We start from the raw sequence: 49,172 nt of genomic DNA on the forward strand, positions 1-49,172 counted from the left end.
ATAGTGGAGCGAACGTGACGATAAACGGAATAAATGCGTCTGTAACTTTTATGAATAGTACAAGTTTGAAAGTTACAGTACCGAGCAGCCCGACAATAGGAGTCGTACCTCTTATTGTTACGTTATCGAACGGACAGTCAGCATCGACAACCTTTACTTATGATAATGGACCGGTCCTTCCGGCGCCAAAGATCACAAGTATGTCGCTGATTACTGGTCCTGTCGGTTCTCTTGTCTATGTTAATGGTTTAAACTTTGCTAGTACTTCGAAGGTGTATTTTGGTGGAGTTCAAGCTACAAGCGTATATATGAACTCGAACAGTTTAAAGGTTACTGTTCCAAGCGGCTCCGGTGTCGTTAACGTCACTGTTGTCAACGCTGATGGACAAACAAGTAATGCTGTCTCATTTACGATTAATTAAAAAAACAAAAAAGAGGGTGTCCCAACAGCCATGAATTTGGCGGGGCACCCTCTTTTTACAATTTTGTAAAACAAAAAGAAACCGTTCCTTGGTAAAATGGAAGTGCGACCCACCATTTAAAAAGGAGACGGTTTCTTTGTACATTCAATATACCATGGATCAACTTACGTTGCCAATGGATCTGGAAGAAGATATTCCTCAAAATCACCTTGTTCGCATTGTGAACACCGCCGTGAATCGGCTGGACAATTCAGTCTTTGACGCCGCTTACCCCGGTGGTGGACGAGATAGCTATCACCCCAAAATGCTGACCAAAGTCATCATTTACGCCTACACCCAGCGCATCTACTCTTCTCGCCAGATTGCCAAGGCCGTCCGTGAGAATATCATGTTCATGTGGATTGCTGGCAGACAACGCCCGGACTTCCGTACCATTAACCGGTTTCGTTCCGAGCGGATGAAAGCTGTGTTAGAGACTGTCTTTACCGCGGTTCTTCAATTTCTGGCTGAGGAGAACTACGTGCAGCTTGAGCATTACTTTGTCGACGGCACCAAGATCGAGGCGAATGCCAATCGGTATACGTTTATTTCGGGTAAAGCCGTTGTAAAACATAAAGCAAAGCTTCAGGAGAAAGTGCAGACCTTGTTTGCTACTATTGAAGAGGCCGAAAAACACGAAGAAGGGGCCAATGGCCGACAGGATCTCAGAGAGCTGGAAGAATCGTCGAAAATCACAAGCGAAAAACTGGAGAACGCCGTCAAACAATTAGAAGAAAAGCTACTTGAAAAACCAAAGGACAAGCCACTGAAGAAAGCCGTGCGTATGCTCCGAAAGGACTTGCTCCCGCGCCTTCAAAAGTATGAAGCGCATGAAGGGATTTTAGGCAACCGGAACAGTTGGTCAGCTTAAGCCGGGTTACAACGTGCAGATCGGTACCGAAAATCAATTTATCCTTGGGTACAGTGTGCATCAAAGACCGACAGATACGCGTTGTCTCATCCCTCATTTAGAAAAAGTGAAGTCGCAACTGGGAAAAATGCCGGGCACAGTCATCGCCGACGCGGGATACGGTGGCGAAGAGAACTATGACTTTTTAGAGCAAAACGAAGCCATCGCCATTGTCAAATACAGCACCTACCACCGTGAGAAAAGCAAAGTGTGGCAAACGGATATTAGTAAAATCGACAACTGGACCTACAACGAAGAACAAGATACATGGACATGTGCAGCCGGACAAAACCTGGTTTTCCGTAGAGAGAGCAAGGAGAAAACAGAAAGTGGCTACGAAATTCAGCATCGTCATTACCGGAGTACAAGTTGTGAAGGATGTCCGCTCAAAGCCAAGTGTACGAAGGCTGAAGGAAATCGCGAGATTAAAGTGAGCATGAAGTATTTGAGATTAAAGAACCAGGCACGTGAAAAACTCCGTAGCGAGGAAGGCTATGCGCTAGCGGTTCGACGTATGATTGAACAGATCTGAAAAACAACCGTGGATTTAGAAGGGTTCTGCTTCGTGGCTTACCCAAAGTAAGTCTTGAGGTCGGGTGGCTTTCCCTTGCCCACAATCTGCTCAAGAAAGCAGCCGTAGATGCCAAAAACAAAGGAGCTAAGCGCGCACAAGCCGCTTAGCTCCTTTTTCATTCAATTATTTACCTTTTCTAACTATTGAATTTGTCCCGATCACTATTAGTAGTTACTTTTGAGACAGCCTCTTTGCTTTTTACAGAAAGATACACTGTGAAATAACAGGAAATTTCTTCATGTAAAAAGACTTGAAGTTTCGATAAGCTTCTGGGCTAGCATGCTCCTTGAAAAGCCCAATGATGTTATAGGAAGCTTCCATTTTAAATGATGCTTCAAGAAATGGAAAAGCTTCGACTGTATTTGCGCAATTGATATACCAGACCCCGACATTCTTAAGACCATTCGCATGAAGCAAGTTGTTTTCAAGGAGAACACTGTACAGATCAAGTGCCTGTTCATGAAGTCCACGAGTGTAAAACCAGTCAGCCATATTATTCAGAACGATTTCACTTGCCATATTTTGCATAAGGGACAAATAGATCTCTGTATATCCGTAACGCCAAAGCAGTTGCAATGTTTGCGTTAACTTATTCTCTTGGTTCGTTAGGACTTCGTTGTTCCAAGTTTTATTATTGATGGCTAACAAGGCTCCCTGCACGAGGGCGGCGCAAGCAGCGGTGTCTCCCGTGGCAGAATCAGCAATTGAGATTTCTTGATGAACAATGGCAGCGGCCATAGCAAGCGAATCTTCTAACGAAGCCGGTTGAAGAGAAGAAGAAGTCGACCTAGACCAATTTCGAAGCAGCAAATTTTGCCGCACGGTATCAGCATCATCCAGACGGAGGTCGAGCTGCTGCACTTCAGCAGCATACTTAGAAGCAAGTTCAATACTCCCGATTTTTAGGGCCATTTTATGTAATAACATTTTATTCATAGGTTGGTGAAGAGGATAAAGTTGTTCGATAATACTTGCTACTTGATCATACGATTCAGATTGAAGAAGAGCATCCATTAATAGCTGAAGTACAGTGTAATTTTTGGGTTGAACTTGCAGTGTTTTCACCCAGTGATGAATTGCGCCCGTAATATCGCCTTTTCTACGCTTTATCTCAGCAATGGATTGATGGGGGACAATTTTTCCATATAATGGTTTTATAACCCAATAAGGCGAACCTTTCTTTTCAGCTTCCTCTGCAATTTGAATACATTGTTGAAATACATTCTCAGCGGCGTTCCAGAGCCCGAGAGTTTCCAATAGTATACCTTCCATACATAGGAAATCTGTCCGGTCAGGTAGTAGTTTAATACCATTTCGAATATTTACATGTGCGTTCGAATAATTACCCTTCTTCATTTCAAGTAAGGCAAGACTTTCGAGCAGATAAAAATACCACGTATCCGACGGGCTGCTTCGTTCCAAGGACCTTCGGTAAACCTTCAGTGCTTCATCCTCACGGTTGACACCTACATATTCATTACCAAGTACGAAACAAAAGTAAGGATTGTAACGCTTTTCACCTACGTTCATTTTCTCCAAGATCGACAAATTGCGCTCCGATTTGTTTTTTTCCTGAACGACCTGTACCGTGTAGCCAGTATGGAAAATCACGAACGGATAAGGTGTGAAAGAAGGTGTACCAAAGTCGGACGTTAATTGTTCGTGAATAGGTTCGCTATATCGAATGGATTTACCATTGAGGAACAAGCGCGCTCCCATTGATTCGGTTACATTTGCTTCGTCGTTTCCGCTACCGCCAAAATTCATGATGTTCAGCACAAAACCGCAAGGCCTATCACTCTTATATTCCAGCAAATATTTTCTAAGTTTATCATGATCAGCGGGCTGAATATACTCATCTGCATCGAGAATTAATATCCAACGTCCCGAGGCATGGCGAATCGATTCGTTACGTGCAGCTGAGAAATCGTTCATCCATGAAAAATCATATATTTTGTCCGTATGACGAGCTGCAATCGCTTTGGTTTGATCTGTCGACCCCGTGTCAACAATAATAATTTCGTCGACAAGGGTTTTGACGCTTAGAAGGCATCGTTCAAGTACTTTTTCTTCATTTTTAACGATCATGCAAAGAGAAAGAAGGGGTTTCATTGATTTCCTCCAAGGAGTTGAAGAATAGTCAGGTATTTTAAAGCAAATATTAGTTTAAATCGGTTTAATTAAGAATAATGAACTGTTTGTTTATTTTTTAATAGCGGTTACCTCCATAGACCCGTTATAGTGGCCCGAAACATTGTAATCCACTACCTCGAAGCCCAAAATATCCAACCATTTTTTGAGAGAACGGAAGGAAAAGTAATTTATATGTTCAACAATTCTCCACATAGGGTCAGTATCTTTTTTTACCATGGAGAACGCACTTTCGAAATTGGGTGTGGAAATCCAAAGGACACCTTTGTCATTAAGAAGCGAATGTGCTTTACGTAAAGCTCGAATAGGATCAAACATGTGCTCTATGACATCGCCCATAATTAACACGTCGAATCTTTCCGCGGTTTCGAATTCAAGGAAATCTACCGTGTAGACTGGAATATCAAGCATATTGGAAACTGCTTTTGCATAAGGAGGTCGTATATCTAATCCTGTAACGTTGAACAAGAATTCCTTTGCGACCGCTGACAATTCACCTGCACCTACACCAACCTCAAGTAAACGGTCTCCAGGAGCTATAAAGGTGAGCTGCCCTATCATTCGACTGATGGTTGGGAAGAATGTTGTTTTTGGACTTAAGTTGAATTCAAAAGCACTATTGGTGAGTAGTTCGCCTAAGTTTACTGGATAGTTAAATGCGAATAGGTGATGACATGAATCACAGCACATCCAGAGACGGATAGGGTGAAAACCTGGGATAAAATCAATTGAAGTCGTAGTATTGTAAGTGGCGTATGGATGGCCTTTTTCTCCACACAGAGGACAATTTTCAATATGATTTTCTTGTGGTTCTGTGTAGTTGTATGTGTAAACAGGATGATCTTCTTTTACAAGTATTTGACTTAGCCGAGGATTGTTTTCAAAAGCTGTTCGAAAGTATTGAAAGGAAGAGATAGGGTCTCGAAGTCGGTTATATATCTCTCCTATCCGATAGCAAGATATTGCTGAGAGTTGCTGATTATTATCTATAATTTCCAGATATATGATCAATGCTTGCTCATCTCTAGTTCTTAGTAATCCTTCAGCCTCTTTAAACAAGGAAACCCAATCTGTCATCGTATTCTCCTTTAGTATGCCGTTTCTCTTACGTTGTGATGGACAATTCCTATACTACAAGTATTTATATAATATCGGCAAACATGATAGTCAACATGATAGCTTAATATAATACCATTTAATACATCTTTTAAAGAATCTGTGTCCTGCTCATAGAGTTAATTGAGGTCATTTACAAAACAGAGTTGCAAATCCAACCTGTGGATAATGTGCACAACTCTGTGCATAACTTTGTGAATAAGTTGTAAAGAAGTTTGATACGACAAGATTTTACAAATTTCGCAGTTATCCACGGCTTGTATATACGTGAATTTTCAAAATATTTCATCTAATGGTAAGTTAGAAATTGACAGGTCAAGCTAGCTGGTGATATAGTCAAAAAGTAAGGGCTTACATTTTTTAAAACGAAGGGAATGTGTACGTTATGCAAGGTAAAGTGAAATGGTTTAACGCAGAAAAAGGTTATGGTTTCATTGAGCGTGAAGATGGTGGGGATGTATTCGTGCATTTCTCAGCGATTCAATCAGAGGGATTCAAAACGTTGGACGAAGGTCAAGCTGTCGAGTTTGACATTGTGGAAGGCGCGCGCGGACCACAAGCAGCTAACGTAAGCAGACTATAACCATCCGGCACGGCCAGTGCCGCTTGAATACACCTACGAACTAGCACCCTGGGAATCGTCCTGGGGTGCTTTTTTGCATAATAGTAAGCACTTGAATTTAAAGGAATTATGAAGACGGGGTGGAATGTAGTATAATGTAAGCAGGAAGGGAGATGTTTAACTATGATGATTAGCATTCGCGGAGAACACCTTGAAGTAACTGAAGCCCTCAGGGACTATGTCGACAAGAAATTGAACAGACTAGAAAGGTATTTTGAAGCTCCCCTTACATCTGATGTACAAGTAAAGCTAAGTGTGATTAAAGGTTTGCAAACCATTGAGGTAGGCATTCCCCTAACAGGCGTGCTGCTGCGAGCCGAAGAACGCAACACGGATATGTACGCATCAATTGATTTGGTCGTGGACAAGTTGGAACGCCAGATTCGTAAGCACAAAACGAGGACGAATCGAAAAATTCGCCAAGATGGCGGCAAGCGTGATTTATTTAAGGTTGAAACGTCACCTGTCACTTATTTGGATGAGGAAGAAGACTTCGAACTAGTCCGCAACAAACGCTTCGATTTGAAGCCGATGGATGTGGAAGAGGCGATTCTGCAGATGAATTTGGTCGGCCATAGTTTCTTTGTTTTCTCAAATATGGAAACCGATACAGTAAACGTAGTCTACAAACGTAACGACGGCAAGTATGGTCTAATCGAACCGGCTATTTAGAAAATAATGGAGCCAACTTAGACATCCCTATAATGAAAAAAATGAGCTTGATTCGATTCTTTCGAATTAAGCTTTTTCTCATGCATGCAATCGGGACATCCATACAAATACTAAAGAAATAAGTAAAAATGTGATCCTTTTTTAAAGGTGTTTACAATTTATTAGCATGTAAAAAAGAGCGTTTGTTGCGGCAGGGCCGTCAAAAGTGGTACAATTTAAGGATACGAATGCAATGGAAAGGGGTTCACCGATGTTAGGACTAGTGAAGAAAATTTTTGGTGATTCCAATGAACGGGAAATTAAACGGATGCTGAAGGCCGTTGATTACATTAACGAGCTTGAAGCGGGCATTAAGCCGCTATCCGATGAAGAGTTAAAAGGCAAGACGGTTGAGTTCAGAAACCGCTTAGAAAAAGGCGAGGAACTGGATGATTTACTGCCTGAAGCTTTTGCTGTCGTTAGAGAAGCAGCTACACGTGTGTTGGGTAAACGCCATTATGATGTTCAACTTATTGGGGGTATGGTGCTGCACGAAGGCCGTATCGCTGAGATGAGAACAGGGGAAGGGAAAACGCTCGTTGGAACACTTCCTGTATATTTGAATGCCTTGCTTGGCAAGGGTGTACACGTGGTTACGGTCAATGACTATTTGGCACAGCGTGATAGCGCCGAAATGGGTCAGATCTATGAATTCCTCGGCTTGACGGTTGGGGTTAATCTGAATGACTTGTCTCATGAGGAAAAACAAGCGGCTTACGCTTGCGATATAACGTATGGAACGAATAATGAATATGGTTTCGACTATCTGCGTGATAACATGGTGCTCTACAAAGAGCAGATGGTTCAGCGTCCGCTGTATTTTGCGGTCATTGATGAAGTTGACTCCATTTTGGTGGATGAGGCGAGAACGCCGTTAATTATTTCGGGACAAGCTGCCAAGTCTACGGACCTGTACTACGCAGCTGACCGTTTTGTGGCAAAGTTGAAAGAAGAAGAAGACTATACGATTGATATTAAAGTGCGTTCCGTAGCTCTCACTGAAGAAGGTGTGGCTAAGGCAGAGCGTGCATTCGGTATTGAGAACTTATTCGATCATCAGAATGTGAGTATTAACCATCACGTGACACAAGCGCTTAAAGCTCGTTTCATCATGAAACGCGATGTGGATTACGTTGTACAAGATGATGAAGTCATGATTGTTGATGAATTTACGGGCCGTATTATGACAGGCCGTCGCTATAGTGATGGGCTGCACCAAGCCATTGAGGCCAAAGAGCAGCTGCAAGTTCAAAATGAGAGCATGACGCTGGCGACGATTACATTCCAGAACTATTTCCGGATGTACCGCAAACTGGCGGGTATGACAGGAACAGCGAAGACGGAAGAGGAAGAGCTCAAGAAAATTTATGGTCTTGAAGTTATCATTGTTCCGACGAACCGTCCGATGATTCGTAAGGATATGCCGGATGTGGTGTATAAGTCAGAGAACGGTAAGTTCAGAGCAGTTGTAGAGCAAATCGTTGAGCGTCATAAGCTGAACCAACCTGTGCTAGTAGGTACAGTGTCTATTGAGAACTCTGAACGACTATCGGAGATGCTCAAAAAGAAAGGTGTTCAGCACAAAGTACTCAATGCGAAGTATCATGCGGAAGAAGCCGAAATCGTAGCACGCGCGGGTCAACCGGGCTCTGTGACGATTGCAACGAATATGGCAGGTCGCGGTACGGACATTGTGCTCGGTGAAGGCGTACATGAAGCAGGCGGACTGCATATTATAGGTACAGAACGTCATGAAAGCAGACGGATCGATAATCAGCTGCGTGGACGCGCAGGACGTCAAGGTGACCCTGGTTCTTCGCAGTTCTATCTCTCACTCGAAGATGAATTGATGAAACGTTTCGGTGCGGAAAATATCATGGCGATGATGGACCGCCTCGGGATGGAAGAAGATCAACCAATCGAGAGCAAATTGATTTCGCGAGCGGTTGAGTCGGCCCAAAAACGCGTAGAGGGTAATAACTTCGACGTGCGTAAAGTCGTTCTTCAGTATGATGATGTCATGAACCAACAGCGTGGAATTATTTATAAACAACGTCGTGAGCTGCTGGAGTCCGATAACATTCGTGAAGTGATCGAAGGTATGATTACCTCCGTTATTGAGCGTGTGGTGAAGGCACATTGTCCGGAAGAACAAATTCCGGAGGAGTGGGAGCTTCATGAAGTAGCTAATTTCGTAAACAACAACCTGTTGAATGAAGAGACTCAAATTACGGATCAAGACATCTGGGGCAAAGAACAAGCAGAGATTATTGAATTCATTCAAGCTCTCGTAAGCAAGCGTTATGATGAGCGTGAGGAAGAGATTGGCGCAGAATTCATGCGCGAATTCGAGAAAGTTGTTGCTCTTCGTGCGGTAGACAGCAAATGGATGGATCACATCGATGCGATGGACCAGCTGCGCCAAGGTATCCACCTTCGTGCTTACGGTGGCACGGATCCACTTCGTGAATACCAATTTGAAGGCTTTGAGATGTTCCAAGAGATGATTGATAGTATTCGCGAAGAAGTCGCGATGTATATCATGAAAGCCAACGTTCAAAGCAACCTGGAGCGTCAAGCAGTAGCTGAGGGTCAAGCGGTTGATACGAAGAACGAAGCTGGCGGGAATAAACCGCTCGTGCGCGGCGATGAGCAGCGTATTGGACGCAACGACCCATGTCCATGCGGCAGCGGGAAGAAGTTCAAACAGTGCCACGGGCAAGGCAGCTAAGCTGTATAGCTTGCTAACTGTTATCCGGAAGCCTAGGCACAAGAGAATAAAAGAGGTGTAAGACATGCTGGAACCAGAAGTAAAACAGGACTTAAGAGAAACAGCAAAGCGACTAACCGAATTACGGGGGTCTCTTTGACTTAGATCATAAGCTTGAAGCAATCGGAGATTTTGAGGAAAAAATGGGGGCGCCTGACTTCTGGGACGATAATGATCGTGCCCAGAAGACTATCGCGGATCTCAACGCTATCAAGAGTGTCGTGGATCAGTTCCAAGGCTTTTCGAACGAGTTTGACGACCTGCAGGTCATGGTCGAGCTCGAGGAAGAGGAAAGCGACGCCAGCTTAGCGGCCGATATTGAATCCGGCATTGCTGCATTAAAGAAGAAGCTCGAATCCTTCGAGCTTGGCTTACTGCTCAATCAGCCGTATGACCGGCTGAATGCGATCTTGGAGCTGCATCCCGGAGCGGGCGGCACCGAGTCGCAGGACTGGGCGGAGATGCTGCTGCGCATGTACCGCCGCTGGGCGGAGAAGCACGGCTACAAAGTCGAGGTTCTCGACTATTTGCCCGGCGACGAAGCCGGCGTGAAGAGTGTCACGCTGCTGATTTCTGGCTTCAACGCCTACGGCTACTTGAAGGCGGAGAAGGGCGTACATCGACTCGTGCGCATCTCGCCGTTCGACGCCTCGGGCAGACGTCACACGTCTTTCGTGTCGTGCGACATCATGCCGGAGATCGAGGATGATACGGACGTGGGAGAGATTCGCTCCGAGGATCTCAAAATCGACACGTACCGCGCGAGCGGCGCCGGCGGTCAACACATCAACACCACGGATTCGGCTGTGCGGATTACGCACATACCAACGGGTGTCGTGGTGAGCTGTCAGCAAGAACGCTCGCAGATTAAGAACCGCGAGAAAGCGATGAAGATGCTCCGATCCAAGCTCTACGAGCGGAAGATCGAAGAGCAGCTGAAGCATCTCGCAGAGATTCGCGGCGAGCAGTCTGACATTGCCTGGGGCAGCCAGATTCGTTCTTATGTGTTTCATCCCTACAGCATGGTTAAAGATCACAGAACTTTAGCGGAGACAGGTAATGTAGGTGCGGTAATGGACGGAGATCTCGATACGTTCATTGATGCTTATCTACGTCATCAGATTCGTAAGCCGGAATAGACACGCATACATGGAGCAATTGACGTTCATCCTACACCTACAAGGTGTAGGATTTTTTGTGAGAGGAGGGTCTTTCTTTCGTGCCCAGAAGAGAACCGCGTATACGGATAGGAAGTCCTGCACATACCGTATTTGAATATATTTTGATGCTGATCGGTTCGCTGATTATGGCGGCTAGTTTTAATTGTTTTTTGAACCCGAATCAAATAGCCACGGGTGGGGTTTCAGGTATTTCCACGATCGTACAGCATTTGACGGGTCTGAGTCCAGCGATCACACAGTGGGCCCTGAACATTCCGATTTTCCTTTTAGCCCTATGGCTGCTAGGTGGACAATTCGGGGTAAAGGCCGCGGTCGGATCGGTCGTATTTCCACTGTGTGTACTCCTAACAAGCCATTTAGGTATTCCTACTCAAAATCCCTTGCTTGCATCTGTGTATGGCGGCATAGGCGTTGGGCTTGGACTTGGCATCGTCTTCCGAGGACGCGGCTCGACAGGCGGACTTGGATTGGCCGCGCAAATGTTACATAAATACACAGGCTTAAGTTTAGGCTTCTCGGTTGCGGTTTTTGATGGTTTGGTGATCGTAAGCTCAGCGCTGGTGTTCACACCAGAGAATGCGCTGTACGGGCTGATCGGGTTATTTGTCACCACGAAAACGATAGATGTCGTTCAGCTCGGCTTCAACTATGCTAAAGTGGCCTTCATCATTTCCGATCATCAGGATGCGATTCGTAAAGCGATTTTATATGATTTGGATCGTGGACTTACGGAGCTTAATGGGTCCGGAGGATATACAGGGGAGTCGAGAACGGTCATGATGGTCGTTGTGAAACAGAATGAAGTTAGTCGATTGAAAGCTTTAGTGCAGTCTGTAGACCCGCAGGCTTTTGTTATTTTGAGCGAAACGAATGAGGTATTAGGAGAAGGCTTTAAGAAACATGCATAGAGAAAGACTGTGACGAAGCAGAATTGTGTTTGTAAAAAGTAGAAAAGATTGGCGCACTCAGGTGCGTCTTTTTGTTTGTAACCTGGTAAATGCCTGAGACCGTTGTGGGCAAATTGTGGATAAGTTGTGGATAAGCTAACTGCTTACCCACATTCGTCAAAAATGGGCAGGAACAGAGATACAAAATTTGCTTGTATGACGTGCAGTTTGGGATAATAGATTAGTGATATTTGCTCAGAAGGGTATTCGAATAAAATGGTTTTTTTTTATGCACATGTAACGATTATTCGATGCATATTATGTATACTTCTGGTCAAATGACATGGACATATAGGAGAAAAGGCCCGTCTTTCTCTACATGAAAAATCCTTGAAACGCCGTGCTGGTATGCAATTTTACCATGAAAAAGTGCATAAAAAAATTCATTGAATTATTATGTATACGACTGTATAATAATACATATATTTTGAGGACGTCTGGGGGAAATTCAAATGAGTCATGGCGTTAGAGCGGCTATTATTGGGGCCACGGGTTATGGTGGTGCGGAGTTGATTCGTCTATTGCAGGCGCATCCGTTGGTTCAAATCACTTCGGTGATCTCTACTTCTAATGCGGGAGCGCCGCTTGCGGAGCATTTTCCACATTTGCAGGAAGTGGTTGTGGATATTCTGGATGTACTTGATGTTGAATTGATCGCAAGCAAAGCAGACGTGGTATTCTTAGCGACACCTGCCGGTGTGAGTGCAGAACTTTCACCGAAGCTATTGGCAGCTGGGCTGAAGGTCATTGATATTTCTGGGGATCTAAGGCTTAAATCGGGTGCGGACTATGAAAAATGGTATAAAAAGCCGGCAGCTTCTGAGGAAGCATTGGCGCAATCGATTTATGGTTTGTCCGAAGTATTCGGCGACGAAGTGAAGGGCAGCGATTTAATCGCTAATCCAGGCTGTTATCCGACTGCTACGCTGCTCGGTCTAATACCTGCCGTTCAAGCAGGCTGGATTGATCCATCGACGATTATTATTGATGCCAAATCGGGTGTATCCGGAGCAGGACGCAGCGTCAATCTAGGTGTGCACTACGCGGAAGTGAATGAAAATCTTACGGCATATAAAGTGAATAAGCATCAACATATTCCGGAAATAGAGCAGGCGCTCAGCCGCATTGCGGGTAAGCCAGTTGTGACAACGTTCACGACACACCTCGTGCCGATGACGCGCGGTATTATGTCCACGATGTATGCAACTGTGAATGGTGAGCACACCGAAGCGGATTTCATTGAGTTGTACCGTCAGTTTTATGAAGGGCGTAAGTTTGTACGGATTCGTCAAAATGGGAAGCTCCCTTCGACGAAGGAAGTATACGGCTCCAATTACTGCGATATCGGCTTTGCGGTGGATGAGCGGACAGGGCGTGTAACTATCGTTTCCGTTATTGATAATGTGGTTAAAGGCGCTGCTGGTCAGGCCATTCAGAATTTGAATATCATGCTAGGCTGGGACGAAACGACAGGGCTGTTGTTCGCACCCGTGTATCCATAACGAGAAGATGAGGACAGGTGAAGGTCGAACATGCTGGATCAAGTGAGTTTTACTGTCGTGCCAGAGGGCACAGTAACGACGCCGAAAGGCTTTCGTGCAGGCGGTCTGCACTGTGGATTAAAGAAGACGGAGCGCTACGATCTAGGCGCAATCGTCTGTGATGTACCTGCGGCAGCGGCGGGTGTGTACACGCTGAACGCGTTCCAAGCGGCACCGCTGCGCGTGACGCAGGAAAGCATCGCTCAAGGCGGCAAGCTGCAGGCGATGATCGTCAACAGCGGCAACGCGAACGCGTGTACCGGCCAGCAGGGCGAGGACGACGCGCGCGCGATGCGTGCTGCAAGTGCGAAGGCGTTAGGCGTGGCGGAGCATCACGTCGGCGTTACGAGCACGGGCGTCATCGGCGAGCTTCTGCCGATGGGTAAGGTTTTGAGAGGCATCGAGCAGCTGCCGCTCAGAGTGAAAGCAGACGGCGGAGACGATTTCTGCCAGGCGATCCTGACAACGGATCTCATGCAGAAAATGACGTGTGTCCGTCTTGTGGTTGGCGGCAAGGAGGTTCACATTGCCGGGGCAGCGAAGGGTTCGGGGATGATTCACCCGAACATGGCGACGATGCTCGGTTTCATGACAACCGATGCTCCGATTGAGAGCGAACACCTGCAGCAGCTGCTGAGCAGGATCACGGATAATACGTTCAACATGATCACTGTTGACGGGGATACGAGCACCAACGACATGGTCGTGGTGATGGCAAGCGGGCTGGCCGGCGGCGAAGCTTTGAATCCGGAGCATCCGGATTGGGAAGCGTTCGCGGCAGGGTTCCAGTACGTTGGCGAGTACCTCGCCAAGGCGATTGCGCGCGACGGCGAGGGCGCGACGAAGCTGATCGAGACGACGGTGATCGGCGCGGAAAGCGATGAAGCGGCTCGCAAGATCGTGAAGTCGATCATTGGCTCTAGCCTGGTCAAGTCCGCCGTATACGGCGCAGATGCGAACTGGGGTCGGATCATCGCGGCTGTCGGTTACTCAGGGCAGCCGGTGAATGTGAACACCGTCGATATTCGTTTAGGCGATATCGCAGTGTTAGAGCAGTCGCGTCCGGTGAAGTTCGACGAGGAAGCGGCGCTTGCGTATTTGAAAACAGACACGATTCAAATTCATGTGAATTTACATATGGGCGCTGGCCAGGCAACGGGCTGGGGCTGCGATTTAACATATGACTATGTGCGGATCAATGCGGCTTATCGGACTTAGGTTTGTTTTAGCTAGCACATAAGGACGCAAAGGGGAACAGAAGCAGTGAAGAACAAATGCTTTGTGATGAAATGCGGCGGAAGCACGCTGGCGGCGTTACCGATTAGTTTCTTTGAAGATATGCGTCAGCTTCAGGATGAGGGTATTGTAACTGTCATCGTGCACGGCGGAGGTCCTGCCATTTCGGAGACGCTTGGAAAGCTCGGGATTGAGTCCTGTTTCGTAAACGGCCTGCGTGTGACGAATGAAGCGGTGCTCGACGTTGTGGAAATGGTGCTTTCCGGCCAGATCAACAAAGAGATCGTACGCCGGATTCAGTTAACAGGCGCAGCAGCGCTTGGATTGTCCGGTGTAGATGGACATTTGATTGAAGCGAAGCCAGTGGCGAATAGCCATGAGGTTGGCCTTGTTGGTGATGTTACGAAAGTGAACGCTGAGCTGATTCAAGGCATCGTAAGCATGGGCTACATCCCAGTGATCGCACCCGTTGGACTTGGCGCCGACGGCGGCCAGCGTTACAACATTAATGCGGATACAGCAGCAGGAGCCGTTGCCTCTCACCTTGGTGTGGAACAGATGGTTGTGGTCACGGATGTTCCCGGTATTATGAAAACAGTGGATGGCGAGAAGCGGGTGCTTCCTGTTGTCAGCGTGGCAGAGATTGAAGAGATGATCGCGAGCGGAGACATTTACGGGGGTATGATTCCGAAGGTTCGAGCAGCGATTGCTTGCATACAAGGCAGGGTCCAAGAAGTTGTCATCGTTAACGGCTCTGAGCCGAATGTGCTGAGCAAAGTGCTGAAGGGCACGGATATTGGCACACGGATTGTTCGTTAAAATGTGGTAAAAATTCTTATTGCACTCATTTTTAGCTGCAGCGATATGTCTTTATTTAGCTTGGCACAAGTTTGAACTTATGGGTTGAACAACAAACTTTAAGGAGGGAATGTACATGACTGAAACAGGAAAAAGCTCGTTATTTCCAACCTATGCAAGATATCCAATCACACTAGTGAAGGGTGAGGGCAGCCGACTTTGGGATGATACAGGCAAGGAATACATCGACTTGATGAGCGGGATCGCGGTAACGAACCTCGGGCACGCGCCTCAAGCGGTGAAGGAGAAGTTGATTGAACAGCTCGATCAAGTATGGCATGTAAGCAATCTTTTCCATATTCCGAATCAGGAGAAACTGGCAACCCTACTCACAGATAATAGCTGTGCAGACGCGGTATTCTTCTGTTCCACAGGTGCGGAAGCGAATGAGGCTGCAATTAAGCTGGCACGTCGCTATAACCAGAAGGTTTTGAACAATGGTCGGTACGAGATTATTACGTTCAACATGTCGTTCCACGGACGTACGCTGGCGACATTGACAGCTACAGGGCAGGATAAAGTGAAGGAAGGCTTCCATCCGCTTCCTGGCGGCTTCGTCTATGCGCCTTATAACAATTTCGAGGCTGTCCGCAGTCTCGTAAATGAGCACACCTGTGCCATCATGCTGGAAATGGTGCAAGGGGAAGGCGGCGTACTGCCGGCTGATCCGGAGTTCGTGAAACAAATTGCAGAGCTGTGCAAGCAAGAGAACCTGCTTTTGATTGTGGATGAAATCCAGACGGGCATGGGACGTACGGGTAAGCTTTTTGCCTATGAGCATTATGGAGTAGAGCCGGATATTTTCACTTTGGCCAAAGGTCTTGGTGGAGGGTTTCCGATCGGTGCTATGTTAGGCAAAGCGTTCTTGGCTGAAGCATTCAGTGCTGGAAGTCATGGTTCAACCTTTGGTGGAACGCCGATAGCTACGGCTGCAGGTTATGCGGCAGTGGATACGATTATCACAAATAAACTGCCAGAGCGCGCTGCGGAATTAGGCGCATACACAGTGAAGAAGCTGGAAAGCAAGCTTGCAGGCAACCCGCTTATCAGCAATATTCGCGGCATTGGTCTCCTCATCGGGATCGAATGCACACAGCCAGCAGGTGAAATCATTAGTGAAATTCATAAGCAAGGTGTACTCGTGATTCCGGCAGGGCCGAACGTTATTCGTCTGGTGCCCGCCTTGACCATACCGCAAGAAGATTTAGATCAAGCCCTAGACGTGGTGTGCAGTGTCCTCTCGCAGAAGGCATCAACCATCAGCAGCGTCTAATAAAAGTTCCGTTTAGAGAGGTTGGATAAAATGAATATGGCTGTACAGGAAGAACTGGCTGCCCAGTTGAAGGGCAAGGATTTTCTTGCTTTGGTTGATTATACATCGGAAGAAATCGAATATTTGATTCACTATGGGATTGAGCTTAAGCGTAAGCAGAAAGCCAGAGAGCCTCATGCTGTGCTCGCTGGTAAGACGCTTGGGATGATTTTCGAGAAATCCTCGACGCGTACGCGTGTCTCTTTTGAAGTCGGAATGTACCAGCTAGGAGGTCAGGCGCTCTTCTTGAGCAAAAATGACCTTCAGCTTGGACGCGGGGAAACGGTTTGGGATACTGCACAAACACTGTCCCGTTACCTTGACGGCATTATGATTCGTACGTACGAACACCGCAAAGTGATTGACCTTGCACGCGGATCAACGGTTCCGGTTATTAACGGACTAACGGATTATGCACACCCTTGTCAGGTTATGGCTGATTATCTGACGGTTCTTGAGAAAAAAGGACGTTTGAAAGGGATCAAAGTGGCTTATATCGGGGATGGCAACAATATGGTGCATTCCCTTATGATGGGTGCGAGCAAATTGGGTATGAACTTCGCGATTGCATCGCCAGAAGGTTATGATCCAGATAAGGAAGCCATTCAGACTTCCAAGGAAAATGCTGCACAATCAGGCGGCAGCATTCTTCTGACTCGCGATCCACGCGAAGCGATTGAAAATGCGGACATCGTTTACACGGACGTATGGGCAAGCATGGGCTTTGAGGCGGAGCAGCAGGAGCGGGAGATTGCTTTCAAGAACTTTCAAATCAACGAGGAACTTGTGAAGTACGCCAAATCAGATTACTTGTTCATGCACTGCTTGCCTGCACACCGCGGGGAAGAAGTGAGCGAGGGCGTCATCGACGGCGCACATTCCATCATTTTCGACCAAGCAGAGAATCGTCTTCATGCGCAAAAGGCTATCATGGCCGCGACAATGATATAAATTAGCAGATATAGAAACGGAGAGATTAGTAATCATGGCTAAGGAAAAAATCGTACTCGCTTATTCCGGCGGATTGGATACATCGGTTATTTTGAAATGGCTCAAGGAGACCTACGACGCCGAAATTATTGCTTTCACAGCGGATATCGGGCAAAAGGAAGAGCTGGACGGTCTGGAGGAAAAAGCGCTCCAAACCGGCGCATCCAAGATCTACATCGACGACCTGCGCGAAGAGTTCGCGAAGGATTTCATTAACCCGATGTTCCAAGCGGGTGCTCTGTATGAAGGGCAATACCTGCTCGGAACGAGCATTGCGCGCCCGCTCATCGCGAAGCGCATGGTCGAAATCGCTCGCGCGGAAGGCGCAACAGCGATTGCGCACGGCGCAACCGGCAAAGGAAATGACCAAGTGCGCTTCGAACTAACAGCAGCGGCGCTCGCGCCTGAGCTGTCCGTGATCGCGCCTTGGCGTCTAGAAGAATTCCGCGAGCAGTTCCCGGGTCGCGCAGAAATGATCGCATATGCCGAGAAACACGGCATTCCGGTTACAGCATCGGCAGCGAAGCCGTATTCGACGGACCGCAATCTGCTGCACATTTCCTTCGAGAGCGGCATGCTGGAAGATCCTTGGTTCGACGCTGCAGCAGACGAGAACAAAGGCATGTACGTATTGAGCGTAGCTCCGGAAGATGCTCCGGATCAAGCGGAATACATCGAGCTTGAGTTTGAAAAAGGCGACTGTGTTGCCATAAATGGTCAGAAGCTGTCCCCTCTGCAGGTTATGGAAACCTTGAATGAAATCGGCGGCAAGCACGGTATTGGCCGCGTGGACATGGTCGAGAACCGCTTCGTCGGCATGAAGAGCCGCGGCGTGTACGAAACACCTGGCGGAACGATCCTCTTCACCGCTCACCGTAAAATGGAATCCCTCACGATGGACCGCGATGTGATGCACCTTCGTGATTCCCTCATTACAAAATACGCGACACTTGTATATAACGGCTTCTGGTTCGCACCTGAGCGTTTGGCGATTCAAGCGCTTGTGGGAGAAAGCCAAAAGAATGTAACAGGTACAGTGCGCTTGAAATTGTACAAAGGCAACGTGATGGGTGCTGGTGTGAAAAGTCCAGTATCCTTGTATAATCCGGATATCGCTACGATGGAAGCAGATCCGACGAAAGCTTACGACCAAGGGGATGCAACTGGATTCATCCGCTTGAACGCGCTTCGTCTAAAAGTGTCTTCCGGCGTGGAACAAAACGCAAAGAAGTAATTCCATAATAGGCTGTGAACCGGGCTTTCCCTCCGTGGAAAGCCTTTGGGCTGTAAACATGAGAGGGGTAGTGCGCCGTGTCTAAGCTTTGGGGTGGACGATTTACGAAGAAAACCGACCAGTTGGTCGAAGAATATACCGCATCGATTACATTTGATAAAGAGCTTGCGGAGGAAGATATTGAAGGAAGCTTGGCTCATGTGACAATGCTCGGAAAGTGCGGCATTCTGCCTGCGGAGGATGTCGAGAAAATCAAGGATGGACTGCTTGCTGTGCAAGGCATGATTCGCCGTGGTGAGCTGGAATACACGATCCAAAATGAAGATATTCACATGAATATCGAGAAAACATTGATCGACTTAATCGGCCCTGTCGGCGGCAAGCTGCACACCGGCCGCAGCCGTAATGATCAGGTTGCGACGGACATGCATCTTTACCTGCGCAAGCGGGTCGTCGAGTTCGTGGGGCTCCTGATCAAGCTTCAGGAGGCTTTGCTTGAGAAAGCGAAGGAAAATCTGGATACGATTATCCCGGGGTATACACATCTGCAGCGTGCGCAGCCGATTCTGTTCGCGCATCACATGATGGCTTATGTCAGCATGTTCCAGCGTGACCTTGAGCGCTTGCAGGACAGTTACAAGCGTGTGGACATGCTTCCGCTCGGCGCTGGCGCGCTGGCCGGCACGACGTTCCCGATCGACCGCCATTTCGTGGCGGCGCAGCTTGGGTTCGGACGCGTGTACGAGAACTCCCTGGATGCGGTCAGCGACCGCGATTTCATTCTGGAGTTCCTCTCTAACGCGTCTATGATCATGATGCACCTTTCTCGCTTCAGCGAGGAAATGGTGCTCTGGTCCTCGACCGAGTTCGCGTTCATCGAACTCGATGATGCTTTCTGCACCGGCAGCTCGATCATGCCGCAGAAGAAGAACCCGGACGTGGCTGAGCTCGTCCGCGGCAAAACAGGCCGCGTCTACGGCAACTTGTTCGGTCTGATGACCGTGCTTAAGTCGCTGCCGCTGGCTTACAACAAAGACATGCAGGAAGACAAAGAAGGCATGTTCGATACGGTTCGTACCCTGCAAGGCGCGCTTCAATTGTTCGCCCCAATGGTATCTACGATGAAAGTAAACACAGATCGTATGAGACAAGCGGTGAACCAAGATTTCTCGAACGCAACGGATATCGCAGATTACCTAGTGAACAAAGGGCTGCCTTTCCGTCAGGCGCACGAAGTGATCGGTAAAACAGTCTTGTACTGCATCCAAAACAAAAAGTACCTGCTTGATATGAGTATCGAGGAATTTAAAACCTTCTCCGATCTCTTCGAGTCCGATATTTATAAGGTTCTACAGCCTGAGCAAGTGGTTAACGCGCGTAATGTCTACGGTGGAACGGCAAGCAACCAAGTGACTGAAGCGATTGCCCGTGCTGAGCAAGTGCTTGAACAGTCTAACGAGTGGCTGCACGCTTATTTGGAAAAAAGCAAATAAGCTGGCAACGCAAAAAGCCTTCAACTCCATCCAAATCGATGGGCTTGAAGGCTTTTTGTTTATCTTCCAGTTACCGAAATATACCCCGTATCCGTCCGTACATGCACTTTTTTGCTGCCGTCACCGATGGAGCCCTTTGCAGAATGATGATCGTTTCGCTGTACAATTACACCAGTTACTTCTAGATTGACACTGCCTACATCAGAGCTCAAATCGAAGCTTGCACCCGTAGGAGCGGGATCGAGTAGGAGACGAATACTACCCGTGTCGGCTTCGAGTGAAACCGAGTCACCGATATCGTGCAGATTAGCTGTGATGCCGCCAGTATCTGTTTTCAATGTGACATTTCCTTGACCGTTCTCTACTGCGATACGCCCAGTATCTGATTGAAGATTAAGCTGCTTCCCTTCGTAACGGTCTACGGTAATACCGCCAGTATCTGATCTTGCGGTTAACTTCTCGGCTTTCACTTCTTTGAAATGAATTCCTCCTGTATCCGAAGAGACCGTAATAGATTTGTACATTTTGTTCGGAAGTGACACTTCCGTTCTTAGATGGTTGCCGTGGTTACCGATGAGATTTTTCAATTCCGTCAAATCGAAATTGAAATGATTTTGTGCTTTTTTCTGCGTACATACATCTACTCTCCAGACGTTAATGCCTTCTGTAGCCGCCTCAACCGTGCAGTTTTTGGCGGTAGCCTCTCCCATCATTCCTGCCAAATGCACTTTAATTTCATCGGAATTACTTGGGATAAAGGTAACCCCGGAGATATCATTCTGAAGGATCAGAGTGTCGATGTTAGCTGCGGAAATTTTCTTCTCGATGTCTATGCTGGTAATGCCCTCGTTAAAATCGATTGTTTTGAAAGAAGCAGCTGCGCCAATGAGGCCAATTGCCAAGCAGGCAAAGCCGAACAGCAAGAAAAATTTGACTCCACGTTTCATGGCTTAAGCCCCCTTGATTAATTTGGCATTAAATTGAATGTACATCCAGCTGAGTTTAAAAAATATTTTGAACAACCATGAGCTGAGCGTCGTCAATATAATGCCCAAGCCGAAGCAAGCCAGCAGGGCGAATCCAATGAAACGCATATCACTGCCAACAGTCCCTATGAAGCTGCCCAGCATACCGGCAATTGGCGCGATAATAAGCGCAAACCCGGAAACAAATAGCGCTATTAACGTCGCGAAAATACCAAACCATGGACCAATAACGAAAAGGAGATTAAAAAATCCAAGCGCAATACTTACGATGATCGCCTTAATCCCCGACTCCTGCTTCACCGGATACGGGTACGGGTTGTTATTCATATATGGATTAGCGTTATGTGGATGTGTGTAGGGCGGAAAGCTTCCTGTTTCGGGAGCTTGAGGAGGCGTTGGAGTGGGCTCTGCTCTCGAATAAGTCTTCTCCACGGAATCGCCAGATGTGCTTCGCGCAGCCTCTTGTTGTGTGCTTGACGTCACCTTCTGCGCATCCCAGTTCGGTACTCGTGGATAGCCGAGCGACTGTGCCACATCATCCTCATGCTTTCCATTTTCAATCGCTTTCTGAAACAATTCTTCATACACAGACAATATATTTTGGCGCTCCTTCTCGGGAAGTCCACGCAGTCGATAGTGTAGTTCTTTGAAATAATCGAGCTTGCTCATCGTCTAGCCTCCTTATTTGCTATTTCATAGTCTAATCATAATAAAAAAAAGTCATAATGACCTAGTAACTACAGTCACATGACCTTCCTTTATTAATCCTATGTTTACTGGTCAAATGGCCTCGGAGATCACCGGAAAGCCGGTCCCTTCACACCGTCTTCCAGAATAGGCTGAACAGGCGCAGGGGGGGAGCCTTCCTCCGTTTTGATGTCACCACGGTTGGAGGCGATGAGTGTAGGCACTGGTGAATACTGATCTTTCGAGATCAACTCTTTACTAACCATGGTGCCATTTTCTCTTTTGATTCGATACGTCTCTACCTTATAGCCGGCTTTGCCAATGCTGATAGGCCGCGTAGCTCCTGGGCTCAGGCTCGCATTGTGTAAGTATTTAATCGGGGGTTGAATGGTTTCTACAATGTTGGAGTCGATGTCATAGGTGATAGAAGGCGACATCTGGCCGAAAAGCTTCACCGTGACGGCTTGATCCGTTGTTATGGTTCGTATTAAGAGATACGCATCCGTACTATTGCGGAATTTAAAATTAATAAAACCGCTAGCGAAAGTGGCATCCTGCCCGAGCGTGACATAGCTAACGGGAAGTGAGTGGTTGCGCCGCTCTACAATGTCCAGACCGCTCCGCAAGACAGCATTATAAAGTGTTGTCGAAACTTGACAGATGCCGCCTCCAATACCCGGTACGAGCTTGCCGTTTAGGATGACCGGCGCTTCCTTGTAGCCGAATTGGGCTTCGGTTTGTTCAATGATTTTGCTATAATCAAAGATCTCTCCCGGCGCCATTAGTAAATCCTGAATAGACGCTGCAGTCGAGCGTATATTATGAATTCGCCCTTCACCTGATGTAGGGAAAGAGGTTGTGAATTCCGAAATTTTGCGATCGATGCCCTGACGCTTCAAGGTTTCAATCGTTACTGCTGGACTCTGCTCGTACAAAGGAAGTGTCAACCGAATGGGGGCGGCATTATAAATATAGGAAATCGAGGGGGCAATTTCTTTCAAGTGTTCTACCAAATGGGCAGTATCAATTCTTAGTACTTTCCGTTCAGGCTCGTAAGTAAGTGTATCTTGCGTAGTTACGATTCGTTTTGCGGCAACGGGATGCTGGCTATAGAGATCTTTCCAAGCTTCTTTGACTCTGGTGCCCAGTTGCTTTTGATTAACGGTGACTTCAAGAGGTATATTCGCATGACGCAGTGTCCAGCGAGCTTTGATCCGCTCTATCAGAGAGCTTCCGAAAAGCTGTCCAAGTGATTGCTCTAGGGCTTCCTTTTGATACTGGACGCCTAGTTCTCCTAGTGCCAGTTGTCTATTGGGGATGTCTGAATAGGAGGTTTGTAATTGAACGGGAAAGGAAGTGAGCAGCTTTAGACGCTGTTCGTATTGTTGTTGAAACTTGTCATAGGGCATACCTCCGACCCGCCAACCGGCAACAGCGAAATTCGAAGGCAATGTAGACTGAGAACCATAGGCATATAGAGCTATGCTAAAAGCGCTTAGCAACCCGATGATAATAGATGTATAGAAGATAAGTTTTCTGATTTGGCGTGGCATGTACAGTGGCTCCTTTACATACGAATGTGTTACGGGCCTGTACTACCATATGTATCTTTTATTCAGTCAATTTATTACTAAAACCTCATTCGGCTCAAATGTGTACAAATAATGTTATAATGACAGTATTCAACATGAATTTCAGAAGATTTTAGCAGGAATTTCTGCTTCTGTGTCGAATGGATAAAGGCTATCTATATAGCAGAGAGACTTTGAGCTCCGCTCAAAGATCCCGAAGCGGAGAGACTTAGAGCAAGCTCAAAGATCCCTATATTAGGATGTGATATTGTGATCGAAATGCAAGACGTATGGAAAACGTACTCCAACGGCACTCATGCATTGCGAGGAGTTAATGTAAAAGTGGACCGCAACGAGTTTGTCTATGTTGTTGGACCTTCCGGCGCAGGTAAATCTACATTTATGAAGTTGATGTATAGAGAAGAGAGGCCGACGAAGGGTCAAATCTTCGTGAACGGCTTTAATTTAGAAATACTAAAACAACGCAAGATTCCTTATTTACGCCGTAATATTGGTGTTATTTTCCAAGACTACCGATTGTTACCTAAGCTTAATATTTTTGAAAATGTGGCTTTCGCCATGGAAGTTATCGAGGCACCTAAGAAACTGATTAAGAAACGCACAATGGAAGTGCTTGAGCTCGTTAAGTTGAAGGATAAAGCGAATTCGCTTCCCTCTCAGCTTTCTGGAGGAGAACAGCAGCGGGTGGCCATTGCCCGGGCAATAATTAACAACCCATCCGTCATAATCGCCGATGAACCGACAGGAAATCTCGACCCTGAGACGTCCTGGGGCATTATGAAATTGATGGAGGAAATTAATTTCCGCGGTACCACCATCGTCATGGCTACGCATAACAAAGAGATCGTGAATACGATGCGTAAACGAGTCATTGCGATTGAGAATGGCCTTATTGCTCGTGACCAGGTACGGGGGGAATACGGCTATGAAGATTAGTACAGTCTCTCGGCATTTGCGTGAAGGTACGAGGAATGTCGTTCGGAATGGCTGGATGACGTTTGCGTCTATCAGTTCGATTGCCATTTCGCTATTTATTCTGGGTATTTTCGTACTTATTACGCTGAATGTGAATGATATTGCAGGTCAGATTGAGAAACAGGTTGAGATTAATGTGTATCTGGAGGTTAACACTTCGCAGGAGCAAATTAATACCCTTAAGTCTCAAATACAAGCGATACCCGAGGTAAAAACCATCAAGTTCGTGTCGAAAGAAGAAGGACTTGTCTATTTGCGCCAAAAGCTTGGGGAGAGCGGCAAAGCCTTGTTAGATGGGTTTGAAGGTGAAAACAATCCGCTTAACGATGCGTTCACGATTGAAGTGGATGATCCAAGGAACGTAGCAGCCGTTGCGGATCAAATTACTGCCCTTAACATGGGCAAAGATCCAAAGCCTATTTATAAAGTGAACTATGGTAAAGGGACCGTTGAGGCGCTGTTTAAGGTGACTCAAATTGTTCGTTGGGTCGGTTTTGGTATCGTTATTTTACTTTCGTTTACCGCCGTTTTCTTAATCGCAAATACGATTAAAATTACGATCTTAGCCAGACGCAAAGAAATATCAATTATGAAAATGGTGGGAGCGACGAATTCTTTTATTCGTTGGCCGTTCTTTATAGAAGGTGCTTTACTTGGATTCATAGGCTCCGTTATTCCCGCCGCGCTTATCTTAGGCGGATACTGGAAGCTGCTCAACACAAGCTCATTGAACTTGAATCTGCTTATGATTGAATTGACACCTTTCGGGAAAATTGCTCCTACGATGACGGTTTTGCTGCTAGGTATTGGAATGGTAATCGGCATTTGGGGATCCCTAATCTCCGTCCGCAAATTCCTCCGCGTCTAAAAAGAGGCTAAACAAGCCCGCTTTGTCCACATCAGAATGATAGATCCTAATAGCGCTAAGCGCAAAGGAGGGATTCTGATTGGCGAATAAACCTACTACTAAACGCGGTCGCTCATCTTCGAATGACTTCGATATAGGTTTATCTCATAACGAAGTTGATCTTGAAGTTTATTCGGCGTCGAATCTTGAATGAAAATGGGGCAGTGCGGTACTCATGTAGCTTGCTACGCTCCGTTCCTCCTGCCCTCATTTTCATCCAACCTTCTCGGTTCTGAAAGCGGGCTTTTTAGCTTTTATTTTTGTTTAAATATTTTCAAAGATTCATAGATTAAAAGATAAGAGACTAAGAGATTCGAAAGAATAAAATGATTTAATGAGTACCAGGGTTTTGATGATAGGGAGGCTATGTGCTTGAAGAAGAAGATTCTACCTTTGGTGTTGACTTTGGGGATTGCGGCTTCGCTTGCGGTTCCATATGCGGGTTATGCCGCTTCGACAACGGATAAGATCGATCAGCAGTTGACTCAGCTTAAGAAGCAGAAGGCGCAGGCGCAGCAGAAAGCGAATGATGCCCAAAATCAAATAACGAAGGTTCAGTCAGAGAAAGATCAGACGACGAAGGATATGAAAACACTTCTCGATCAGGTCAATGAGGCTAGTAAGAAGCTCGCGAATCTGAATGAGCAAATCGACCAAGTATCGGGTACATTAGAGGACAACGCTAAGCAATTGGATGAAGCGGTTGCGCGCGTTGAGAGTCGCGATCAAATGCTGAAATCCCGTGTTCGCTTGATGTATATGAACGGTTTTGTTTCATATATGGACGTGCTGCTTAGCGCGACAAGTTTTTCTGATTTCTTGAACCGTATAGAAGCTTTGAAAGCTATTGTGAATCAAGATAAAGTTGTACTAGAGTCGAATAAGAAAGATAAAGAGACGGTTGCCCAGAAGAAGGTAGAGACGGAGCAGCAGCTTGAGAAGGTGAAGACGCTGTACACGGATGCGGATGCTCTTCGGGACGATCTGCAGGCAAAAGAGAAGGCTAAGGAAGTTAAGATTGCGTCTCTTACCAAGCAAGAGAAGGTACTAGAGGATATTTCCGAAGAAAGCGATAAGCAGATTACTCAGATAGCTAAGCAAGAGGCCGATCTGCAGGAGAAGAAGCGGGCAGCTAGTAATACGAAGTCGCCTTTCACTTATGCCGGCGGGAAGCTGGGATATCCACTAGCTGTTCAAGCGCCCATTACCTCCGATTTTACCAATAGGATCAATCCAATCACAGGCAGAGCTGAAAGCCATAAAGGAATTGACTTAGGAGCACCCAAAGGTACGGAGATTCGTGCTGCGGAGAACGGATCGGTCATTTATGCTTCATGGATGAACGGTTACGGAAATTGCATCATCGTGAATCATGGGAATGGGTTATGGACGGTTTATGGACATATCATGAATGATGGGACCTACGTCAAAGTTGGCGATGTAGTGAAACGTGGACAGAAAATTGCAGGTGTTGGCTCGACGGGTCAATCGACAGGGAACCATTTGCATTTTGAAGTTAGGGTGAATGAAGTGCCAACCGATCCTAAACCATTCTTGCGCTAGGACAACTTGGTTATAAAACAGGAACAGCTTGTCATATACTACAAACAGGCAAACTCAAATGGGTTTTAGGAAAAAGGTGGTGAATCGCGCTTTGCAATTCAAAGGACGTACGGTCATTGTATTTATTTTGTTAGCCATGTTTGCAAGCAGTATTGTAACACTTACGGTTGTAGATTCATCCTTCTCATGGGGGCGCAAAGAGCAGCCAGCGGGCAGTACAGCTGCAACTACCGCCACTTCTTCCGGACTATCGAGCAAGGATTTAACCAAGATCTCTACAACATTTCAATTGATCGAGAGCAAGTATTTGAAGCAGCCGGATCATGATAAGCTGGTTAACGGCGCGATTAATGGCATGCTGGAGTCTCTGGAAGATCCGTTCACCGTATATATGGATCAGAAAGAAGCGAAGCAGTTCGATGAGAGTATTACTTCCTCTTTTCAAGGCATAGGGGCAGAGGTTTCAATTGAGGAAGGTAAATTCGTTATCGTGTCTCCAATCAAAGGATCTCCTGCCGAGAAAGCCGGTATTCAATCCAAAGACGTAATTGTATCAGTTAATGGGGAGAAGTTGGATGGGCTTACCCTCAACCAAGCGGTCATGAAAATCCGCGGACCTAAAGGGACGCAGGCGAAACTAGATTTACTTCGTCAAGGTGCTGGCGATCCGGTTCAAGTCATTGTAGTTAGAGATAATATTGACGTTGAAACAGTTTATGGCGAAATGCTGCAGGACCAAATTGGGAAAATCGAGATTCGCCAGTTCTCCTCCAATACTGCGGTACGCTTCGCTGAAGAGCTGAAGAATCTTGAGGCCAAAGGGATGAAGGGTCTTGTTATCGATGTGCGTAATGATCCTGGCGGTCTTTTGAACGTAGTCGTAGACATCGTGAATCCTTTCGTCAAGAGCGGAAAACCGATCGTCCAAGTAGAGAATCGAGACGGGAAGCGGGAGCCGACGCCTTCAACAGGAACAGGTAAGAACTACCCGGTTACTGTGCTTATCAACAAGGGAAGTGCGAGTGCTTCGGAGATTTTGGCTGGAGCATTCCAAGAAGCTGTCGGAAGTAAAATTATTGGCGAAACCTCCTATGGTAAAGGGACCGTTCAGGTCACTTTCGAGAAGGAAATGGGAGACGGCAGCAATATTAAAATGACGGTGTACAAATGGTTAACGCCGAACGGTAACTGGATTCACAAAACGGGGATTCAGCCTGATATCGCAGTTGAGCAGCCTGGGTATTTCAAAGCAGCTCCTCTCTCTAAGAAAGGCGTGCTTAAACAAGATACAACGAGCGATGATGTGAAAAATTTGCAGCTCATGCTAGCTGGTCTTGGCTTTAACCCAGATCGTACCGATGGTTATTTTAATGATAAGACAGCCACAGCTGTTAAAGCCTACCAACGGACGAACGGATTACCAATGACAGGCGAGGTAGACACGGACACAGCGAGTAAAATCGAGAAGTCGATTTTGGCGCAAATCCGTGAAGCCAAAAATGACTTACAGCTGAAAGCAGCTATAGGGCAAATCCAGAAGCAAATCGGGAAATAATGTTGGTTAGATATTGGAAATTCGCCGAGAGAGGCAGGAAATAAGCTCTCGTAGTCGAAATAGTGTAGGAAGGTTGCAGCGGCAGCCTTCCTATTTTCTTTTTATCGAGGAGCCCAGATTCGTTATGGATGTGTTGATTCAACTCTTGGACAGACTGCTGCAGGCAGTGGGGCAGTTGTTTGCGAATCCTTTCTACTATATAGGTATTTTATTTATAGTGCTGCACTATCGCAGGCAGATTCAGATGGAGCGTAAGCTGTTTCACACACGCCTGCATTCTTTGCTTAACGAGACGTGGCGCACCGTGCTTTGGGGTTGGATAGGCGGTATCATCGCCTCCGTACTCATGCTTTTTGTAGGTGTAAACATTCAAGCGGGTACGGTTATTCTATTATGGGTCCTATCGGTCATACTAGTTATGCTGCGTGTCAGATTCCTGTGTTTAGCTTATGCAGTTGGTATTCTGGGAATCGCGCAGGTGATTCTATCTTGGATACCGAATGCATCAAGCCTCCAAGAGGCGGTGCCTCCGTTGGATATTGTAGCAAATGCGGATATCCCTTCATTACTGGTTATTGTCGCAGTCCTTCATCTCCTAGAGGGTACGCTTGTCGGATTCCAAGGAGCACGTATGACGACTCCATTGTTTCTCGAAGGCAAACGTGGGCAAATTATCGGCGGTCAACAGCTGCAAGGCTTCTGGCCTGTGCCTTTGTTCCTGCTGGTGCCTTTGACAGGGGGAAGTGTACAGGGTCTTCCATGGGAAACGCTGTTTGGATCGAACCTTGCCTCAGGGTGGACGCTGCTTGCCTTTCCGGCGATGATTGGCTTCACTGAGTTAACGATATCGAAGCTTCCACGCAAACAAGCCCGTTTCAGCGCAAGTATGCTCTACTTATATGGGGTCATCCTGCTAGTTACAGCGATTGCCGCTCATTTTTGGCCGCCGATCCTGCTTTTAGGGGCCGTTTTAAGCATTGCTTTGCATGAAGGATTGATTCGCTATAATCAATGGACGGAAGCGAAGCAGGTTCCTTTCTACGTTCACTCGCAACGAGGACTCATGGTGTTGTCAGTAGTGCCGAATAGCCCTGCGTACGAGCTAGGTATTCAAACAGGCGAACTCATTCATAAGGTGAATGGTCACAAAATCAAAAGCAAAACCGATTTGCACGTTGCTATGGGGCTTAATTCCGCCTTCTGCAGGCTGGAAGTGCTGAATGAGCAGGGCGAGGTACGCTTTATGCAGCGAGCTATTTACGCTGGTGATCATCATCAGTTAGGCATTATATTAGCTCCGGATCAGCAGGCTCTGTACTTCACTGAGCATCGATCCTTGCATCTGTTTTCCTTTTTGCGAAGTAAACTGACCGGCTTGTTATCCAATGATTCGACGAAATCCATGTAAGAAAGAAGACCCTATCTCTCTGATGAGAGGTAGGGTCTCTATTGCTTATTTAAGCGCAGTTGTGGGAGCCAGCCCATCACGCAGAACAATGATTTCTACGCGGCGATTTTTGCTGCGGTTCTCATCACTGGTGTTGGCTGCTTTGGGCATCGTATCGGCATAAGCCGTAGCAATAAATTTGTTGTTATCCAGTTTGGCCGTATCGCTAAAATAGCGAAGTACCGAAAGGGAACGGGCGAAAGATAGTCCCCAGTTATCTTTGAAAGGTGATCCCGGAGCCAGAGGTAAATTGTCTGTATGACCTTCTATACTTACCTTGCTGTTCAGCGTGGGGAAGAGTGAAGCAAGCTTTTGCAAAATAGGCGAGGAGGCCGCTTTTAGGTCAGCTTTTCCTAGGTCAAACAGGAACAAGTCATTCAGCGTGATAGCCACGCCGCGTTCCGTATCGCTAGCTGATACTTGTGCCTCCAGATTTTGATCCTTAATATAGGCTTGCACTTGTTTTAAAAGATCTTGAAGTTCCTTTTCACGTTTTTCTTTTTCATTATCCGCAGGCTTTGTTTTATCTTTCTCTTCCTTCTGAACGTCCTGATTATGCTTGGTGTAATCCTTGTCCTTGCTATCGGCGTCACCCTGTTTTGGGGTCATTTGACCGCTGATGCCTTTGCCTTTATCCAAAACCGAATCCGCTTTCTGGAATTGCATGTTTAATACTTGAGCCAAAACGGAATACTTTTGAACATCGACTTTACTCATTGCATACATAATAATGAAGAAAACAAGCAGAAGGGTGATTAAATCAGCGTAGGTAATGAGCCATCTCTCATGATTGACATGTTCCTGGTGCTTTCTACCTCTCCTCGCCATTATTAGCATCCTCCTCTACTGTTTTTGTTTTTTTATCGTGGAGGAAGGAATTCAGTTTTTTCTTAATTAATTGTGGATTCTCACCGGCTTGCAGGGCAAGAATGCCTTCTAACATCAGTTCCATTTCAGATACCATTTCTTTGCCGCGAACTTTAATTTTATTAGCAATCGGAAGATAGACCAAGTTGGCGCTCATAACCCCGTAAAGGGTAGCTGTGAAGGCTACTGCAATAGCAGGCCCGAGACTGGATGGGTCCGCGAGATTACCGAGAACGTGAATGAGTCCCATAACGGTACCTATAATACCCATAGTAGGCGCATAGCCGCCTCCGGCTTCGAACACTTTGGACATATTATCAACCTGATGCTCAATTGCATCCATTTCAAGCTCAAGAATTTGTCTGGTTAACTCAGGATCTGTTCCATCCACTACCATCAACAAACCATCTTTCAGGAATGGATTCTGATGCTCCTGTGCGCGCTGTTCGAGAGCAAGAACACCTTCTCTTCGAGCGATAGAAGCCATATCTACAATCTCATCAATCGTTGCTCCGGGATCTCTCTTTACTTCTTTGAAGGCAATGCTGAGAGCTTTAGGGATTTTGGCTAAAATGGAGACAGGAAAGCTGATGGCTACGGCTCCAAAGGTTCCACCGAACACGATCAACATGGCGCTCGGGATGATCAAAGAACCGATGTGACCGCCATCCCACATATACCCGCCGACTAAACCTGCAAGACCTAAAAGTAATCCTAAAACCGTTGTCAAATCCATGACTGTACCACTCCTAATTAGCATAAAAAGTATAGGGAACATAAAAGCAGCCTGATAAATTCGTTGGGGTCGCAGCAAGGTGTTTTTACAGGCCGTAACAGATATTGCCGTTTGCATCAATGATTCAAAAAGAGTATAATGGAAAAACCAGAACAAACATTCTTATGATGGATGATTTAGAGAATCCTTCATAGTCGGACGAACACGTTCCATAAACTTTTATATCGGAAATTGCAAAAGGAAAGTGAATAGGATAAAAGTTTGATTTATTTCCATAAGTGTAGGTGATTAGTGATGAATGAACTTGAAGTCAGCTCTAAGAAGTTTGAGCTTGTATCTGACTTTTCTCCGCAAGGCGATCAGCCTAGAGCGATTGAGGAAATTGTTCAAAGTATTCAAGCGGGTAATAAGCACCAGACGCTTTTAGGTGCGACGGGAACAGGGAAAACGTTCACAGCAGCGCAAGTGATTGCAAAGTTGAATCGTCCTACCTTGATTATTGCGCATAACAAAACATTAGCCGCACAGCTGTGCAGCGAATTCAAAGAGTTTTTTCCTCATAATGCCGTCTCCTACTTCGTTAGTTACTATGATTACTACCAACCAGAAGCCTACATTGCCTCCTCTGACACGTACATCGAGAAAGATTCCAGCATAAATGAAGAGATTGATAAGCTTCGCCACTCAGCGACAAGCTCATTATTCGAACGCCGTGACGTTATTGTCGTCGCGAGTGTGTCGTGTATTTACGGCTTGGGTTCGCCAATTGAATATGGAAATATGCTGCTTTCTTTGCGTGTAGGGATGGAGAAATCGCGCACCGAGATTCTACACCGGCTTGTGGACATTCAATATCAGCGTAATGATTTGAACTTCGTCCGCGGGACGTTTCGCGTTCGCGGAGATGTTGTTGAGATTTTCCCGGCTTCGCATGGCGAACAAGCGGTAAGAGTTGAGTTGTTCGGTGACGAAATTGAACGGATTACGGAAATTGATGTGCTAACGGGCGAGATTATCGGCGAACGAGATCATATCGCGATTTTTCCGGCGTCTCACTTTGTGACACACGAGGATACAATGAAGCGAGCGCTCGTGAATATTGAGCGGGAGCTTGAGGAGCGTCTTGCCGAGCTGAAAGAGCAGGGGAAGCTGTTGGAAGCACAGAGGCTCGAACAACGGACGCGTTACGATATGGAAATGATGCAAGAGATGGGGTTCTGCTCGGGCATTGAGAACTACTCAGGACCGCTGACATTCCGTGAGAGGGGGGCTACGCCTTATACGCTTTTAGATTATTTCCCAGACGATATGCTTTTCATGGTCGATGAATCTCATGTGACTTTACCGCAGATTCGCGCAATGTATAATGGAGACAGGGCGAGAAAAGAAGTCTTGGTTGACCATGGATTCCGCTTGCCATCTGCGCTCGATAACCGTCCTCTGCGTTTTGAGGAGTTTGAGGAGAAAATCAGTCAAATTTTATATATATCAGCTACACCCGGACCCTACGAGTTGGAACATTGTCCGGAAATGACGCAACAAATCATTCGTCCTACAGGGTTATTGGATCCCATTATTGAGGTAAGACCAACCAAGGGCCAAATTGATGATTTGCTAGCTGAAATTCATGATCGGATTCGGAAAGATGAACGGGTGCTCGTCACTACGTTAACGAAGAAGATGTCGGAGGATTTAACCGATTACTTCAAGGAAATAGGCATTAAAGTTCGATATTTGCACTCCGATATTAAAACCTTTGAACGTATGCAGATTTTACGTGATTTGCGATTGGGGACTTTTCATGTTCTCGTGGGGATTAACCTTCTTCGGGAAGGACTTGATTTACCAGAAGTATCGCTGGTTGCAATTCTGGATGCGGACAAAGAAGGGTTCCTGCGCTCTGAACGTTCGCTGATTCAAACCATCGGCCGTGCGGCGCGTAACTCGGATGGTCGCGTCATTATGTACGGAGATAAAATTACCGATTCCATGCAAAAAGCGATCTATGAAACAAGCCGTCGACGCAGTATTCAGGAAGCGCATAATGAGAAGATGGGGATAACGCCGCAAACGATTGCCAAGAAAATTCGCGATGTTATTGAAGCGACGAAGGTAGCTGAACAGAAAGCCGATTATCTGGCCGATGTGAAAGGTGCGAAGATGTCGAAGAAAGATCGTGCTTCACTGATCGAGCGTTTGGAAGGCGAAATGAAAGAGGCTGCGAAGAACCTACAGTTCGAACGAGCCGCACAGCTGCGTGATGCTATTATGGAAATGAAAGCTGAAGCCTAGAAGGGGTTTCAGCTTCACATAGGAGAGGAAGGGTACCCTTGTCTAGAGATCAAATCGTCATTAAAGGAGCTAGAGCTCATAATCTGAAAAACATAGATGTCACGATTCCGCGTGATAAGTTTGTTGTCCTAACGGGCTTAAGCGGTTCGGGGAAATCGTCACTTGCCTTTGATACGATTTATGCGGAGGGTCAGCGCAGATACGTAGAATCGCTATCCGCCTACGCCAGACAATTTCTAGGGCAGATGGATAAGCCGGATGTAGATTCCATTGAAGGTCTATCACCGGCTATTTCCATTGATCAGAAGACAACAAGCCGCAATCCGCGTTCAACGGTTGGGACAGTAACGGAGATTTACGACTATTTGCGTTTGCTTTATGCTCGAATTGGACGACCGCATTGCCCCACCCATGGAATTGAGATTACATCCCAAACCGTGGAACAAATGGTGGATCGCATTATGGAGTATCCGGAACGTACGAAGCTCCAGATTCTTTCTCCCCTTATTTCAGGACGCAAAGGCGAACATACGAAGCTTCTTGCCGATATTCAAAAACAGGGCTTCGTCAGGGTACGTGTCAACGGTGAAACGGTCGATCTCTCTGAGAAGATTGAACTCGACAAAAATAAGAAGCACACGATCGAAGTCGTTGTTGACCGAATCGTGATCAAAGAGGATGTTCAAACTCGTCTTGCGGATTCCCTGGAGACAGCGCTCAAGTTGGCAAATGGCCGGGTAATCGTCGATATCATTGATAAAGAAGAGCTGCTCTTTAGCCAGAACTTAGCCTGTCCGGAGTGCGGCTTCAGTGTTGAAGAATTAGCGCCTAGAATGTTCTCGTTTAACAGTCCCTTTGGTGCTTGTCCCGACTGTGACGGACTAGGCAGTCAGATGATCGTTGATCCTGATTTACTTGTTCCTGATGCTAAGCTAACGATTGAAGAAGGAGCGTTCGAAGCTTGGGCCGGCAGCACTTCCAACTATTATCCGCAATTTCTTGCGGCGGTTTGTGAACATTATTCCATTCCACGCAATGTGCCTGTATCTGAGATAAGCAGTGATCAGATGAAGGTTATCCTTTATGGAACAGGCGGGGAGAAGATTCGCTTCCGCTATGAGAATGATATGGGAGCAAGCAAGGAAGCGCTAGTTCCTTTCGAGGGTATCATTCGCAACTTAGAACGCAGATTCAAAGATACGTTCTCTGAGGGGATCCGAGAGCACATTCAGACGTATATGAGCACGAAGCCTTGTCCGAAGTGTAAAGGACAACGTCTGAAGCCAGAAACGTTAGCTGTGACGATCAATGGCAAAAACATTGCTCATGCAACTTCCCTCTCGATTGGTGACGCTGAGGAATGGTTCAAAGGGCTGGACTTGAATGAACGGGAGCTGACGATTTCCAATTTGATTCTCAAAGAAATCAGAGCTCGCCTAGGGTTCCTAGTGAATGTAGGCCTTGATTACTTAACGATGCATCGTGCCGCAGGAACATTATCGGGCGGAGAAGCACAACGGATACGTTTGGCAACTCAGATTGGTTCCAGCTTGATGGGTGTCCTTTATATTTTGGATGAGCCCAGTATCGGACTGCATCAGAGAGATAATACGCGTCTGATTCAGACGCTCGAGCATATGCGCGACCTTGGTAATACGTTGATCGTCGTGGAACATGACGAAGATACGATGATGGCTGCCGATTACATTATCGATATCGGACCTGGTGCCGGTATTCATGGCGGACAAGTCATTGCGCAAGGTACGCCTAAAGAGTTGATGAAAGACGAAAACTCTCTTACAGGGCAATACCTCAGCGGCAAACGTTTCATTCCTATTCCGGCAGTGCGACGCAAGCCGAATGGGAAATGGATCGAGGTCAAAGGCGCCAAAGAAAATAATTTGCGCAACGTCTCGGCTAAAGTGCCGCTCGGTATATTCACCTGTGTAACTGGGGTATCCGGTTCAGGAAAAAGTACGTTGATTAACGAAATTTTGTTCAAAACCCTGTCGCGTGATTTAAATGGAGCAAAGGTTCGTCCCGGCGAACATAAGGAAATTATTGGGCTTGAGCACATTGATAAAGTCATTGATATTGACCAGTCTCCGATAGGTCGTACGCCTCGCTCCAACCCAGCAACGTATACGGGTGTATTTGACGATATTCGTGATGTTTATGCGAATACGAATGAGGCTAAGGTGCGTGGTTACAAGAAGGGCCGATTCAGCTTTAACGTGAAGGGCGGCCGTTGTGAGGCTTGTCGTGGAGACGGCATCATCAAGATCGAGATGCACTTCTTACCAGACGTTTACGTGCCTTGTGAAGTGTGTAAAGGCAAGCGGTATAACCGTGAGACGATGGAAGTGAAGTACAAGGGCAAGAGCATTTCTGAAGTGCTCGAGATGACGATTGAGGACGGCTGTGAGTTCTTCAAGAACTTGCCGCGTATTCATCGTAAGCTGACGACGCTTCTGGATGTCGGGCTGGGCTACATGACACTTGGCCAGCCAGCGACGACGCTGTCCGGCGGCGAAGCCCAGCGTGTGAAGCTCGCGGCGGAGTTGTACCGCCGCAGTACAGGCAAGACGATCTACATCCTGGATGAGCCCACTACGGGGCTCCACATCCACGATATCGATCGTCTGCTGAAGGTGCTCCACCGTCTTGTCGAGAACGGTGAGACTGTGCTTGTCATCGAGCATAACCTCGATGTGATCAAGACGGCGGACCACGTCATCGATCTAGGCCCCGAGGGTGGCAACCGCGGCGGACTAATCGTGGCTTCCGGTACGCCGGAAGATGTCGTGAAGGTGGCCGGATCTTACACCGGCCAGTATTTGAAACCGATCCTCGAACGGGATCGGGAGCGCTCTGAGAACTACGCGAAGCGCCTAGAAGTACTTGAAGAATCAGTCGGTTAGCGTTGGCTCCAGAATAAGCATGGACTCACGAATATAATGTCGTGAGTCCATGCTTATTTGTTTGTTCATTTTCCTTCGTACACAGAAGGAAATTTTAATTCCAACTAAGTTAATATGAATTTTGTGAAGACTTAATTGAATGATACATGCTTCGACAATTTTACCCTCTATCTAAATATAGGAGATTAGCCCTATAATTAAGTTATCAGTTGCACACGAAAATATCCCTCCTACTAACTATTCATGATCGAGAGATATAGGCAGTCCTAATCTATCTACTTTATGGAGGCTTGTTTATGAAACCGACGTTAGAGATACAACAGATTGTTTCTACTTTAGGGATCGACCCCATCCGATTCTTAGCTTGGCAAGAGAAAGAACTAGTTGAGAAACAACTACATACATCCATAGAGGAGCATAAGGAGTCTACCCACATGTACGGCCTAGTCGTTTAAATCGGGAGCCCTTCAACCTACGAAAACCTATAGAACCCGAATGTCCTTTAGTGGAGATTTGGGTTCATTTATTTTCTATGATTTAAGAAGCGTCAGACAAAATTTCAGTGAGCTAGTTGAGCTAATACAGGTGTTTTGACCAAAGCACCTTGCAAACCTTACGCTAAGCATTGAATCTCAGCATGCCCAGAGTTATAAATGTTCGAAGAGATGGACATTTTATACTTACGAGGCAGGTTTGAGAAAATCGCGATTCATCAAGAAGAAATCATTGACTTGATTCGCGACCGTCTTTTCAAGTTTCCACAATAACGATCTAATGTGTTAAATTGTTTTGAATGAACTGGTCAATCTAACCAAAAGGTGACAAACTTGTTACACATGAGTGTAATCACTTGCATCTAGTGCCCAATCAAGCTAACATAGAATTAAAATAGCAGGACGTGTGCCTTGCACCGAGTTACTATAAGGAGGTTTCACCGTGTTATTAGCAGAAGCAGCAGCAACGACAAGCAGTTATACAAGCTTTGATATTTATGTTTTGATCTTCACGGTAATCATCGCCATCGCGTTCATCAGACAGGTGATCAACCCTAGAAGAAATTTGTTTGCCCTAGGATTTGCGGGTGTTGCCTTGATCGTATTCGGCATCATGGATGTCGTTATGATCAAAGGCTGGTAATTCAGGCTAAACAAGATAAAAGCCCCCAGGACTAAGATCGTAAGATCATAGGAGCCTGCGGGCTTTTTTATTTTGTTCTATCTAACTAACAACTTTAGCTTTAAACCCACCACATTTCACCAAGAGGTTCCTTGATGAGAACTTGTTGGAGATTTTGAACCGCTTTTGAAAATCCTTCATCAACAGACATCAATCCGTCTTCGTGCTCGATGCTGACAACATAATCGTAACCAACAAGGCGCAAAGCGCTGATGATGTCAGCCCAAACCTTCATATCATGACCATAACCAACGGAACGGAACTGCCAAGCGCGGTCGAGCATGTTAGCGTAAGACTGCATGTCGGTTACACCATGGCGGTTTACGTTGTTCACATCAACGGATGTATCTTTGGCGTGGAAATGGTGAATTGCTCCGGCACGGCCAAGAATTTGAACGGCTTGAACAGGATCGATACCTTGCCACCACATGTGACTTGGGTCAAGATTGGCTCCGATCACTTCCCCAGCCGCTTCGCGCAGACGAAGAAGGGTTGCCGGCGTATGTACGGAGAATCCACCGTGCAGCTCCAGTCCAATTTTCACATTACGGTCGGAAGCGTATTTGCCTGTTTCAGTCCAGTAAGGAATAACTTTTTTCCCCCACTGCCAGTCCAGAATCTCTTGGAAATCGTTAGGCCAAGGTGCTACCGGCCAGTTCGGATACTTGGCATCCTCATGGTCGCCAGGACAGCCAGAAAACGTGTTAACGACAGGTACCTCTAGGCGCTCAGCAAGATCAATCGTTTGTATAATGGCATCATGAAATTCTTTGGCGATGTGTTTTTGCGGGTGAAGCGGGTTTCCGTGAGCGCTAAGTGCGCTGATTGTTAAACCGCGGGATTCCACCGCATGTTTAAATGCTTTTAGTTTCCCTGCATCTGCAAGGAGTTCACTTGGGTTGCAATGTGCTGTACCGGGATAGCCCCCAGTACCAATTTCAACTGCTTCCAAGCCTTTCGCAGCAATGTAATCCAGAGCTTCCTCAAAAGGTTTTCCACCAAACAGAACCATAAAAACGCCTAACTTCATAGGAACACCTCCATAAATGGTAAACAACCATTACAAATTATACCACTATCATCGTGTGAAATGAAGCAAACCTTTATAGATCCGAAGGACCGTCTCATAATTGGAACTGTAAATAATTACTGAGAAAGTTACCAACGCTTGTGTCACCAAACAGCGGAAATAGAAATAGGTTTTGGATACTTTCTTTTTGTTAACGGTCGTGATTTTAAATATATTTTCGATAGCCAGAATGATCCCATGATAAAGCCCATAGAAGAAATAAAGCCATGTAAAACCATGCCATAAACCAATTAAGACCATGATCAGAACAGACAAGCTGGAGGCAACCCAGCGCGACGGAGCAGAACGTGAGAAGAACATGAAGATATGATCACGGAAAAAATCGCCCAGCGTCGCGTGCCAGTTGCGCCAAAACTGCGTCATAGAAGGAGAAAAAAGTGGTCGCTTGAAGTTTTCAGGCATCGTATAGCCCATCAATCGACCAAAGCCGATCGCCATATCAGAATAACCAGAGAAATCGAAGTAAATGAGTGCATAGAACCAGATCAATAGAAATAGCGACTGATGGGTATGCAGATCCTGTTTCAGCACTTGATCAAAAATACTGGTCATCCAGGTGACGACGACGATTTTCTTGAACAGGCCTAAGATGATCCGTTTTACACTATCTTCGAAGAGAGCAGCGTCTACGCTGTAAGGCTTTTTGCTATCCGCCATGAAATCACGGAATTTCAGAATCGGCCCCGAGGTAAAGGTTGGGATGAACAGCAAATAGTTCGCGTAATCAATGGCAGTCACTTGGCCTTCTTTACCGAAGAAATAGGCGAAATAATAAGCGTCGATCACTTTAAGGACATTATAAATGAGCCCTAAATAGATGATGGCATCAAACAGCGGATTGTGGAAAATGCCCATGACATAAAGCCGAACACCGAGAAACACCCCTATTACATTTGCAGCAATCGCGAAAATAAATGTAGCTTTACGCCAAACCGTTGTTCGGCATAGATAAACAAAGCCAGCATAATTAATGACGGTGAAGGCAGCATAGAAAACGAGCAGCTTCTGGCTGAACAGCAGTAAAAAGCAGAGGCTGAAAATAATCATTAGAATGCGTTTGTTATCGGCCCACTTGCGGGTGAGCATCAGAACAGCAACCATACCAATCATAGCGACAATTGCGTTCATGTGCATATAAAACATAGCTATAGAACTCCTCGCTTGGAAAGCTTGATTAATCTAATCTAGACTTCAAAAAGCTCGGACAGACTAGAATTTCTCGTAGATAAACAAGCCCTTGCCGGTAAAATAAATGAAAACCAAATACAGCATCACGAGATAGATGAGGACTTCGATGGTTTTCCTAAGGATTTTAACCATGTGTCAACCTCCTTCGTAAATAGCGGAGCGCCTTCTTCACGGTTCAAGTGGACAAGGTCATGGAAATAACGCGGATCGTAGGTGTGCATCAAATCCAGCATAGGCACATTAGCAGCTTTCAATTGGCGGTTCACTTCTTGCTTCAGGGATGCTACGTAAGGCGGATCCGCATAGCCTTTGTTCCACGGCATCCAGATCACACGCAGGGGCAGGTGATGCTCATTTGCGTAGCTAATTACCCACTGCATCGCATGCAGATTCGCTTGAAAGTCTTTCAGGGTCATGGAGCCGAAGCGCTTGTCATAATCGTTCCATTTCGTTTGCAGAAAGGCATCGTCTTTGTGACCGGGATACAGCTCTTTATCAATCCACCGGGGTTCGTAGGCGAGGCTGCCTTTTCGCAGATTACGAGCAAACTCTTCACCAGAATCACGGAAATAATCGCGGTACGTATAGACATAAGGTTGATACCAAGGTTTGAACCACTGGTAAGTTGGATCGGTTTCGAGAGCGTCCAGCATGGTGTGAACATCGATGCCGATCACAAGCTCATCCTTGACCTGATAAAGGTTTTTTTCCAAAATTCCCTTAAGGTCGGTCAATTTTCCATAAGAAAGTCCCATCTCAACTAAATGAGCGTCGGACTTCTCTTCGATATAAGCACCCGTGACGGACGAATTACCGAAGAAAACCGGTCCCGATTGAGACCAGCCGTGGTGGTAAAGCGTTTTGGTAAAGTCGTTTTTGTAAAAACGGCGTGAACTAAGCATCGGATTCCACCAGGAGATGAGAAGGTCGGAAACGATGATGGCTAGCAGCAAGCCGAGCACGAAGCTATTCTTTTTGAGAAATGCAGCAGCTTTCAACGGGATCACTCATTATCTTGTATGGGATGGACTCTTCTTTACACCAGCTCATTGAAGAGCACGTGAAGTAGTCATTTGGCCCACGTGCTAACAAAATGCTGTAAAATGAATCAGCTAATGATATCATGTGGGCCATTTTTAGTTATTGTTTGATATAAAAGCTACAGTTAAGCACTTACAGAGCCTTCTCCTGCCAAGCATGGTACTGCTCACGGAAAGTGGCTGGCCATTGCTGCTCGTCGAGACCGTACTGTGCCAAGAACGCGAACGTCCAACGCTCGATACCGAAGCCTACGCAGCCTGTAACGGCGTTGCGCTTGCCCATTTTAATATTAAAAGCATTTCCGAACGTATTGCTATGGAAATTGACGGAAGAGCAGGCGATTGATTTCTTCACATGCGGAATACTCAAGCGAAGCTCGTATTTCATCTCTTGATTACGTTGGAAAGATGCTTTCACTTGGAAATCGTTCGTAAAGAAAGGGTCGTTAGCGATCTCCATCATGCTGTCCACATTCCATTCAACCGCGAGCTCTTTGAGATATTCAATCGATTTCAATCGGTTTTCTTTAACGAAATCCGGCTTACCGACGAAAATAATTTCGCGCATGGAGAAGTCGAGCAACCGACCGAAATCGGTGTGGTTTTTGGACTCGAAGCGGTGACATTTCGCAATGGCCGTCACGACGATGCCGTCACCTTCAAGTGTTTCATTCTCTAATCCTTCATAGCAATGGTAGCAAGTTGAAGGGTTCATCATGAAGTTTGGCTTCACCATGTTGTGATCAAGTTCCAAAGGTTGGTCTTGGTTCCAACCGCCAGCTTCGCGGATTGATTGGGAGAAGGATTCGATGACATCCAAATCCTCACGCAAATGGGTTACGAAGTGGATATGCTCAGGGAACGAAGTGAAATGGTTTGTTTTGTTCAAAGTATGACTATGAATGACCGCTGGATAGGACTCTTCCTGCATGTCTTCGAACCGCTTGGCAATTTTCGTAACGAAGGAGTAGTCGAAAAACCGCATTAAGCTGGAGAAAGGCTCACGGAAAATGAAGAGGCCGGGTTCTAACACCTTAATGGCTTTTCGCTCTACGAGTTCAGCGATGATATCGCCTTCGTAAGGGGTATTGACTTTATGCTCGAACAGAATATTTTCTTTGAAGCCGAAATCACCGTGGGAGAAACGTTCGATTAGACGCTGAACCCGCTCTGTGATACCTTCGTTTCCATTCGGTGAGTTATGAGTAATAAGGATGTGGCCATCAACAAGAGTGATATCTTGAATATGCTCATCCGCAAAGGCGGACGCATATTTAACTTGTCCATGCTGACTTTCAGCTAGGCCCTCTAAAGAAATTTTACATGTCATCATGAGTGGATTACCTCGCAGTCTTCTTGGAAATAAAATCGGCAATTTCGCTTACGGTGTTCATGGAATACAGCATTAAATCTTGATTCGTCACTTGGATGCTGTACGTTTTCTCGATATGGGCGATCAGCGCAGTAGCACCGATGGAATCGATAAATCCATAATCAAACAGATGAACATCAACGTCAAAATCGTCGTCGTCCTCAGCAATTTCGTAACGCTCGCGAATATGCTGCTCAAGCTGCGCTAATAAGTCTTCATTAGACATGATAGAAAGCCTCCTGATTAATGTAAAAGTGGGTAGTAACGCAGCTTAATGTCACTGCGTCTTATTGGTGAAGGAAATGGTCGTCAAATCGCCATATCGGGTAATGGTGTACATATGTGTTTGTGCGTCATACGCAATCTTCAACTCGGGTGATCCGCCAAACAGAAGTTCAGTAGGACTGAATATCTTCACTTGCTGAAGGCCGGCTGACTTCACCTCTAAGTGGTGAGTCGTTCCTTGTTGGGTTAACTCGAAAGGTACATTGGAACGCACAACATGAAGTTGTTCCTTGGTCGGTCCAACGCCAATCGAGGAGGGCTTACCCAATCCTACATAGAACTGATTGTCTATCGTTGTGTAAATATCTGAGTCGCTGTGCAGGGAGTAAAGTGCTAGTTTTTCGCCTTTTTCGACGACGACACCAAGTGTTGTGGCATACTCATCAGCTAAACTTGGCACCTTGGCTGTATTCGGTGTCAAAGTGGCATGAAAGTGTGGACTGCCGCCCGATAAACGATCTTTCAGCTTGTCCCATAGATAGGAGGCCCAAGACTGGCTGATCCGAACCTCGCTTTTCATAGCGGTTAGAAAAGACTTCGCCATTTGTTTCTCGGTCATAAAATTATAATCATGCTTCGTACGAAGCTTGTCAAAGTAGTCAGCAAACTCGGTTAAATCGGCAATTTTGGATGGTACGGGAAAATGGTACTCGATGTGCTCGAAATAATCAATTGGCATATCTAATTTTACCATGGAATCAAAAACATCCGTCGTCGCATAGACTCCTGTCCGCAGCACCGGAGTCGGTGTATGAATCAGCATCGTTGGATCCGTATTCCCTTCGTTATCCTGCAGGAGAAAGGGAAGCGACCAAATCGAATCGGGACGGGCAGTGACCTTCGATTTAGAAGGCAAAAACCCGAAATTAAACCAAATCCCCTCCTGCTGTTCGCTTCGCAGGGTTTGCTGGACAATCTCATTATTCACGCGCCATGTATGCTGATTTGTACCAGGATGCAGCCAGGGGATACCTAGCTTACTGAAGGCTTGCTTATGCATAGCAAGCTCGGCGCGTTCCTGTTCAGCACTTTTAAAATTATGCACGAACATATGTGGATCAAGGTCCAGATGATTGTTACGCGCATATTGAATGAATTCCTTCAACTGCGCTTGATAAGGAAACTGCGGGTCGTCAATCGAAACGGGGGACCCGAACTCGATACCTCCGACGACCAGATCGTCTTTGCCGTCGTGATTGAGATCCAGCCAAAGCGGGACGGAATTGTGTCCAGCAACCAAGGCGTGATTGCCGACTTGGTTCAGGGTTGAGCCCTGTAGGGGACCTTGTGGCGTCCAAGCGCCATCGGCACCTTGGAGATACACTTGTAGGTCCCCGTCGCTGCTGCCGACCACGAGATCGAGTCGGCCGTCACCGTTCATGTCACGCGCCGTTGGCGCGGCGTGCGTGGCATTGCGTGGCAGCGTGATGATCTCGCTGCCTTGGTCTAGTGTAAGGGCCGCTGCGCTGCGGCCCTTGTAGAGCCATACTCGTCCATCGGCACCGCCTAGGACGAGGTCGAGCTTGCCGTCGCCATCGATGTCGGCGACGAACGGCGCTGCAGGCCCTCCGGGCAGCTGCAGCGGTTTCCCGCCCGCGAGCTGCGCCGCGGGCTTTGCGAATCTGCCGCTAGCAAGCTGCGGCAGCTGGTACAAGGCCCCGGACTCGTCGGAAACGACGAGGTCCGTGCGGCCGTCCCCGTTCACGTCTGCGGCGCAAACGGTGCTATAGGGCTTAAGCTGGAGCGGCTCGCCGGACTCCAGCTGTACCTTCACAGGCGCGCCGAACGTGTCCGGCAGCGCCATGCCCTCAGGCGGCGGCTCGGTCGCGTAAGCAGCCGGATCAGCCCCAAGATTCGTGTAGATGTACACGAATCCGTCGGCACTGCCGGCCAGCACATCGGTGCGGCCGTCGCCGTTCATATCCGCGGCGGCCGGGTACGCGCGGTAGGGCAGTTCAATCGCGCTCGACAGATCGCGATATTGCGGGAACGTGACCTGCCGAAGAGGCTTGCCGGCAGACATCACGTGAAGCCCGCTCGCGTAACCGGAGCCGGGCAGCTCACCGACGAATTTCGGCTGCGCGTTCGTCCCTGTGTTGAGCTGCACCGTCAAGCTCTCGCGCCATTGCCCCCAATAGAAGGCGCCGCGCACGAGCGTATACGAGGGAATCTCGTCATACTTTTTTAGCAGCTCTGCCCAAGCAATGCCGTCCTTCTGCTGAATAGCCGGCATTGCCTCAAAATGATTCTGAAAGGCCATCGCAGGCCTGCCATAAGGGCCAAGGATTTTTCGTACACTGTAACCGAGTGTTTCCTTGGACACATAGGCGAGCAGCTCGCTGCGGTACTGCATGTTCGCGGCTGCAAATTCGAAGCTAAAGTAAGGCTCAATCGTCAAAGCTCTTTTATTAAAATAAGTCGTTCCCGGAACAGGTTTACTCTCATCTTGATATTTCGCAACCAGTTGAGCGAAACCCAGATTAGGGTCCATGCCGCTTTTCATATCGTAGCCGGTCGGAAAGTATCGGTTCGGCAGAAAGTTACTGCTGATCAGCACGGTACCTTTGCCTACGCGGTTCTGCATAGCAAGCGAAACGGGGTTCCCAGACACGTTCATCGAAACGATCGTTTGACCTGTGGAAGGAACGAAGCCGTATCCCATGTTAAAGCCTGGCAGGTCTTCTAGCAGATGATGCTTGAGGTAGCTTTGACTAAACAATTGAAAGGTTTGCTGCAAGCCTTGCAGATTAATAGGTACCTGTGGGTAGCTGAGACTTTGAGTGTCTGTGGCCAATTGAGGTGCACCAAGGCTAGTGAGCGGTACTTTTTGTAAGTCAATAATCCTCTCAGCACCTAGAAAACCCAGCGGAAAGAGGGTAGAAAACCCATTTTCCACTAACAAATGTCCGCCTTGCTTCACATATCCCATGAGCTTCGTAGTTTGTTCTGTCCACTTGGCATCTTGTACAAGGGAAGGATCCAGATAGATTGCATCGTACTTGCGAAGCTGGCTAGCGGATAAGGAAGGCAGGCTTTGCTTGTCGATGAAGACGCCTGCTTGCAAGGTTTGCTGAAAATTTCCGTAGGCTGCCGAATCGTATAGATCCCCGCTCGTCGCATAGAGGAGCTTGGTTTCATCTACTTTGGGCAAAAATACAAGTAGGCCAAACATGAGTAAGATGCTAAGGCCTAGTCCGACAACTAATTTCAGAACACGAATTTTCGACAAAACCAAAGGTATCCCTCGATTGCTAAAAAGGTCACTATCCTTGACATTATAGCATTCATAGGTAAGTTTGTTAACTTCTAAAGGGTTTATGAGTTAGGAGGTAACGTTTGGGAAATAAGCTGAGCTGTCGGATATTGGCTAAGTTTGTAATTGCCCTTGCCCTAGATTCCTACCTAAACTTTCTGTTACACTAAAGAGAAGACTTTGAGGATTACCCGAGGATCTATTATTGAAAGGATTTGCTGCCATGCGTACGATACGCAGAGAAGATATAGAATTACTGGCCCCTGCGGGGGATTGGGATTGCATGAGGGCGGCTGTCGCCAATGGGGCGGATGCCGTGTTTTTTGGTGTGGAGAAATTTAATGCGCGGGCACGAGCGCACAACTTTACAATGGCTGAACTGCCGGATATTATGTCGTTCCTTCATCTATATGGGGTTAAGGGGTTCCTGACCTTCAACATCCTCGTATTTGAGGAAGAATTGAATGAAGCAAAGCAGTTGATCGAGGCCTGTGTAGACGCTGGTGTTGATGCTGTCATTGTTCAGGATTTGGGTCTTGTTAAAATGATTCGTGAAATCTCTCCTGATTTCCCGATTCATGGATCAACGCAGATGACGATTACATCGCCGGAGGCCGTTGAGTTTACAAAGCCGTTTGACATTGAACGGGTCGTCTTAGGGCGCGAAAATAACCTAAAACAGATTAAACAAATCGGCGATCAAGCGAAGCTTCCAATGGAAGTGTTCGTGCATGGCGCGCTTTGCGTTTCTTATTCGGGTCAGTGTCTAACCTCCGAAATGTGGGGAGGCCGTTCCGCTAATCGAGGGGAGTGTGCGCAGGCTTGCCGTTTGCCGTATGATCTGATGGTCGATGGTGTGCAAAAGCCGATGGGCGATGTGGCGTATTTGCTGTCGCCAAAGGATTTGGCAGCGATAGAGATCGTCCCGGAGCTTATTGAAGCTGGCGTACGTTCTTTCAAAATTGAAGGGCGTCTGAAGACCCCTGAATATGTGGCCAATGTCGTGAGCAAGTATCGCCGTGCGATTGACCGTTATTTCGATGGGGAGGATGCTCGTCCGACTAAAGAAGAGGTTCGTGAGCTTCAGCAAAGCTTCTCGCGTGGATTTACGGTTGGTTTCTTGAATGGAACCAACAATAAGCAGCTCGTCGACGGAACGTTTCCGAAGAGCCGCGGGGTGTTCGTGGGCCGCATCAAGCAGATTTTGCGCGATGGGGTAATCTGTGAGCTGGAGGCGCCGCTCAAGCGCGGTGACGGGCTTGTTTTCGACGCGGGGGATCCGACGAAGAAGGAAGAAGGCGGTCGCATCTATGATTTGCGCCGCAAGGGAGAGAAACTCGAAGGCGAAGCCGAGGGTGGACTCATTGAGATCATTATGGGCCGCAATGATGTGGAACTGGGCCGTCTGCATGTCGGGGACCGCATCTGGAAGACGAATGATCCACAGCTGGACAAGCGCCTGCGCCAGACGTTCGAGACCGACAAGCCTTACCGTACTTTCCCGGTTAGCGTCAAGGTCAGCGGAGTAGAGGGTGAGCCGCTCAAAAGCTGGTGGACGGATATTCAAGGCGGACATACCGTATTCGTACAATCCGAGCTTTCCCTCGTTCGCGCGGAGAAAAGACCGATGGACGAACAGCTCTTTACGGAGCAGTTCGGGCGCCTTGGCGGTACGATTTATGAGCTCAGTCAGCTGGATGTGCAGCTGACCGGCGAGCTGATCGTGCCGATGCGTGAACTCAACAGCATGCGCCGCATGGCTGTTGAACTGATGGAAGACGAGCGGCAGAAGCCGCGTGCTTACATGAAGCGTGAAGTCGGCGTGTATGACGACGTGCCTCAGGCTGCTGCTGAGCACCAAGCCGCCATGAACGCTCCAGCTCTTTCCCTAGCGGATCGAAACGCAGTTCAGCTCACCGCACTTTGCCGTAACCTGGATCAGGTGAAGGCTGTGCTTGAGACAACGGAAATTGAGTTTATTTACGCTGATTTCGAATTTATTAAGCAGTTCCCTGCGGCCGTAGAAGCCGTTCGTGCAGCTGGGCGCAAAATCGCTTTGGTAACACCGCGTATTTACATGCCAGGGGAAACGGGCTATTTTAACCATATATTAAAGCTTAACCCGGATGCGGTGCTGATTCGAAATACGGGCGCAGCCTACTTCTTCTTGAAGCATCGGTTGGAAAATCCGGACGCGCCGAAACCGCAGTTAATCGGAGATTTTTCACTTAATGTAGCCAACCACAAAACGGCTGCGTTGTTTTTGGAAGCGGGTCTTTCAAAGGTTACCCCTTCGTATGATTTGAACATTCAGCAAATGGTTGATTTGCTTCGCCGCGCTGAAACCTCCAAGCTTGAGGTTGTTATCCATCAGCACATGCCGATGTTCCACACGGAGCACTGTGTGTACTGTACGTTCCTGAGTGAAGGTACAGACTTCACGAACTGTGGCCGTCCTTGCGAGGATCACAGCGTTTCTTTGCAAGACCGTGTCGGTATGTCGCATCCTGTTCGTGTAGATGAAGGCTGCCGCAATACGGTGTACAACGCAGTGGATCAATCAGGTGCAGAGTACTTGAGCCATTTCATGGATCTGGGGATCCGCTCCTTCCGTGTCGAGTTCCTTGAAGAAACACCGGACAAGGTGCGTGAGATTCTCGATTTGTACCGCCGTGCGATTGACGGTGAAATTAGCGGAACGCAAGTATGGCGTTCACTGAAAGCCACAAACCAGCTGGGTGTAACTCGCGGTCAATTGGTGAAGTGATGGATCTGTAGTGTAGTGGGTTTCGAAGGTTGAAGTCCTACTGTAAAACATACAGTTAATTTTCACCTTGAAGCCTATTTCGGAGGTAATCCTGTAAAAAGTACATCAAATTATCGGGAAAATCGGAGCTTTGGCCTCTTAGGGTGAGATTAACTGTACTTTTTGCATGTAAATGTGAAAATAGGCACTTTAGGCGGGATTTTGCTGTATAAAATGCAGTTTGTCTTCGGGTGTGGGTGATGCCGCGATGTAGCCTTTAAATTCTTGAACAGAAAAGCTCCCTTAGGGGAGCTTTTTTATGTTTCTACTCTCATCCGTTTTAAACCACCTCCTTAGTTCTCACTCACTCTATCAGCTCGAAACAAC

At 47.0% G+C, this 49,172-nt stretch carries 38 protein-coding genes; 25 read left to right on the top strand and 13 right to left on the bottom strand.

Annotated features, from left to right (window positions below; genetic code table 11):
* From BLT91_RS32030 to BLT91_RS34035, 3 genes are all read left to right on the top strand, one after another.
* Positions 1-422: IPT/TIG domain-containing protein (locus tag BLT91_RS32030; RefSeq protein ID WP_368086858.1), on the top strand; the 422-nt coding region annotated here is incomplete at its 5' end.
* A 154-nt stretch (positions 423-576) separates the two neighbouring features.
* Complete coding sequence (locus tag BLT91_RS34030; protein ID WP_368086859.1) at positions 577-1,332, top strand: transposase; 756 nt, start codon at positions 577-579, stop codon at positions 1,330-1,332.
* Between the two features lie 13 nt (positions 1,333-1,345).
* Positions 1,346-1,903 carry a transposase gene (locus BLT91_RS34035; protein ID WP_368086860.1) on the top strand — a complete coding sequence of 186 codons (558 nt, stop codon included), beginning with the start codon at positions 1,346-1,348 and terminating at the stop codon, positions 1,901-1,903.
* Between the two features lie 240 nt (positions 1,904-2,143).
* On the opposite strand, the gene BLT91_RS26740 is transcribed toward BLT91_RS34035, so the two are convergent.
* Positions 2,144-4,057: a tetratricopeptide repeat-containing glycosyltransferase family 2 protein gene (locus BLT91_RS26740; protein ID WP_090826843.1), complete on the bottom strand. Its 1,914-nt coding sequence runs from the start codon at positions 4,055-4,057 to the stop codon at positions 2,144-2,146.
* 90 nt (positions 4,058-4,147) lie between these two features.
* Positions 4,148-5,173: a class I SAM-dependent methyltransferase gene (locus tag BLT91_RS26745; protein ID WP_090826845.1), complete on the bottom strand. Its 1,026-nt coding sequence runs from the start codon at positions 5,171-5,173 to the stop codon at positions 4,148-4,150.
* 424 nt (positions 5,174-5,597) lie between these two features.
* Between BLT91_RS26745 and BLT91_RS26750 the strand changes: the two genes are divergently transcribed.
* The 12 genes from BLT91_RS26750 (at position 5,598) to argH (ending at position 20,107) form a co-directional block, all read left to right on the top strand.
* Positions 5,598-5,795, top strand: a complete 198-nt coding sequence (locus BLT91_RS26750) for a cold shock domain-containing protein (RefSeq protein ID WP_028556842.1) — start codon at positions 5,598-5,600, stop codon at positions 5,793-5,795.
* 162 nt (positions 5,796-5,957) lie between these two features.
* Entirely contained in the window at positions 5,958-6,506 is a 549-nt protein-coding gene (gene raiA / locus BLT91_RS26755; protein ID WP_090826847.1) for a ribosome hibernation-promoting factor, HPF/YfiA family, read from the top strand.
* A 250-nt stretch (positions 6,507-6,756) separates the two neighbouring features.
* Complete coding sequence (secA, locus tag BLT91_RS26760) at positions 6,757-9,276, top strand: preprotein translocase subunit SecA (RefSeq protein ID WP_090826848.1); 2,520 nt, start codon at positions 6,757-6,759, stop codon at positions 9,274-9,276.
* 64 nt (positions 9,277-9,340) lie between these two features.
* A protein-coding gene (gene prfB, locus BLT91_RS26765; protein ID WP_141225087.1) for a peptide chain release factor 2 occupies positions 9,341-10,454 on the top strand; the annotation gives its coding sequence in 2 pieces (ribosomal slippage) (positions 9,341-9,412 and positions 9,414-10,454; 1,113 coding nt in all).
* An 80-nt stretch (positions 10,455-10,534) separates the two neighbouring features.
* On the top strand, positions 10,535-11,404 hold the full coding sequence (locus tag BLT91_RS26770; RefSeq protein ID WP_254777148.1) for a YitT family protein: 870 nt from the start codon (positions 10,535-10,537) through the stop codon (positions 11,402-11,404).
* Positions 11,405-11,895: 491 nt separating this feature from the next.
* A complete protein-coding gene (gene argC, locus BLT91_RS26775) occupies positions 11,896-12,945 on the top strand; it encodes an N-acetyl-gamma-glutamyl-phosphate reductase (protein WP_090826852.1) in 1,050 nt (349 codons plus the stop codon).
* A gap of 30 nt (positions 12,946-12,975) precedes the next feature.
* A complete protein-coding gene (argJ, locus tag BLT91_RS26780; RefSeq protein WP_090826854.1) occupies positions 12,976-14,202 on the top strand; it encodes a bifunctional glutamate N-acetyltransferase/amino-acid acetyltransferase ArgJ in 1,227 nt (408 codons plus the stop codon).
* 66 nt (positions 14,203-14,268) lie between these two features.
* Positions 14,269-15,039 (top strand): acetylglutamate kinase, encoded by a 771-nt coding sequence (gene argB / locus BLT91_RS26785; protein WP_090826898.1) that lies wholly within the window; start codon positions 14,269-14,271, stop codon positions 15,037-15,039.
* A 115-nt stretch (positions 15,040-15,154) separates the two neighbouring features.
* The gene (locus tag BLT91_RS26790; protein ID WP_090826856.1) at positions 15,155-16,351 is read left to right on the top strand and encodes an acetylornithine transaminase; all 1,197 of its coding nucleotides are present in this window, start codon (positions 15,155-15,157) and stop codon (positions 16,349-16,351) included.
* A gap of 30 nt (positions 16,352-16,381) precedes the next feature.
* The gene (gene argF / locus BLT91_RS26795; protein WP_090826858.1) at positions 16,382-17,341 is read left to right on the top strand and encodes an ornithine carbamoyltransferase; all 960 of its coding nucleotides are present in this window, start codon (positions 16,382-16,384) and stop codon (positions 17,339-17,341) included.
* Positions 17,342-17,375: 34 nt separating this feature from the next.
* Positions 17,376-18,614: an argininosuccinate synthase gene (locus BLT91_RS26800; RefSeq protein WP_090826860.1), complete on the top strand. Its 1,239-nt coding sequence runs from the start codon at positions 17,376-17,378 to the stop codon at positions 18,612-18,614.
* A gap of 77 nt (positions 18,615-18,691) precedes the next feature.
* Positions 18,692-20,107 carry an argininosuccinate lyase gene (argH, locus tag BLT91_RS26805; protein WP_090826862.1) on the top strand — a complete coding sequence of 472 codons (1,416 nt, stop codon included), beginning with the start codon at positions 18,692-18,694 and terminating at the stop codon, positions 20,105-20,107.
* Between the two features lie 59 nt (positions 20,108-20,166).
* On the opposite strand, the gene BLT91_RS26810 is transcribed toward argH, so the two are convergent.
* The 3 genes from BLT91_RS26810 to BLT91_RS26820 all read right to left on the bottom strand — a co-directional run bounded on the left by BLT91_RS26810 (position 20,167) and on the right by BLT91_RS26820 (position 23,333).
* A complete protein-coding gene (locus tag BLT91_RS26810; RefSeq protein WP_090826864.1) occupies positions 20,167-21,054 on the bottom strand; it encodes a DUF4097 family beta strand repeat-containing protein in 888 nt (295 codons plus the stop codon).
* Between the two features lie 3 nt (positions 21,055-21,057).
* On the bottom strand, positions 21,058-21,762 hold the full coding sequence (locus BLT91_RS26815) for a DUF1700 domain-containing protein (protein ID WP_090826866.1): 705 nt from the start codon (positions 21,760-21,762) through the stop codon (positions 21,058-21,060).
* A gap of 128 nt (positions 21,763-21,890) precedes the next feature.
* Positions 21,891-23,333, bottom strand: a complete 1,443-nt coding sequence (locus BLT91_RS26820) for a VanW family protein (RefSeq protein ID WP_090826869.1) — start codon at positions 23,331-23,333, stop codon at positions 21,891-21,893.
* 288 nt (positions 23,334-23,621) lie between these two features.
* On the opposite strand from BLT91_RS26820, the gene ftsE reads away from it, so the two are divergent.
* The 5 genes from ftsE (at position 23,622) to BLT91_RS26845 (ending at position 29,780) form a co-directional block, all read left to right on the top strand.
* Positions 23,622-24,308: a cell division ATP-binding protein FtsE gene (gene ftsE / locus BLT91_RS26825; RefSeq protein ID WP_090826871.1), complete on the top strand. Its 687-nt coding sequence runs from the start codon at positions 23,622-23,624 to the stop codon at positions 24,306-24,308.
* A complete protein-coding gene (ftsX, locus tag BLT91_RS26830; protein WP_090826873.1) occupies positions 24,298-25,215 on the top strand; it encodes a permease-like cell division protein FtsX in 918 nt (305 codons plus the stop codon). Before ftsE ends, ftsX begins: the two co-directional genes overlap by 11 nt.
* 405 nt (positions 25,216-25,620) lie before the next feature.
* Positions 25,621-26,817, top strand: coding sequence for a murein hydrolase activator EnvC family protein (locus BLT91_RS26835; protein WP_254777149.1), 1,197 nt, complete (start codon positions 25,621-25,623; stop codon positions 26,815-26,817).
* A 91-nt stretch (positions 26,818-26,908) separates the two neighbouring features.
* Positions 26,909-28,372, top strand: a complete 1,464-nt coding sequence (locus BLT91_RS26840) for a S41 family peptidase (protein ID WP_090826877.1) — start codon at positions 26,909-26,911, stop codon at positions 28,370-28,372.
* A gap of 124 nt (positions 28,373-28,496) precedes the next feature.
* Complete coding sequence (locus tag BLT91_RS26845; RefSeq protein WP_090826880.1) at positions 28,497-29,780, top strand: PDZ domain-containing protein; 1,284 nt, start codon at positions 28,497-28,499, stop codon at positions 29,778-29,780.
* Positions 29,781-29,825: 45 nt separating this feature from the next.
* Here the strand turns inward: BLT91_RS26845 and BLT91_RS26850 are convergent, their stop codons facing one another.
* On the bottom strand, positions 29,826-30,647 hold the full coding sequence (locus BLT91_RS26850; protein WP_090826882.1) for an OmpA/MotB family protein: 822 nt from the start codon (positions 30,645-30,647) through the stop codon (positions 29,826-29,828).
* Complete coding sequence (locus BLT91_RS26855; RefSeq protein WP_090826884.1) at positions 30,631-31,422, bottom strand: flagellar motor protein; 792 nt, start codon at positions 31,420-31,422, stop codon at positions 30,631-30,633. Before BLT91_RS26855 ends, BLT91_RS26850 begins: the two co-directional genes overlap by 17 nt.
* A 294-nt stretch (positions 31,423-31,716) precedes the next feature.
* Between BLT91_RS26855 and uvrB the strand changes: the two genes are divergently transcribed.
* From uvrB to BLT91_RS26870, 4 genes are all read left to right on the top strand, one after another.
* The gene (gene uvrB / locus BLT91_RS26860) at positions 31,717-33,714 is read left to right on the top strand and encodes an excinuclease ABC subunit UvrB (protein ID WP_090826886.1); all 1,998 of its coding nucleotides are present in this window, start codon (positions 31,717-31,719) and stop codon (positions 33,712-33,714) included.
* A 38-nt stretch (positions 33,715-33,752) separates the two neighbouring features.
* Positions 33,753-36,635 (top strand): excinuclease ABC subunit UvrA, encoded by a 2,883-nt coding sequence (uvrA, locus tag BLT91_RS26865; RefSeq protein WP_090826888.1) that lies wholly within the window; start codon positions 33,753-33,755, stop codon positions 36,633-36,635.
* A gap of 296 nt (positions 36,636-36,931) precedes the next feature.
* Positions 36,932-37,090 carry a hypothetical protein gene (locus tag BLT91_RS32035; protein ID WP_175532540.1) on the top strand — a complete coding sequence of 53 codons (159 nt, stop codon included), beginning with the start codon at positions 36,932-36,934 and terminating at the stop codon, positions 37,088-37,090.
* A 481-nt stretch (positions 37,091-37,571) separates the two neighbouring features.
* Positions 37,572-37,772 carry a hypothetical protein gene (locus tag BLT91_RS26870; protein ID WP_090826890.1) on the top strand — a complete coding sequence of 67 codons (201 nt, stop codon included), beginning with the start codon at positions 37,572-37,574 and terminating at the stop codon, positions 37,770-37,772.
* A 100-nt stretch (positions 37,773-37,872) separates the two neighbouring features.
* On the opposite strand, the gene BLT91_RS26875 is transcribed toward BLT91_RS26870, so the two are convergent.
* From BLT91_RS26875 to BLT91_RS26900, 6 genes are all read right to left on the bottom strand, one after another.
* On the bottom strand, positions 37,873-38,841 hold the full coding sequence (locus tag BLT91_RS26875) for a sugar phosphate isomerase/epimerase family protein (RefSeq protein ID WP_090826892.1): 969 nt from the start codon (positions 38,839-38,841) through the stop codon (positions 37,873-37,875).
* Positions 38,842-38,889: 48 nt separating this feature from the next.
* Positions 38,890-40,044, bottom strand: a complete 1,155-nt coding sequence (locus BLT91_RS26880; RefSeq protein WP_090826894.1) for an MBOAT family O-acyltransferase — start codon at positions 40,042-40,044, stop codon at positions 38,890-38,892.
* A gap of 128 nt (positions 40,045-40,172) precedes the next feature.
* Positions 40,173-41,096 carry a hypothetical protein gene (locus BLT91_RS26885; RefSeq protein ID WP_368086861.1) on the bottom strand — a complete coding sequence of 308 codons (924 nt, stop codon included), beginning with the start codon at positions 41,094-41,096 and terminating at the stop codon, positions 40,173-40,175.
* Between the two features lie 166 nt (positions 41,097-41,262).
* Positions 41,263-42,462 carry a class-II aminoacyl-tRNA synthetase family protein gene (locus tag BLT91_RS26890; RefSeq protein WP_254777150.1) on the bottom strand — a complete coding sequence of 400 codons (1,200 nt, stop codon included), beginning with the start codon at positions 42,460-42,462 and terminating at the stop codon, positions 41,263-41,265.
* 7 nt (positions 42,463-42,469) lie between these two features.
* A complete protein-coding gene (locus BLT91_RS26895; protein WP_090826896.1) occupies positions 42,470-42,727 on the bottom strand; it encodes an acyl carrier protein in 258 nt (85 codons plus the stop codon).
* A gap of 51 nt (positions 42,728-42,778) precedes the next feature.
* Positions 42,779-46,015, bottom strand: a complete 3,237-nt coding sequence (locus BLT91_RS26900) for an FG-GAP repeat domain-containing protein (protein WP_254777151.1) — start codon at positions 46,013-46,015, stop codon at positions 42,779-42,781.
* 247 nt (positions 46,016-46,262) lie between these two features.
* On the opposite strand from BLT91_RS26900, the gene BLT91_RS26905 reads away from it, so the two are divergent.
* Positions 46,263-48,806 carry a U32 family peptidase gene (locus BLT91_RS26905; RefSeq protein ID WP_090826905.1) on the top strand — a complete coding sequence of 848 codons (2,544 nt, stop codon included), beginning with the start codon at positions 46,263-46,265 and terminating at the stop codon, positions 48,804-48,806.
* Positions 48,807-49,172: the final 366 nt, after the last annotated feature.

It is taken from the genome of Paenibacillus sp. yr247, from assembly GCF_900103825.1.
GTDB lineage: Bacteria > Bacillota > Bacilli > Paenibacillales > NBRC-103111 > Paenibacillus_E.

Excerpts from the sequence above, each read along its gene's own strand:
- uvrB (WP_090826886.1), top strand. The coding sequence starts at position 31,717 with ATGAATGAACTTGAAGTCAGCTCTAAGAAGTTTGAGCTTGTATCTGAC.
- BLT91_RS26750 (WP_028556842.1), top strand. The coding sequence starts at position 5,598 with ATGCAAGGTAAAGTGAAATGGTTTAACGCAGAAAAAGGTTATGGTTTC.
- argF (WP_090826858.1), top strand. The coding sequence starts at position 16,382 with ATGAATATGGCTGTACAGGAAGAACTGGCTGCCCAGTTGAAGGGCAAG.
- argC (WP_090826852.1), top strand. The coding sequence starts at position 11,896 with ATGAGTCATGGCGTTAGAGCGGCTATTATTGGGGCCACGGGTTATGGT.
- BLT91_RS26845 (WP_090826880.1), top strand. The coding sequence starts at position 28,497 with ATGGATGTGTTGATTCAACTCTTGGACAGACTGCTGCAGGCAGTGGGG.
- BLT91_RS26875 (WP_090826892.1), bottom strand. The coding sequence starts at position 38,841 with ATGAAGTTAGGCGTTTTTATGGTTCTGTTTGGTGGAAAACCTTTTGAG.
- secA (WP_090826848.1), top strand. The coding sequence starts at position 6,757 with ATGTTAGGACTAGTGAAGAAAATTTTTGGTGATTCCAATGAACGGGAA.
- BLT91_RS26745 (WP_090826845.1), bottom strand. The coding sequence starts at position 5,173 with ATGACAGATTGGGTTTCCTTGTTTAAAGAGGCTGAAGGATTACTAAGA.
- BLT91_RS26855 (WP_090826884.1), bottom strand. The coding sequence starts at position 31,422 with ATGGATTTGACAACGGTTTTAGGATTACTTTTAGGTCTTGCAGGTTTA.
- BLT91_RS26850 (WP_090826882.1), bottom strand. The coding sequence starts at position 30,647 with ATGGCGAGGAGAGGTAGAAAGCACCAGGAACATGTCAATCATGAGAGA.
- BLT91_RS26740 (WP_090826843.1), bottom strand. The coding sequence starts at position 4,057 with ATGAAACCCCTTCTTTCTCTTTGCATGATCGTTAAAAATGAAGAAAAA.
- BLT91_RS34030 (WP_368086859.1), top strand. The coding sequence starts at position 577 with ATGGATCAACTTACGTTGCCAATGGATCTGGAAGAAGATATTCCTCAA.
- BLT91_RS26810 (WP_090826864.1), bottom strand. The coding sequence starts at position 21,054 with ATGAAACGTGGAGTCAAATTTTTCTTGCTGTTCGGCTTTGCCTGCTTG.
- raiA (WP_090826847.1), top strand. The coding sequence starts at position 5,958 with ATGATGATTAGCATTCGCGGAGAACACCTTGAAGTAACTGAAGCCCTC.
- BLT91_RS26820 (WP_090826869.1), bottom strand. The coding sequence starts at position 23,333 with ATGCCACGCCAAATCAGAAAACTTATCTTCTATACATCTATTATCATC.
- BLT91_RS26815 (WP_090826866.1), bottom strand. The coding sequence starts at position 21,762 with ATGAGCAAGCTCGATTATTTCAAAGAACTACACTATCGACTGCGTGGA.
- BLT91_RS26880 (WP_090826894.1), bottom strand. The coding sequence starts at position 40,044 with ATGTTTTATATGCACATGAACGCAATTGTCGCTATGATTGGTATGGTT.
- BLT91_RS26800 (WP_090826860.1), top strand. The coding sequence starts at position 17,376 with ATGGCTAAGGAAAAAATCGTACTCGCTTATTCCGGCGGATTGGATACA.
- BLT91_RS26890 (WP_254777150.1), bottom strand. The coding sequence starts at position 42,462 with ATGATGACATGTAAAATTTCTTTAGAGGGCCTAGCTGAAAGTCAGCAT.
- BLT91_RS26895 (WP_090826896.1), bottom strand. The coding sequence starts at position 42,727 with ATGTCTAATGAAGACTTATTAGCGCAGCTTGAGCAGCATATTCGCGAG.
- BLT91_RS26835 (WP_254777149.1), top strand. The coding sequence starts at position 25,621 with ATGTGCTTGAAGAAGAAGATTCTACCTTTGGTGTTGACTTTGGGGATT.
- argB (WP_090826898.1), top strand. The coding sequence starts at position 14,269 with ATGAAATGCGGCGGAAGCACGCTGGCGGCGTTACCGATTAGTTTCTTT.
- BLT91_RS26905 (WP_090826905.1), top strand. The coding sequence starts at position 46,263 with ATGCGTACGATACGCAGAGAAGATATAGAATTACTGGCCCCTGCGGGG.
- BLT91_RS32035 (WP_175532540.1), top strand. The coding sequence starts at position 36,932 with ATGAAACCGACGTTAGAGATACAACAGATTGTTTCTACTTTAGGGATC.
- ftsX (WP_090826873.1), top strand. The coding sequence starts at position 24,298 with ATGAAGATTAGTACAGTCTCTCGGCATTTGCGTGAAGGTACGAGGAAT.
- argJ (WP_090826854.1), top strand. The coding sequence starts at position 12,976 with ATGCTGGATCAAGTGAGTTTTACTGTCGTGCCAGAGGGCACAGTAACG.
- BLT91_RS26790 (WP_090826856.1), top strand. The coding sequence starts at position 15,155 with ATGACTGAAACAGGAAAAAGCTCGTTATTTCCAACCTATGCAAGATAT.